This window comes from uncultured Marixanthomonas sp., assembly GCF_963974425.1.
Taxonomy (GTDB): Bacteria; Bacteroidota; Bacteroidia; order Flavobacteriales; family Flavobacteriaceae; genus Marixanthomonas.
Window position 1 is genome coordinate 1 of sequence record NZ_CAXBCK010000029.1, and the last position, 46,982, is coordinate 46,982.

General features: G+C 36.8%; 40 protein-coding genes. 20 read left to right on the forward strand and 20 right to left on the reverse strand.

The features are described from left to right. Nucleotides 1–844, reverse strand: an 844-nt coding sequence (locus tag AACZ92_RS09765) for a ribonucleotide reductase N-terminal alpha domain-containing protein (protein ID WP_339700447.1), incomplete at its 3' end; no start/stop codon positions are given. Between the two features lie 487 nt (nt 845–1,331). Between AACZ92_RS09765 and secDF the strand changes: the two genes are divergently transcribed. Then, nucleotides 1,332–4,418 carry a protein translocase subunit SecDF gene (gene secDF / locus AACZ92_RS09770; protein WP_339700450.1) on the forward strand — a complete coding sequence of 1,029 codons (3,087 nt, stop codon included), beginning with the start codon at nt 1,332–1,334 and terminating at the stop codon, nt 4,416–4,418. Between the two features lie 113 nt (nt 4,419–4,531). On the opposite strand, the gene AACZ92_RS09775 is transcribed toward secDF, so the two are convergent. Continuing rightward, entirely contained in the window at nt 4,532–5,044 is a 513-nt protein-coding gene (locus AACZ92_RS09775; protein ID WP_339700452.1) for a VOC family protein, read from the reverse strand. A gap of 121 nt (nt 5,045–5,165) precedes the next feature. On the opposite strand from AACZ92_RS09775, the gene AACZ92_RS09780 reads away from it, so the two are divergent. Beyond that, entirely contained in the window at nt 5,166–5,477 is a 312-nt protein-coding gene (locus AACZ92_RS09780) for a helix-turn-helix domain-containing protein (protein WP_339700455.1), read from the forward strand. A 34-nt stretch (nt 5,478–5,511) separates the two neighbouring features. Here AACZ92_RS09780 and AACZ92_RS09785 read toward each other — a convergent pair whose 3' ends face one another. The 8 genes from AACZ92_RS09785 to AACZ92_RS09820 all read right to left on the reverse strand — a co-directional run bounded on the left by AACZ92_RS09785 (nt 5,512) and on the right by AACZ92_RS09820 (nt 11,110). Further along, the gene (locus AACZ92_RS09785) at nt 5,512–6,006 is read right to left on the reverse strand and encodes a DUF192 domain-containing protein (RefSeq protein ID WP_339700458.1); all 495 of its coding nucleotides are present in this window, start codon (nt 6,004–6,006) and stop codon (nt 5,512–5,514) included. A 25-nt stretch (nt 6,007–6,031) separates the two neighbouring features. After that, on the reverse strand, nt 6,032–6,865 hold the full coding sequence (gene lgt, locus AACZ92_RS09790; protein WP_339700460.1) for a prolipoprotein diacylglyceryl transferase: 834 nt from the start codon (nt 6,863–6,865) through the stop codon (nt 6,032–6,034). Nucleotides 6,866–6,961: 96 nt separating this feature from the next. Continuing rightward, on the reverse strand, nt 6,962–7,201 hold the full coding sequence (yidD, locus tag AACZ92_RS09795) for a membrane protein insertion efficiency factor YidD (protein WP_339700462.1): 240 nt from the start codon (nt 7,199–7,201) through the stop codon (nt 6,962–6,964). Between the two features lie 85 nt (nt 7,202–7,286). Beyond that, entirely contained in the window at nt 7,287–7,853 is a 567-nt protein-coding gene (locus AACZ92_RS09800; RefSeq protein WP_339700465.1) for an aminodeoxychorismate/anthranilate synthase component II, read from the reverse strand. A 1-nt stretch (nt 7,854) separates the two neighbouring features. Next, a complete protein-coding gene (locus AACZ92_RS09805) occupies nt 7,855–9,252 on the reverse strand; it encodes an anthranilate synthase component I family protein (protein WP_339700468.1) in 1,398 nt (465 codons plus the stop codon). A gap of 185 nt (nt 9,253–9,437) precedes the next feature. After that, complete coding sequence (locus AACZ92_RS09810) at nt 9,438–10,010, reverse strand: YceI family protein (protein ID WP_339700471.1); 573 nt, start codon at nt 10,008–10,010, stop codon at nt 9,438–9,440. 19 nt (nt 10,011–10,029) lie between these two features. After that, nucleotides 10,030–10,662, reverse strand: a complete 633-nt coding sequence (locus AACZ92_RS09815) for an NAD(P)H-dependent oxidoreductase (protein ID WP_339700473.1) — start codon at nt 10,660–10,662, stop codon at nt 10,030–10,032. Continuing rightward, nucleotides 10,655–11,110 carry a MarR family transcriptional regulator gene (locus AACZ92_RS09820; protein WP_339700474.1) on the reverse strand — a complete coding sequence of 152 codons (456 nt, stop codon included), beginning with the start codon at nt 11,108–11,110 and terminating at the stop codon, nt 10,655–10,657. The genes AACZ92_RS09815 and AACZ92_RS09820 overlap by 8 nt, the downstream gene beginning before the upstream one ends. A 186-nt stretch (nt 11,111–11,296) precedes the next feature. On the opposite strand from AACZ92_RS09820, the gene AACZ92_RS09825 reads away from it, so the two are divergent. From AACZ92_RS09825 to AACZ92_RS09845, 5 genes are all read left to right on the forward strand, one after another. Further along, nucleotides 11,297–11,869 (forward strand): redoxin domain-containing protein, encoded by a 573-nt coding sequence (locus AACZ92_RS09825; protein ID WP_339700476.1) that lies wholly within the window; start codon nt 11,297–11,299, stop codon nt 11,867–11,869. 138 nt (nt 11,870–12,007) lie between these two features. Further along, nucleotides 12,008–12,574, forward strand: a complete 567-nt coding sequence (locus tag AACZ92_RS09830) for a thioredoxin family protein (protein WP_339700546.1) — start codon at nt 12,008–12,010, stop codon at nt 12,572–12,574. Between the two features lie 149 nt (nt 12,575–12,723). Then, on the forward strand, nt 12,724–13,032 hold the full coding sequence (locus AACZ92_RS09835; RefSeq protein WP_339700478.1) for a rhodanese-like domain-containing protein: 309 nt from the start codon (nt 12,724–12,726) through the stop codon (nt 13,030–13,032). Between the two features lie 11 nt (nt 13,033–13,043). Then, the gene (locus AACZ92_RS09840) at nt 13,044–13,439 is read left to right on the forward strand and encodes a rhodanese-like domain-containing protein (RefSeq protein WP_339700481.1); all 396 of its coding nucleotides are present in this window, start codon (nt 13,044–13,046) and stop codon (nt 13,437–13,439) included. Nucleotides 13,440–13,562: 123 nt separating this feature from the next. After that, entirely contained in the window at nt 13,563–13,943 is a 381-nt protein-coding gene (locus AACZ92_RS09845; RefSeq protein ID WP_339700484.1) for a hypothetical protein, read from the forward strand. 60 nt (nt 13,944–14,003) lie between these two features. Here AACZ92_RS09845 and AACZ92_RS09850 read toward each other — a convergent pair whose 3' ends face one another. The 4 genes from AACZ92_RS09850 to AACZ92_RS09865 all read right to left on the reverse strand — a co-directional run bounded on the left by AACZ92_RS09850 (nt 14,004) and on the right by AACZ92_RS09865 (nt 21,185). After that, nucleotides 14,004–17,120 (reverse strand): efflux RND transporter permease subunit, encoded by a 3,117-nt coding sequence (locus AACZ92_RS09850; RefSeq protein WP_339700487.1) that lies wholly within the window; start codon nt 17,118–17,120, stop codon nt 14,004–14,006. Between the two features lie 2 nt (nt 17,121–17,122). Beyond that, nucleotides 17,123–18,331 (reverse strand): efflux RND transporter periplasmic adaptor subunit, encoded by a 1,209-nt coding sequence (locus AACZ92_RS09855; RefSeq protein WP_339700490.1) that lies wholly within the window; start codon nt 18,329–18,331, stop codon nt 17,123–17,125. Between the two features lie 19 nt (nt 18,332–18,350). Beyond that, nucleotides 18,351–19,706: a TolC family protein gene (locus AACZ92_RS09860; RefSeq protein ID WP_339700549.1), complete on the reverse strand. Its 1,356-nt coding sequence runs from the start codon at nt 19,704–19,706 to the stop codon at nt 18,351–18,353. Nucleotides 19,707–20,036: 330 nt separating this feature from the next. Further along, entirely contained in the window at nt 20,037–21,185 is a 1,149-nt protein-coding gene (locus AACZ92_RS09865) for a DUF2254 family protein (RefSeq protein WP_339700493.1), read from the reverse strand. Nucleotides 21,186–21,343: 158 nt separating this feature from the next. Here AACZ92_RS09865 and AACZ92_RS09870 point away from each other — a divergent pair, with 158 nt between their 5' ends. Both AACZ92_RS09870 and AACZ92_RS09875 read left to right on the forward strand, forming a co-directional pair. Then, on the forward strand, nt 21,344–22,918 hold the full coding sequence (locus AACZ92_RS09870) for a serine hydrolase (RefSeq protein WP_339700495.1): 1,575 nt from the start codon (nt 21,344–21,346) through the stop codon (nt 22,916–22,918). 217 nt (nt 22,919–23,135) lie between these two features. Then, entirely contained in the window at nt 23,136–23,363 is a 228-nt protein-coding gene (locus AACZ92_RS09875) for a hypothetical protein (protein WP_339700498.1), read from the forward strand. 200 nt (nt 23,364–23,563) lie between these two features. Here the strand turns inward: AACZ92_RS09875 and AACZ92_RS09880 are convergent, their stop codons facing one another. Continuing rightward, a complete protein-coding gene (locus tag AACZ92_RS09880; RefSeq protein WP_339700501.1) occupies nt 23,564–24,082 on the reverse strand; it encodes a YetF domain-containing protein in 519 nt (172 codons plus the stop codon). Nucleotides 24,083–24,280: 198 nt separating this feature from the next. Between AACZ92_RS09880 and AACZ92_RS09885 the strand changes: the two genes are divergently transcribed. The 4 genes from AACZ92_RS09885 to AACZ92_RS09900 all read left to right on the forward strand — a co-directional run bounded on the left by AACZ92_RS09885 (nt 24,281) and on the right by AACZ92_RS09900 (nt 28,624). Next, a complete protein-coding gene (locus tag AACZ92_RS09885; protein ID WP_339700552.1) occupies nt 24,281–24,967 on the forward strand; it encodes a response regulator transcription factor in 687 nt (228 codons plus the stop codon). A gap of 5 nt (nt 24,968–24,972) precedes the next feature. Further along, nucleotides 24,973–26,352, forward strand: coding sequence for an FtsL-like putative cell division protein (locus tag AACZ92_RS09890; protein ID WP_339700504.1), 1,380 nt, complete (start codon nt 24,973–24,975; stop codon nt 26,350–26,352). 77 nt (nt 26,353–26,429) lie between these two features. After that, nucleotides 26,430–26,909, forward strand: coding sequence for a hypothetical protein (locus tag AACZ92_RS09895; RefSeq protein WP_339700507.1), 480 nt, complete (start codon nt 26,430–26,432; stop codon nt 26,907–26,909). 38 nt (nt 26,910–26,947) lie between these two features. After that, the gene (locus AACZ92_RS09900; RefSeq protein WP_339700510.1) at nt 26,948–28,624 is read left to right on the forward strand and encodes a SulP family inorganic anion transporter; all 1,677 of its coding nucleotides are present in this window, start codon (nt 26,948–26,950) and stop codon (nt 28,622–28,624) included. Between the two features lie 192 nt (nt 28,625–28,816). Here the strand turns inward: AACZ92_RS09900 and AACZ92_RS09905 are convergent, their stop codons facing one another. After that, entirely contained in the window at nt 28,817–30,286 is a 1,470-nt protein-coding gene (locus tag AACZ92_RS09905) for a potassium/proton antiporter (protein WP_339700513.1), read from the reverse strand. 363 nt (nt 30,287–30,649) lie between these two features. On the opposite strand from AACZ92_RS09905, the gene AACZ92_RS09910 reads away from it, so the two are divergent. The 5 genes from AACZ92_RS09910 to AACZ92_RS09930 all read left to right on the forward strand — a co-directional run bounded on the left by AACZ92_RS09910 (nt 30,650) and on the right by AACZ92_RS09930 (nt 40,713). Then, entirely contained in the window at nt 30,650–32,302 is a 1,653-nt protein-coding gene (locus tag AACZ92_RS09910) for a tetratricopeptide repeat protein (RefSeq protein ID WP_339700516.1), read from the forward strand. Between the two features lie 304 nt (nt 32,303–32,606). Beyond that, nucleotides 32,607–34,091: a T9SS type A sorting domain-containing protein gene (locus AACZ92_RS09915; protein ID WP_339700519.1), complete on the forward strand. Its 1,485-nt coding sequence runs from the start codon at nt 32,607–32,609 to the stop codon at nt 34,089–34,091. Nucleotides 34,092–34,124: 33 nt separating this feature from the next. Further along, the gene (locus AACZ92_RS09920; RefSeq protein WP_339700522.1) at nt 34,125–37,436 is read left to right on the forward strand and encodes a fibronectin type III domain-containing protein; all 3,312 of its coding nucleotides are present in this window, start codon (nt 34,125–34,127) and stop codon (nt 37,434–37,436) included. Between the two features lie 336 nt (nt 37,437–37,772). Continuing rightward, the gene (locus AACZ92_RS09925; RefSeq protein ID WP_339700525.1) at nt 37,773–39,470 is read left to right on the forward strand and encodes a T9SS type A sorting domain-containing protein; all 1,698 of its coding nucleotides are present in this window, start codon (nt 37,773–37,775) and stop codon (nt 39,468–39,470) included. 40 nt (nt 39,471–39,510) lie between these two features. Then, nucleotides 39,511–40,713 carry a helix-turn-helix domain-containing protein gene (locus tag AACZ92_RS09930; RefSeq protein WP_339700528.1) on the forward strand — a complete coding sequence of 401 codons (1,203 nt, stop codon included), beginning with the start codon at nt 39,511–39,513 and terminating at the stop codon, nt 40,711–40,713. 16 nt (nt 40,714–40,729) lie between these two features. On the opposite strand, the gene AACZ92_RS09935 is transcribed toward AACZ92_RS09930, so the two are convergent. Beyond that, entirely contained in the window at nt 40,730–41,305 is a 576-nt protein-coding gene (locus AACZ92_RS09935; protein ID WP_339700531.1) for a hypothetical protein, read from the reverse strand. A 785-nt stretch (nt 41,306–42,090) separates the two neighbouring features. Here AACZ92_RS09935 and AACZ92_RS09940 point away from each other — a divergent pair. Then, complete coding sequence (locus AACZ92_RS09940; protein WP_339700534.1) at nt 42,091–42,750, forward strand: class I SAM-dependent methyltransferase; 660 nt, start codon at nt 42,091–42,093, stop codon at nt 42,748–42,750. Between the two features lie 75 nt (nt 42,751–42,825). On the opposite strand, the gene AACZ92_RS09945 is transcribed toward AACZ92_RS09940, so the two are convergent. From AACZ92_RS09945 to AACZ92_RS09955, 3 genes are all read right to left on the reverse strand, one after another. Continuing rightward, nucleotides 42,826–43,299: a hypothetical protein gene (locus AACZ92_RS09945; RefSeq protein ID WP_339700537.1), complete on the reverse strand. Its 474-nt coding sequence runs from the start codon at nt 43,297–43,299 to the stop codon at nt 42,826–42,828. Nucleotides 43,300–43,361: 62 nt separating this feature from the next. Beyond that, nucleotides 43,362–45,857, reverse strand: coding sequence for an FtsX-like permease family protein (locus AACZ92_RS09950; RefSeq protein ID WP_339700555.1), 2,496 nt, complete (start codon nt 45,855–45,857; stop codon nt 43,362–43,364). 47 nt (nt 45,858–45,904) lie between these two features. Further along, entirely contained in the window at nt 45,905–46,594 is a 690-nt protein-coding gene (locus AACZ92_RS09955; RefSeq protein ID WP_339700540.1) for an ABC transporter ATP-binding protein, read from the reverse strand. Between the two features lie 23 nt (nt 46,595–46,617). Between AACZ92_RS09955 and AACZ92_RS09960 the strand changes: the two genes are divergently transcribed. Next, nucleotides 46,618–46,982 (forward strand): GDSL-type esterase/lipase family protein (locus AACZ92_RS09960; RefSeq protein WP_339700543.1); only part of this gene is annotated, 365 nt, incomplete at its 3' end.

The following is a 46,982-nucleotide window of genomic DNA, read 5'->3' on the forward strand; positions in this document are numbered from 1 at the left end:
TATCCCAAAATAAAATTCCTGGCTCGGCAGATTTCCAAGCGTTGTGCACTATTTTTTTCCAAAGCTTATTAGCCTCAATATCTTTTGTATACTTTGGGTTCTCGCTAAAGATAGGATACTTTTGAGTGTAATTACCTTCGTTTTTTACAGCTTTCATAAACGTATCGTCCATACGTACTGAAACATTTGCACCGGTTACTTTACCCTGTTCCATTTTAGCGTCGATAAAGTCTTCTGCATCTGGATGATTGATAGAAACTGAAAGCATTAATGCACCACGGCGGCCATCTTGTGCTACTTCGCGAGTAGAGTTAGAGTATCGTTCCATAAAAGGAACAACCCCTGTTGATGTTAAAGCAGAATTTTTTACCGGCGATCCCTTTGGGCGAATGTGCGAAAGGTCATGCCCTACACCACCACGACGTTTCATAAGTTGTACTTGCTCTTGGTCAATTTTCATAATCCCTCCGTAGGAATCAGAATTTCCATCATTTCCAATAACAAAACAGTTAGAAAGTGACCCTACTTGGTATTTGTTGCCAATACCAGCCATGGGGCTCCCTTGTGGTACAATATATTTAAAGTCTTTAATAAGATCAAACACCTCGTCTTCAGTCATTGAGTTTGGGTATTGCTTCTCGACCCGAGCAATTTCTTTTGCGATACGGCGATGCATATCGTTAGGTGTCTTTTCGTAGATGTTACCATCGGAATCTTTTAGGGCATATTTATTTACCCAAACGCGAGCTGCTAGATCGTCTCCTTTAAAATATTCTAATGAAGCAGAAAAGGCTTCTTCTTGTGTGTAGGTTTTGGGGGCGGAGGCAGGAGCTTTTACTTGCATATAATGTGTGAATTTTAGTAGTTGAGAAAATCAATTTTGAAAGTGTAAATATAGAAAAATTGATGACACTTTACACTATTTAAAAATAAAAAGTTGTCAAGAAAAAATTGTTAATACTCTATTATTCAATGTATTAACAATTTGTCAACAATAAAAAGTTAACAAATTTTAAAATAAATATTGATAAGTGGCTGGTTTGTATGATGTTGGGCTTATTTGATTTTTTGATACTTTCTTTATTTATTTTTAAATACAATTCTCAATAATATTGGTTGAAATTAAATGAAGGTGTGGAGAGGTTATGGTGTTTTATTTACAATATATTTTTTTCAGAAAAAGGAAATCATATATGTTGTATATCCAATCATATAAAATATTGATTTGTATTCAATTAATTTGTTAAAGTTTTTAGAAAGAAAATAATTGGCATTTCTTAATTGAAAACCTATATTTGCACGTTTTAAAATTTATATAAACACGTACAAGAATGCAAAATAAAGGACTCATTACAGTATTTGCAATACTATTTGGCTTGGTAAGTTTATACCAATTGTCATTTACATTTGTTGCAAACAAAGTGGAAGGCGATGCAGAGGCGTTTGCGAAAAGCCAATACACTCAGGAAAACCAACACGATGAAAGACAAGCAGCAGAATCTCGTTATTTAGATTCAGTTGGTAGCGAACCTGTTATAATCGGTATTGACTACAATACAGCAAAAGACAAAGAGCTTAATAAAGGGCTTGACCTAAAAGGAGGGATTAACGTTATCCTTCAAGTATCGGTTCAAGATATCTTACGTGGGTTGGCAAACAACTCTAAAGATCCTGCGTTTAACCAAGCGTTAGTTAATGCAGTTGAACTTCAGAAAAGCAGTCAAGATACTTATTTAGAATCTTTTTTCCAGGCATTCGAAGCTATTCCAGGTGATAATTCATTAGCTTCTTCAAGCATTTTCTTTAACAAAAATTTAGAGGACGATATTAACGCATCCATGACCAACGAAGAAGTAAGGTCTGTATTGGAGCGTAAAATCGATGAGTCTATCCTTTCAGCATTCGAGGTTATACGTAAGCGTATTGACAAGTTTGGAGTAACACAGCCTAATATTCAGCGTTTAGGGAACTCTGGACGTATTTTGGTAGAATTACCAGGAGCTAAAGATGTAGAGCGTATTAAGAAATTATTACAGAGTACAGCGCAATTAGAATTCTGGGATGTTTACAAGTTTGATGATATGGCAGGTTTCTTATCTCAGGCAAATGAAAAAGTAAAGGCACTAAAAGTTAGCGATGTTTCAGAAGAAGAAGCAGAGCAAACTGTAGATACTTCTAGTACTTCAGAGCAAGCAGAGGCTTCTATAGAAAATGATTCTACTGCAGTGGCTCAAGATACAACGGCTACCGATGAGGATGACATTAGTAAGTTATTAGGGGGAGAAGATGTAGAAGAAACAGCTGAGGAAAACCCAATATTAGATAAAATGGTTTCTCCTGGATTTCAAGGAAGCCCTATATTAGCAACGTTTGAAGTAAAAGATACTGCAGCGATTAATAGCTATTTGCGTATGCCGCAAGTGAAGTCTTTATTGCCTAATGAATATCGTTATGCAAAATTTGTATGGGGACTTCCAACAGAGAGTCAAGTAGAAGATTTAGGGGAGGTAACCTCATTGTATGCTATTAAAGGAAACCGAAACAACGAACCACCTTTAGCCGGAGGCGTGGTGACCGATGCAAATCAAACCTACGACCAAAGAGGACAAGTAGCGGTTTCTATGCAGATGAATGGAAAAGGAGCTCGTGCTTGGGAAGAGTTAACTGGCGAAGCATATAAAAATCAAAGTCAGATAGCTATTGTACTTGATAATATTGTGTATTCAGCTCCAGGAGTTACAACAGGGCCTATTGCAGGTGGAAGTAGCCAGATTACAGGAGACTTTACTATTACTGAAGGACAAGATTTAGCAAACGTACTACGTGCTGGTAAACTACCAGCGTCTGCAGACATTATTCAAGCGGAAGTAGTGGGACCAACACTAGGACAGGAAGCTATTAGTAGCGGGATTTTATCATTCGTACTTGCCTTAGCATTTGTATTGATCTGGATGATCTTTTACTATGGTAAAGCAGGTGCTTTTGCAGATATTGCTTTGGTAGTGAATATTTTGTTCATCTTCGGAATTTTAGCAGGACTAGGAGCTGTGTTGACGCTACCCGGTATTGCCGGTATTGTATTAACTATCGGTATTTCGGTAGATGCTAACGTACTTATATTTGAAAGAATTAGAGAAGAGCTCGCAAAAGGGAAAGCGCAACGGGATGCTATTAAAGATGGTTTTAACAATGCATTATCCTCTATTCTCGATGCCAACATTACAACTGGATTAACTGGTTTAATATTATTGGTATTCGGTACAGGCCCTATTCAAGGATTTGCAACTACCTTATTAATAGGTATTCTTACTTCCCTGTTTACTGCAATCTTTATTACTCGATTATTTATCGATATGTATGCTAAAAATGGGAAACCATTAACTTGTTCTACAGGGGCTACTAAAAACTTGTTTAAGAATGTAAACATTAATTTCTTAGCAAAACGTAAAGTTGCTTTTATCATTTCAGGAATTTTAATAACAATTAGTTTGATATCGTTATTCACTAACGGATTAAACCAAGGGGTTGATTTTGTGGGAGGCCGTACCTATACTGTACGTTTTGACAAAACAGTTAATCCTTCTGATATTGAAGACAATTTAATTCAGACTTTTGGTAGTGCTGAAGCAAAAACTTATGGTAGCGACAACCAGCTTAAAATTACCACTAAGTATAAGGTGGATGAAGCTAGTGCTGGAGTGGATCAAGAGATAGAACAGATGCTTTTTGAAACTTTGAAGCCTAACTTCCCGTCAGAAATGACATATGACGACTTTAAAGACGATGACGAAGGTAAAGAAATTGGTAGAATGGAATACTATAAAGTAAGTCCTACCATTGCCGATGATATTAAGAAAGACTCCTTCTGGGCTGTATTGGGATCGTTGATCGTTGTGTTCTTGTACATATTACTACGATTTAGAAAATGGCAATTTAGTTTAGGTGCCGTTGCAGCGGTATTCCACGATGTATTGATCGTGTTGGGTATCTTCTCACTTACCTATAAATTTATGCCGTTTAATATGGAGATTGACCAATCGTTCATTGCCGCGATCTTGACAGTAATCGGGTACTCACTGAATGATACTGTAGTTGTATTTGACCGTATTAGAGAGTTCTTTAATGAGCATAACAGTTGGAAGATGAACCGTATTATTAACAGTGCATTAAACAGCACGTTAAGCCGTACGTTAAATACCTCGGTTACTACATTAATTGTATTATTATCGATATTCTTGATTGGTGCAGAGTCTATCCGTGGATTGATTTTCGCCTTGATGGTTGGGGTTGTAGTAGGTACTTACTCATCATTATTTATCGCAACACCGGTATTCTACGATACTGTTAAGAAAAGAGGAATCGATCTTACTGAGAAAAAAGAAGAAGAGGAAGAAACACCAGAAGCTGTTAAAAAATAACGCTGCTACTTTCTTCGGAAATATAAAAACGCCCGATTCTAATTTTGAATCGGGCGTTTAGGTTTTAAGGTAGTACCTGTGTAGATTCTATGATAATTAAATCAGTTTACGGGTTAGTTAGAATAGGCTCCTGACGAGTATGTTAATTCGTAACTGTGGGTATATATTTCGAAAACAATACCGAAAGGATCTTCTACATAGCACATTTTAAAGGGTTTGTCATTTGGATAATACTCTCTAATAGGCATTCTTTTTTTTCCTCCATAAGATATAATCTCATCGATTAGCTCCTCAATATTGGGGTCTTGAATACAAAAATGAAAAAGTCCAGTATTGAAAGGATTAAATTCAGGAGCCTCTTTCACACCTTGAGGAAATGAAAATAATTCTATTCCAATTCCATCTGAAGTTGAAAGGTGTGCAATTTCAAACTCCTCCCAATCTTCACCAAAAACGTCAATACACATTTGGCCAATAGCAGTGTCTTTTTCTTTTTTAACTGTAGAAGGTTCCATAATCACATACCATCCCATCACCTCCGAATAGAATCTTACCGCTTTTTTGATGTTAGGAACAGTAAGTCCAATATGTGAGAAAGATTTTGGATACTTTTTATTTGTCGTCATATAATTTAATTTAGGAAGCAAAATTAAATTATATTTGCCTAATAGGCAATAACTTACCAAAAAGTGCTATAGTCACCTAAAGGAGTTAAATGCTTAAAATCAATATGTTATATATCATAATTTGAATAAAAAAATCGCTTGTCCGTTACATTATACAATGAATTTAATAGGTACCAAATGGAAGCCATTAATTTTATTTCATTTATTAGAAGGACCTTTACGGTCTGGAGTTTTACAGAAAAAAATTCCAGAAATTTCTAATAAAATGTTTACTCAGTCTTTAAGGCAATTAGAAAAAGACGGACTTATTTCTAGGAAAGTTTATCCAGTTGTTCCTCCCAAAGTAGAATATAAATTGAGCAAAAGGGGAAGGTCTTTAGAGGAGATTTTAATAAGTTTGGATGATTGGGGTGTAGCGGCTAGCAAAAATTAAAATACTTAAGCTAGATGTTTATTTATTTGAGCTATTAATTGTTTGAATTCCACTCCACAACATCTCCTTTTTCCAATGCCCAAGTATCGCTAAGACCAGCATTTACCTCCAATACGTATTGGGAAACACCTTCTGAAGGAAGCGAAGTAGAGTCGTAGGGCTTTGCGTTTTTCTGCATACTTACAACTTCTTTATCGCTGTTTATATAAATGATGTCAATGCTAAACTCGGTGTTTTTCATATAAAACGAACGAGGGCGTGAATCTTCAAATACAAAAAGCATTCCTTGGCTATCGAGCATGCCCTTGCGGTACATCAAGCCAGTTTGGGTTTGGTACTCGTCGTCGGCAATTTCGATATCCAACGTCGCGATGATAGAGTCGGTTTCAGCTTTTTTCAGGGTAAGTTCGCCTTCTTTTGTAAAAGACACCTCCTTAGTAAGGCTTTCTTGATTCTTGGTTTTTTCTTTACAATTGTAAAAAGAACTTGATACTAAGATGCTGAGTAATAATAAGACAACTTTTTTCATGGTAATTAAACACTTCCTTTAATAATTATACTTCTTTTGGATATCTTCTTTTAGACGATTGCAGCATTAAGTATATACCTATTAAAATAAAAGGAATACTCAGCCACTGCCCGGTATTAAGTGCCCATTCAGCACGGTTTTCTACTTGCGCTTCTTTCACAAATTCTACTAAAAAACGAACCGTCCAAAGTAGAATTAAGAAAACTCCAAAAATATAACCTAAGTAATTGCGCTTGTCGGTTTTCCAATAAATAAACCAAAGGATCAGGAATACTAAAATATAACCTGCAGCTTCATATAATTGGGCAGGATGCCTCGGAAACGTTTCTCCTAACTGCTTAAAAATCACACCAAAGTCGCCGTTGGTTGGTTTCCCTATTATTTCAGAATTAATAAAATTACCAATACGTACAAAAATACCACCGCAAGCAACAGCAATTACCACCCGATCTAAAATCCATAATACAGGTTTTTTAATCACTTTTTTACTGTACATAAACATCGCAATGATAATAGCAATAGCTGCTCCGTGACTTGCTAATCCTTGAAAACCGGTAAATTCAAACTCAGGAACGGTGCGAATGGGTAGTAATATCGATAGTGGGTCTTCCCAAATGAGTTCAGTTTGATAAAAAATGACGTGCCCTAATCGTGCTCCTAAAAGCGTTGCGATAACTGTGTAAATGAAAAGGCTGTCCAGTTTTTCTTCTGAGATGTTTTCATTTTTAAATATCCGTTTCATAATAAACCACCCTAGCGTAAAGGCGACTACAAACATTAAACTGTAATAACGGATAACAAAAAAACCAAGATCGATCCCTTGAGAAGGGTCCCAGGTGAAAGCTAAAAATTGTGTCATGTAGTATGTTTTATAACGTACCTTTTTAATTTCAGTCTTTTAAAAGAGAGTACGTGTGCGATTGTAAAGATAGAAAATCCAATAGCTATACAAACGCTACGGTCTTTCTTTTTTTGACGGAACAGGATCATAACCAGAACCACCCCAAGGATTGCAACTAGCGATGCGTTTTATAGCCAGCCAGCTACCTTTAAGCAATCCGTGTCGTTTTAAGGCTTCTACACTATAATGTGAACAAGTAGGGCTGTAGCGGCACGTAGAAGGTGTGAGCGGTGATATCACGTGTTGATACACGCGTATTAAAAAAATAAAAGGGGCTATTAAAATTTTTCTCATTGGTGATACTAAAAATAATAATTTTGCTCACTACTCACTACTCACTACTCACTACTCACTACTCACTACTCACTACTCACTACAATTAGCTTTCCACCCAATTTTTAATAATTTCTTTTCCTTTAGGTGTCAAGACACTTTCTGGGTGAAACTGTACACCGCGAACATCATACAACTTATGACGTAGCGACATGATTTGCCCGTTAGGATCTACAGATGTGATTTCTAATACTTCTGGTAAATCTTCTTTATTGACTACCCAAGAGTGGTAACGACCTATTTCAATTTCGTTATCCAATCCTTTAAACAATGGTTCGTCATCCACTAGAATTGAAGCTTTGGTGGCAACTCCGTGAAATACTTCACTTAGGTTGATGATGCTTCCGCCAAACACTTCGCCAATGGCTTGTTGCCCTAAACATACACCTAAAATAGGTTTTTTGGCAGCATACACCTCAATTACTTTTTTTAGTAGGCCAGCTTCTTCAGGGATGCCAGGGCCTGGGGACAACAATATTTTATTGTAATGTTCTACTTCTTCTAAGGTAAAGCGGTCGTTCCTTTTTACAGTTACTTCGCAGTCTAATTCTTCTAGATAATGCACTAAATTGTACACAAAACTATCGTAGTTGTCTATTACTAATATCTTCATCTTAAATATTCTCTGCTAATTCCAAGGCCTTTGTTAACGCGCCTAATTTGTTATATACTTCTTGTAATTCGTTTTCTTCTTTACTTTCTGAAACCACTCCAGCACCAGCTTGATAGTGTAGCGTATGGTTTTTACTCACAAACGAACGGATAATGATGGCGTGGTTAAAGTTCCCACTGAAATCCATAAAACCAATAGCGCCTCCATAAAATTCTCGGCTTCGGTTTTCGTATTTCTCAAGTAACTGCATCGCTTTGTGTTTGGGTGCTCCACTTAATGTTCCTGCTGGGAAAGTATCGGCCACCACTTGCATAGTAGGTGTTTCCTTATGTTTATTTGCGGTTACTTTACTTACCAAATGGATAACGTGTGAGAAAAACTGAACTTCTCGATACGTATCTACCGTTACATTATTTCCGTGACGGCTTAAGTCGTTTCGAGCGAGGTCTACTAACATCACGTGTTCGCTGTTTTCTTTTTCGTCGGCGGAAAGCTGTTTTGCTAGTTCGGCGTCTTTTTCATCGTTTCCGGTGCGTTTAAAGGTTCCAGCGATGGGGTGAATTTCAGCAACGTCACCTTTTACCACCAGTTGGGCTTCCGGGGAGCTTCCGAAGATTTTAAAGTTTCCGTAGTCAAAATAAAACAAATAAGGGGAAGGGTTTACACTTCGTAACGCACGATAGACGTTAAATTCGTCACCAGTAAAAGCTTGTGAAAACCGTTTGCTGGGTACAATCTGAAATACATCGCCACGGGCACAATGTTCTTTGCATTTTCTTACCAATTCTTTGAAACCTTCATCATCAATATTGGTTTCCGGTTTACCTTGGGTGTGAAAAGGATATTCAGCAAAGTTTTTTGACTTCAGTAATTGTTCAAGTTGCGGAATGTTGTTTTCTGTTTCGTAACAATGCGCAAACAGGTACGCTTCGTTATTAAAATGATTAATGGCAATGATATTTTGATACACAGCGTAGTATAGGTCGGGCATCTCTAGATTTTCATCTTTTTTTGAAATATCTATGTTTTCAAAATATTGAACGGCATCGTACGCCATATACCCAAACAATCCATTGTTAATGAACTTTAAATCATTTTCTTCAGAAGAAAAAGAAGTAGCAAATTTATCAAGAATAGCTGGAACGTTTGTTTCAGAATTGATAGTGATTTCAGCCTTTTTTCCATCTGGAAACTCTTGCGTAATCACACCATTCATTACTTTAATGGAAGCAATTGGATTACAGCAAATGTAGCTGAAACTGTTGTCGTTGGCATGATAGTCGCTACTTTCTAACAAAAGACTATTAGGGAATTTATCCCGCAGTCGCAAATACACCGAAACTGGGGTTAACGTATCTGCCAATAGTTTTTTAGAATGTGTTTTTAATTGATATTTCATAATTTATTGTAAACAAAAAAGGCTTGTCGTGAAAGACAAGCCTTTGGTTTTATTAAGTACCATGGTGCTTTACTCACGAGCGTTTACGTGTGTAAAATATGCCACCAGGTATGTTTGTTGTTTGTGTTCATAAACTTAGTTTTCAAAGATAGAAACGAAAGTTGTAAACCACAAATAACGAGTGCTTAAAATTTTAAAGTTACGTCTAATATAAAGGTGTCTGATATAGTATTGTCACCTAAACTATCAAAGAAACTTCCCGATCCATAACGAACGCCGTATTTAGTACGGTCAATCTTCAAAGTAGTGGTGGCAGCACTTTCTCCCATGATAAGTTCGAAAGTTACCGGCTCTGTTTTTCCTTTAATGGTAAGGTTTGCAGTTACGTCATATACATTTCCTTTATTGGATGCGCTAGTAATTTCTAAAGTAGAGGTCGGGTGGTTTTCGATACCAAAAAAGTCATCACTTTTTAAATGACCTTCTAACTTTCCTTTACTTTCTCCTTCAAGATCGGTTACGGTTATGGAAGTCATATCTACAGTAAATGTTCCGCCTGTTAATTGATCACCTTCCATTTCAAGATGTCCGTCTTGTAAGTTAATAGTCCCGGTATGTGAGCCTAATACTTTTTTTCCTTTCCATTCAATGGTGCTTTCTTCAATATTTATTTTCTTTTCCATAGTTGATGTAAATGCGGCTGTGCCTGCAGCGACAGCCAAGATTAATACTGATTTTAAAATGATTTTCTTTTTCATAACAATTTTCTTTATTTGGTTAAATAGTTGTAAATAATTCTTCTTTTTCTTTTCGTACTTTTGGGTAATGTTGTGTGTCGTCTTCCTCGCTTCGGTAGCCTATTGTTGCAATAACAGCTGTGTTTAAGCCTTTTTTATCTAGTTCAAGAATTTCGTTAAATACTTTGGCATCAAACCCTTCCATAGGGCAAACATCTACTTTAATTTCGGCAGCTGCTGAAAGGAGGTTTCCCAAAACAATGTAACTTTGGTTTTGTGTCCACTGCGCTTTTTGTTCAATAGAGAACTCACCAATTTTAGATTTCATAAAACTTGAAAAATTTGATAAACTTTCCAAAGGAAGCTCGCGCACCGTACTAACATTTTCTATATATGAATCGATTAACTCATCTCCAAAACCTACTTTATTGGCGATAACAATTAATTGAGAAGCATCAGTAGTCTGTGATTGATTCCAAGCAGCGGGTTTAAGCTTTTCACGAAGTTCGGCATCTTCAATTACTAAAATTTCATAGGGCTGAAGTCCGTACGAAGAAGCCGATAATTGCATCGCTTCTTTTAGAAACTCTAAATCTGTTTCGTTTATTTTTTTTGTGGCGTCAAACTTCTTGGTGGCGTACCGCCAGTTTAAATTTTCAAGGTAGTTACTCATCGTTTCTTAATTTATCTAATAGGTTATTTAAGGTTTCTAATTCTTCAGTATTTAAATTTTTCACAACATTTTGATTCGCTTCCGTGATAATGGGGTCTAATTCTTTTAAAACAGACAAACCTTTTTCGGTAATAAGTATTTCTATTTTTCTTCGGTTTTCAGGACAAACCTTTCGGGTCACTAACTTTTTCTGAATCAGTTTGTCTACTAACCGTGTCGTGTTGCTATTGCGGTCAATCATACGTTCTTGTAGCGTAGATAGGTTGGCTGGTTTTCCTTTTTGGCCTCTTAAAATGCGCAGCACATTATACTGTTGATTGGTAAGGTTGAAATCTTTAAAAACCGAAGTAGCCATTTCTATAACCCGAGAGGTATAGACCATGTTAATCACCGTTTTTGAGGCGATTTCCATAGGCTGCTTAGTTTTTATTACATCTTCAATTCTCATAGTTGTATATACAATTGTTGTTGATACAAATGTATGTAGGTTTGCCTGTTTAAAAAATACTTTAACAAAGTTTAACAAGGAGGAATAATGAAAAGGATGACTTCCAAGTTGAAAACTGGGAAATATGTTGCGTGAAATAAACGTTAAAAATAAACTGACAATCAATAACTTTGAATATATTTCAGCATGAAAAAAATTGCATTACTACTATTAGTACTGATACTTCAAGCCTGTGTGGACGATAAAAAAAATGCAGATACTAAGATGGAGAAATCCGCAGAAGTTCCTGAAGAAATTAAAGAGTTAGCAGGAGAGCAAATGGAAGCAGAACCAATTTCGGTTAGAATACCTTCTTATGATTTTGAAACGTTTCAGAAGAAGATACTTCAGAAAAACAATGATACTACCTATGTAGTCAACTTTTGGGCCACTTGGTGTAAGCCTTGTGTAAAAGAGTTGCCTTATTTTGAAAGAATAAATAAAGAATACGCCGATAAAAAAGTGAAAGTGATTTTAGCAAGCTTAGACTTTCCTAATAAGGTGCAGAGTCAGGTAGTACCTTTTATAAAAAAGAACAAATTACATTCTGAAATTGTTTTACTTGATGATGCCGATGCCAATAGCTGGATTCCGAAAGTCTCCGAAGAATGGAGTGGGGCTATCCCTGCCACAGTAATTTATAAGGACGATAGTCGTAAGTTTTATGAAAAATCGTTTACCTATGAAGAATTAAAAACTGAAATACAAAAACTACTATAAAACAATACCACTATGAAAAAAGTATCAAAATACCTGCCTATAGCCATAATGGCCTTTTTATTGATAGGATTAAGCAGCTGTAAAAACGAAAATAAAAATCAAAAGGAAGTTACCGCCGATAAAAATGAAGAAGTTGCGATGGCTAAGACTGCAGAAGTAGAGACTGCCAAAGGCTACACCATTGGGGACGAAGCAACCGATTTTAAATTGAAAGATGTGGACGGCGATATGGTTTCCTTGTCTGATTATCCAGATGCTAAAGGATTTATTGTAATATTTACGTGTAACACCTGTCCATTTGCAGTAGCAAGTGAAGAGCGTATGGTTGCTTTGGTCCAAGAGTTTAAAGGCAAAGGCTATCCTGTAATTGCCATTAACCCTAATAATCCAGAAGTACAACCTGACGACACCTACGAGTTAATGCAAGAAAAAGCAAAAGAAGCCGGATTTACCTTTCCATATTTGTATGATGAAAGCCAAACTATTTATGCGAAATACGGAGCTACAAAAACCCCACACGTGTATCTTCTTAATAAAGAAAATGATAAAAATATAGTTAAATACATTGGAGCAATTGATGACAACGTTCGTAATGCCGATGCCGTAAAAGATCGCTTTTTAGCCAATGCCATAAATGAATTATTAGCAGGAAAAGAAGTAACAGTTAAAGAAACTAAAGCTATTGGGTGCACTGTAAAACAATAAAAAGATAATATTTTATATAATAAACCTGATTGCGTTTAGTGGTCGGGTTTTTTATTAAAAGAATTTTTATGAATCAAAACCTGTAACGTTTTTATTTTTTTTGCGTCTATAGCAATGAGAATCCTTATTTTTACAAAAAATTAAGACCAATGGATTTAACCCAACAAGAGTGGAGCGAAAAGCTTAACGCAGACGATAATGCACAGATTTTAGATGTTCGAACAGACGAAGAAGTAGCTGAAAAGCATATTCCGAATTCTAAACAAATGGACATACAGAACCCACCAAAATTTATGGAGGAGTTGCAACAGTTGGATGATTCAAAAAATTACTATGTGTATTGCCGTTCTGGTGCCCGAAGTGCACAAGCCTGTGCTATTTTAAAATCGCAAGGTTTTGAAAACTGCTATAACCTATTAGGGGGTATAACCGAATGGGAAGGCGAAACTGTTTCTTAAATTCTTCAATTATGAAAAAGTATCTTTTACTACCTATCTTTAGTTTATTAATCCTTGTCGTTTCGTGCGGTCAAAATAATTCTAGCACAGTTGAGGTAATGGATCCTCATCACTTTTTAGAAACTATGGAAGGCGATGAACAGAGTCAGTTGGTAGATGTGCGCACCACAGAAGAGTTTGGTGTTAGTCACTTAAAAGATGCTCAGAATATCTGTGTAACAGATGCCGATTTTCAAGAAAAAATTAAAGACTTAGACAAAACAAAACCTGTGTATGTCTATTGCCGAAGTGGAGGGCGAAGTGCTCGTGCGGCAAAGATTCTTGAAGAAAATGGTTTTACAAAAGTGTATGATCTACAAGGTGGAATTACTTCTTGGGACGAACAAGGCTTAGAAACTGAGCAATAGTCTTCTTTCTTCTTAAAAAATTAACAGATTTATTTTTATCGAGTTAAAGTAACGCTAAACACGTATCTAATTTGGCTATCTATTGTGTTCTATAGCTATATTTAACATATAAATTGATATGCTATGAAAAATCAAGACCAAATTATTCACGAAGAAATGCGTAAACTTATTAAGAAAAGTTGCGTTGTAGATTCACAATTAAATCCTGAATTTTATAGTTTTCAGAAGTCGTTATTAAAGTTCTTTTTTAATGCTGCTTCCGTATTAATTGATAGAGATAATAAGATAATAACGCTCTATGGTGGTGCTATTGTAGACCACTCTCCTCGTTCGTTTTATACTATTAATCAACTAACAACTACAAATATATCATATAGCAATTTAGAGGAAACATTAAAAGGATGCCTAGAAAAAGGTGATAAAGAAGCACGGTTTTATAAATCACAGCTGTTTCATTATAATAATGTAAAACAAGTAATAGCAGATGATGCTATTAGTGCGTAAGTAAAACCTTTTATATATTTTAAAAGCTACTCAAATAGGGTAGCTTTTTTAATACTGTAATTATTTTTTTCGCTCCACTGTTTTTCCTTTTTGAATATATAGTACGGCATCTTCTAAAACTAAATACAAACACGGAACAATTACTAAAATTATAGAGGTAGCAAACACAATTCCAAAGCCTAATGAAATGGCCATCGGTATTAAATGAAATGCTTGACTAGAGGTTTCTAAAATAATAGGGGTTAAGCCTCCAAAAGTAGTTAAGGTAGTCAATAAAATAGGACGAAAACGACGAAGCCCAGCTTCATGTATAGATTCGTATATAGAATGATTTTTTCGTTTTTTATTTGCATAATCTATCATTATAAGCGAATCGTTTACTACCACTCCAGATAATGCAATCACCCCCATTAAACTAACAATGGAAAGATCGTACCCTAAAAGAATATGTCCAATCACAGCTCCTACAACTCCAAAAGGAATAGCCGTCATGACGATTAAAGGTTGTGTGTAACTGCTAAAGGCAATAGCTAATAACGCATACATAATCATCATAGCTAAAGAAAACCCACTCCACAGAGATTGTGTGGACTCTCTCATATCTGCTTGACTTCCTTCAAAGGTCCAAGTAATGCCAGGGTAATCAGCACGAAGTTGTGGTAACACTTCATTATTGATAGAAGCTAATACGCGGCCCACTGCATTTGAAGGTTCTACATCCATCCCCACATTAATGACACGACGCCCGTCACGGCGATTTATACTGGTAAAAGCCTCTCGTTGACTAACTGTTACCACATCGAATAACGGAACTTCTACACTATCAGGAGTACGGATTAAGAAGTTTTCTAGGTTTTGTAAATTTTTACGTTCTTCTAAGGGTAATTTAACGCGCACTTCAATTTCATTAATGCCTCTTAATTGGCGTATGGCTAGTGCTCCATAAAAAGCATCTCTAACTTGTCTTCCTACTTCGTTAGAAGTGAGACCAAGGTTTCTGCCTTCTGGTAGTAGTTTGAAGTCGTATTGAAGTTTTCCCTTGTTGTAATTATCACTCACATCTCTCGTGTTATCATAAGCTTCCATCCGTTCAAAAAAAGCTTTGCTGGCACGTTCTAACGTTTCAACATCGGTATGACTTAAATCTATACTAATTGCTTGACTGGCTCCGCCGGGACCTCTTTCTGCTTCAAAAGTTATTTGGTCCACTCCTTCAATATCCCCAATATTATCGCGCCAAATTGCAATCATTTCTCTAGCTGTCATGTCACGGTCATCGGGTGGAAGCATTACAATTTCCACATCGATAAAATTTTGACCGCGTACGTTGGTTTTAATCCCTTCGGCAGCCTCATAAAGGTTGTGTTCTTCAAACATTTGTTGTGTGGACTTTGTGATCTCTTCAGCTACTTTGGCAGCTTGATCTGGAGTTGTACCTACCGGCAGTCGTACACCGGCTTCAATTTCATCTGCTGCTACTTCGGGCATCATGATCATCCCCATATGGTCGCTATAGCCATAACCTCCTACTACTAATAGTAGCGCTACTGCGATAGATAATGTGATGTATCTATATTTGAGGCATTTGTCTAAAAATGGACGATAATGTCTATCAACAAAGCGTGTAAGACCATTTGAAAAATATTGTTGTCCTTTTTCTAAACGCAGCACCCATTTTTTCTTTTTCTTTTTTTCTGAAAGATGCCCTAGGTGAGAAGGGAGAATAAACAAGGCTTCTAAAAGTGAAACCGCCAAAATAACAATCACTACAGCGGGTAAGGGTTGCCAGAATTTCCCTGTTTCACCAGGCATAAATAAAAGTGGTATAAATGCCACAATAGTAGTGATGATACTAAAGGTAACGGGTTTTGAGACATCTTTAGTCCCTTTAATGGCGGCTTTCATAAAGGGCAATCCCTTTTGTCGGTATTCGTAAATATTTTCTCCTACTACAATCGCATCATCTACCACAATACCCAGTACTACTAAAAAACCAAACATGGAGATCATATTGATACTGATGCCTATAAGCGGAAGTAAAATAACACCTCCTATAAAGGAAATGGTCATCCCAATCATTACCCAAAAAGCAAGTCGATACTCCAAAAATAAGGTGAGGATCACTAAAACTATTATAATGGCAAGCACTCCATTTTCAGTTAAAAGCGAAAGACGTTCCCGATAGTCTTCTGCACGATTACTGTCAATACGGTACTGCACACCTGGAGGCAATTGGAAGTCCTCCATAATCTCTTTTACCTTTTCTTCAATATCTAAGGGAGATTGATCTCCTATGCGAAAAATCTCTAGGTCGATGGAAGGGGTTTGGTTAAACTGACCGTGAAAGCCTGTTTCTTCAAAACCGTCTGTTATCGTAGCAATTTCAGATAGGGTTACCCGAGCACCCGAATTAGAGGATAGTATGGTAATATCTCCAAACTCTTCCGCCCATTGCTTGCGTTCCTTCATCCGCAATAAAATCTCTTCACTCTGTGTCTCCACGGCTCCGGCAGGTACATCCTCACTAGATTGCGCAACAATATCGGCTACCTGCCCCAATGTAAGGTTGTATTGCCGTAAATTGTGTCTTGGTATTTCAATGTGGGTAACGTAATCAGGTACATTTCCTATTTCTACTTGTGTAATTTCAGCATTACTTAAAAGACGGTTTCGTAAACGCTCGGTAAGGTTTCGTAAGGCTGTGATATCTATATTTCCGAAGAGGCTAATTTGCATAACATCTCGCTGTCTAGACTGAAGTGCCACTTGGGGTTGTTCTATATCGTCGGGAAAAGTACGAATGCGGTTAACCGCCTGGTCAATATCTTGAAAAGCTTTCATCCGGTCAGTTCCAGCAACTAATTCAATAAGAATCTCACCAGAACCTTCGTTGGCGGTAGAAACAATTTCTTTAATACCTTGTATGCCTCGTATGGCTTCTTCTACAGGTAATAAAATTCCTTGTTCTACTTCGGCGGGTGCTGCTCCAGGATATACTACATTTACTTCAACAAAGTCAAGCTGAAACTGCGGAAACACCTCTTTTTGAATATTGAACATCGTCCAAATACCACCGCCAATCAAGAGGATCATGATTAAATTTGCAATAATGGAATTCCGGGCCATGTACCCAATGACTCCCTCTTTCCTTACTTTTTTTTCTTGATTGTCTTCCACGATTATTGCTCCTCTTTATTTTTATTTTGAGTTGAATTTTGAATGGAATCTGTTGCTTCATTGCGCAGGGCGATGCCTTCTGCTACAGTACTTAAATTAGTGGTGACTACTTTTTCACTATCTTCTAAACCTGAACGGATATAGGCGTATTTTGAATCGGTAAGTACAATGTCTACTTTCCGAATGCTTAACTTTCCTTCATCCATAACCCAAACGGTTTGATTGCTGCGAACATACCCGCGATCTAACCGAACTATGTCTTCTATGGTTTTAGCTTCTAAATGAACTTCGACAAAAGAACCTATTATCAATTTAGGCAGTTTAGTATCTGATTCATAGCCTAAAGGGTCTGGTACTTTTACCAGCACTCTAGCCATACGGGTTTGATTGTCTAATGCGCCTATTTGTTTGTTTAAATAACCCACGCGGTAGGTGTCTTTTTCCCAAGCTGTGGTGTGTTTTATTTTTACCATAGATCCTTTTTCAGAATCGGTATTGGGGAAGGTGAGCCATTTTAATTGAGAAACCGGAACAGTAACAGTTATCCAATAATAATCGGAGCCTACCAGACGCCCTAAGTTATCTCCCGGTGCTACTTGAGACCCTTCGGTTACATTTTGGCTTATCACATGCGCATCAAAAGGAGCTTTGATGGTAGTTCTTGTAATATTTGTTTCTGCTTGATTAACGGAAGCTTTCGCTGCTTTAACGGTGGCTCGTACGGCATCTAATTGTGGTCTTCTTAAAACTAATTGCCTTTCTTTATCGCTTAACGAGTCAATTCCTGCTAATTCTAAATCTTTTTCCGCCACCTGTTGCCTTCCCATTTCTACCTCTAAATTTGTTTGTGCTTGCAGCAGTTCACTTTGTCTTAGCTCTAGGGTATTTCTGAAATCTGAAGGATCTATCTGTAATAAAGTTTGTCCTTTTTTAACAAAACTACCTGGTGTGAAGTTAGAAGGTCTGCGAATAATTTGACCGCTAACTAGGGGACTGAGCATAACATCTTCAACCGGCTGTACCGTTCCGGTAGCTTGTAAAGTAGGTTGATAGTCTCCTTTTTTTACTTCTACGGTGTTAACAAGCATCGCAGTTTGTTTGGTCGCTCCTTCACTTTCGGCAGTAGGTTCTGTAAAAAAGATAAGGAAGGTAATCGCTACTGCTGCAAGCAGGATAACCAAGCATATAAGGAGTATTTTTTTATTTTTCATACTAGTAGTGCTTTGTTTGCTATGGTGTTGCTGGGTTTTCTATTTCAAAACCGCCAGCTAAGGCACGGTATAAATCAATTCTTATTTCTAGTTGAGTTTGCTCAGCAGTAAGTACATCCCTTCTTAACTGTTGTTCTTGATTTAAGGAAAGTAAGACATCTAGATATTCTCTAGCGCCATATAAAAATTCAATTTTTAATTGCCGATTTGCCTTTTCTGTTAGTTCTAATTGTCGTCTTAAGCTTTCCAATTGTTCATTTTGCTTTTGTTCTTGAAGGAGGGCGTCTTCTACTTCACGAAAGGAGGTAAGCACGGTCTGCCCATAGTTATATAATTGCTGGTTTTTTAATGCTTCGGTATGGTCTATTTCAGCACGTATTTGACCTCCATAAAATAAGGGTGCTACAAGATTTGCTGCTAAACTATAGGCCCATTCCTTAAAAAGATCGTTATAAGCATTAGATCGAAACTGTCCTGTTGCTGATACTGAAAGACGAGGATATTGACTGCGCACTGCTTCGGCCATATCGCGATCTGCTGCTAATAAAAGATGTTGTGCTTGTTGCACATCCGGGCGTTTTCTAATGAGTTCTAATGGGAGTCCGGTTTCTGGTAACGGAGGTAAAGAAGGTAAACTGTCTTTGACTGCAGGTATCGGATTGTTTTGAGGTGCTTCACCTACTAATACGGCTAATTGGTTTTGTAAAAGAGCAACATCGGTTTCGTATCCTATTTTTATATTACGGGTAGATTCTAACAATTGCCTCTGTCTTAAGATGTCTACTGCACGAGTTTGACCACTGCTAAACCTTGTTTGAATTAATTCTACAATATCGTTGTTGGTTTCAATCTGTTGATTAACTAATGTTAATTGACGTTGCGCGGTCACTAATTGATACCAAATCGTGGCTATTTGTGTTGAAAGAACTAGAGCCGTAGTTTGGTAGTCGTAATAACTGGCTTGTGCTCGAAAGGCTTCTGCTTGTTTTGCAGAACGGAGCCGTCCCCACAAATCAAATTCATAAGAAGCTGAGAATCCTAGTTGAATGTCTTCACCTCCAGTAAAATTAGCTTGTGGTCTGTTTAAGGATGTTCTTGCATTGGCTTCAACTTGCGGCCATAAGGTGGAAGCTTGACGTTTTTTTATGGCTCTTGCAGCCAACACTTGTTGCCAAGTAGCCGCTAATTCCATGTTTTTGCTCAAAGCAGAATCTATTAATGTATTTAATGCTGTGTCTTTAAAGGTGGTCCACCATTTTTCGGGAATTACTTCTGTTCCTGTATATGAAAAAGCTTGTGGTTCTTCGACAGGAGGTGGAATGTTAGTTAATTTTGGAGCACAAGAGGTGATTAAAAATAGGACGCATAGAATAATGAGTACCCTTAATGAACAAAGATACCGAGAGGCAGATTGGCTGCAAGAGTGCGTTCTATTGATGTTGTTAAAACTAATAGCAAGGTATAGTTTAGTGCAAATACCTCTTATTGTATGCTGACATATACCAATAGAGGGTGCAATTTTTTCTAAAGGAAATTAATCCTCTTTTTTTCTAAAGTTATGATTTTTTTAATGAGTTGACAAACACAACCTTGTGCTTACGCCATTCCTTAATTAAAACTGAATTATATATGTGCTTTATGAAACTGGTAGGGTTTTAGTTTCTGGGATGATTGTAAATTAAGATTTATTATTTCGTTTTCACTTTTAAAAATCTGAATAGGTACAACTTTTATAGCTTTTACACTCTTTGTTGATTATTTCTAGAGCGTTATTTAGTTTTGATATGAGAGCGGGGTCATCTTTCATATACCGTTTCATTTCAGTAAAACAGAGATACCGTAATTTATTAAAATGAACTGTTTTGTAAACTATTGATTCACCATCTGCCCCTTTATAAGCGTTGTGGTCTTTTATTTTGGAACGAAGAATAAAAAGCTGTGTAATGTAATCAATTGCAGTAAGGGAAGTGCCCGGATCGTTAATAGAAGGGCTGCTGGCTTTAATAGCTACTTCTACAAAGTGTTTAAATCCTATTTCAGGAACATCCATAGGCTCGTTGAGGTTTACTTCAAGTACGCGCCAAATTTTCTTTAAAAGCTTGTGGTCCGGTTTAATAGAAATGTATATAAGCGTTTCATTTTCTAATACGAAATTGCCTATTTCGGGAGCTATCTTTGCTATAAAATCGTGTTTTTTGGCAAGTTTGGATAAGTAGTCAAGATCGACATTTTGCAGATAACCACATTTTTTTGTTTTTATTTCGTGAGCCCAATTTTCAGGCTCTTCGAATGTTAAAAACGTACCGTTCGGGTCTATACTTTTTTGAAGGTTTTTTCGAGTATTTTCAAAAGATTCATTGAGTATATAATTAATGTGGATACTTTGTGAAACGGTGTGCAGAAAATATATAAAAATACCCACACATATAACTGCAAATAATAAGGCTACTGCTGCACCCAAATCGGGAAAAGGTTTTTCTGAACTGTTGGTGACAAATAGGGCTAAAACTAAGCCATATACAATGGTGCCACTAGTAAAACCCAAAATAACTTTATGGTCACGCTGTGAAAGTAATAACGGAATTAAACGAGGTGAAAAGTTACTAATACTTCGGTTTAACACATTCATTACCATGGTGTAACTGAAAACCGTTAAGGTGAAAATACCCGTAATAACAAAACTGATAATGGTTTGAATATTGCTTTTATCGGTTATCGCAAGAAACTCTAGAGCGGTGCCTTTAACTTGTATGGGAAATGCTACAATTACGGTGGCCAAAGCTCCAAAAGCAAAGGCAATTAAAAAAGGCACAAAGGCGATGTTATGTATTAGTCTATTCAGTCGGTTAAGCATAGTAACAAATATAGGTTTTTTTGAGTTTGGGAGCTTTGGTATACATTTCCAAACTCCTTTGTGTTTTTAGATTCACTCAGTCACCTGTCTACAATCATTAAAGAATTTAATACCTTTATACCAAATTCAATAATCCTTCTTCCTATATACGTCCTTCTATGAAAAAAGTCGCTTTCAACATTATTTTTAGTTCAATATTTTTCTTTTTAGCCACCTCAATTGGTTTTTCACAAGCACTCAGCTCTAAACAAATTGACAGTTTGGTAGAAAAAACCATGACAACCTTCAATGTTCCTGGTATGGCGGTTGCTGTTTTAAAAGACGGAGAAGTGATTTCAAAAAAAGGATATGGGGTGCAGTCGCTTAAAACAAAAAAGCCTGTTGATACTAAAACTATGTTTGGAGTAGCTTCCAATACTAAGGCCTTTACCTCTGCAGCGTTGGCGCAATTGATTGATCAAGGAAAATTGGAGTGGGACACGAAAGTGACCGATATAATCCCAGAGTTTAAACTGTATAATCCATATGTAACCAGTGAGTTTACCGTGAGAGACTTACTCACACACCGAAGTGGTTTGGGTCTAGGTGCCGGAGATTTGATGATTTTTCCTGCTAATAATACCACAACGAAGTCTGAAATGATCCATAACCTCCGCTATTTAAAACCAGTATCGTCTTTTCGATCGAAGTTTGATTATGATAATTTATTGTATATCGTTGCTGGGGAAGTAGTGGAACGAGTTTCAGGAGAGGCTTATGATGCTTATATACAGCAGCATTTTTTTAATCCTTTAAATATGGATCGTACTACATTAGATGGAAATAAAATTGCAAACGATGCCAATCGTATAGATGGCCACGCGCCTGTAAATGGTAAATTGGAAATTACTGGTGCTACTTTCACAAAATTATCTGATGCGGCAGGTGGGATTTATAGTTCAGTAGACGATATGGCCAATTGGGTGCAAGTGCGATTAGATCACGGAAAATACGGTTCTAAAAAGCAAGATAGTTTGTTTAGTGAACAAGCTCATCGCGAAATGTGGACACCGCAAACAATTCTTCGTACTGGAAAAGGAGCATATAACACTCATTTTTATGCTTATGGTTTGGGGTGGTTTTTAAAAGATGTAAATGGTTATTTTCAAGCCAGCCATACGGGTGGCTTGTTAGGAATTGTAAGTCAAGTGACCTTAATCCCAGAATTAGATTTAGGTATTATCGTGCTAACAAACCAACAATCGGGTGCTGCGTTTACGGCTATTACTAACTCTATTAAAGATGGTTATTTTGGAATATCTGATGCCAACCGTATCAAGCAATACAATGAGTCTCGACTTAAGTATGAAAAACAAGCAGATAGCATCACCGCTTCCGTAGAAAAAAATATTGCTGCTTCGTTAAAAAATACTGCTTCAAAGCCAAAGGCGGAGGTGTATACCGGTACTTATAAAGATCCTTGGTTTGGGAAGGTGACGGTGAGTAAAAAAAAGGAGGGTCTTTATTTTACTTCTGAAAAATCTAAAGATCTTACTGGACACATGCAATTTTATAAAGGTACCACTTACGTAGTACGCTGGGACGACACTTCTTTAAAAGCTGATGCTTTTGTTGTTTTTTCTTTGGATACAGAAGGACGTGCCAAGGGTTTCACCATGAAACCGATTTCGCCATTAACGGATTTTAGTTATGACTTTCAAGATTTGGAGTTTAAACGGGTAGGGGATAGGTAACTACAGTTCACAATCTTGGTCGGGTTTCGAATACTTAAACTTTTTGACAAAGCTCTTGAACGCCAGTTCTTTTACTCTAAAAGATAGTGTGTCTGGAATAATAGTATCGCTCTTTTGAGGCTATATTAACATTGCTTGTTAAAAGGTATTAAAATTTCAGAAAAACGCTAAAAAGGAAACTAACTTTAAAAAGTAAGATTAATTTAAAAAGATTGTTATGGGAAAAGACAAAAACACACCGATGCTCGATAAGGATAAGAAAAATGAGCAAAATATAGAAAATCAAGATTACTCAGGAGAGCCAAATAGCAAACCCGGTAAACCTACAAAACCTACGAAGGAAAACCCCAAAAAGGTACCTGAGTCTAACGACCCGGCTGGTTATAGTGATGAAGGCAATAAAAAAGAAACACCTTCTGGACAAAGAGGGGGAAATAATAAATAAGATTTAGCATTCTTTTATTGGCTATCAACAAAGGAGCTTACAAGTGGCTTTATCATATTATCTTTTTTGCCGTTAGCGGATTGAAGTTATAATTAATAAAGTCGAATTTTAAACGGGCAGGCAGTAGCGATTGTGTTCTATTTTATAAAAAAAAACATTCCGTTAAAAATGTATAAGGTACTATTAGCTATTACTTTTTATTACTGTACGCCTTGTAATATCTTGTCCTGAAGTTCTTTATCGTCATCGGTATGCAGTATCGATACATCTCCCGTAGATTCTAAAATAGCGGCATGTACTTCGTTTAAATTAAATACATTTGCTTCCCTTAACTTTGCAATGAGATCGTCTTCCCCCATATTAGATGCTTGTAAATTTTTATAAATAATAATCCCATCTTTCATCAGTAACAACGGAGCATTAGTAGTTAGTTGTTGAAAAAAATGAGACTTTCGTTTTAAGAGCATAAATACTGATTGAAAAGCTATAATACCACTTAAAGCTATAACGCCTTTAGTTAGGGATTGATCGGTATTCAATACAATTGATGCTAAAATTGACCCAATGGCAATTGTAGCAGCAAAATCAAAGCTTGACATTTTTGAAAAGGTTCGCAACCCGGCAATACGGGTAATGATAATAATAGCAGTAAAAATAAGTAGAATTGAAAGTATTGTTTTTCCTAATACACCGGGTGCTACAGTAATCCAATTTTCCATGAATGATTGATTTTTGGTTAATCCTTAAAGGTATTTATTTAGATTTGAGCAGAGAGTGTATTTAAAAAAAGTATAACAATTCATTTTGACAAAAAATCATTAAAGGTTGGGAAAATTCTAATCTAATTCTAACATCTACAGAAAACGGTAATTGTTAAAAACCTTATCTTTAAGGTCTTTTTAAAAATAACAATTACTATCTCAAAGCAAATATTAGTCATAGAAGATGAGCCCAATGTAGCGGCATTTATAAGTCAAGGTTTACAAGAATCTGGATATAAAGTATTTGTGGCTTATGATGGAATACAAGGCTTAGAGTTATTACAACAAAAAAATATAGATTTAGTTGTTTTAGATATCATTTTACCGAAAATGGACGGTAGGGAAGTAGCAAAAAAAATTAGAGAGATCGGAAATGAAAGTCTACCCATCATTATGCTTACTGCTTTAGGGACTACAGATAATATAGTGAAAGGCTTGGATGCCGGAGCAGATGATTATTTAATAAAACCCTTTAAGTTTATTGAATTGTTGGCTAGAATACGTGCTCGTACTAGAAATAAACAAGCGCTTGTGCGATGTAGCAATTCTTTGAAATTAGCAGACTTAGAGTTAGATATGGATGCCAAGTTTGTTAAAAGAGCGGGAAATAAAATAAAATTAACCTCTACCGAATTCAGATTATTAGAGTACCTATTAATAAATAAAGATAGGGTTCTTAGTCGTGTAGATATTCTTGAAAATGTATGGGATATTAACTTTAATCTGGGGACAAATGTGGTAGATGTATATGTAAACTATTTGCGAAACAAGATAGACAAAGATTATGAAATAAAGTTAATTCATACAGTAATCGGTATGGGTTATATTCTAAAAAAAGAATAAAAAATATGCGGTTAAGAACAAAAATCACCTCTGTTTTTATAGTACTAACCAGTTTGTTTTTAAGTGGAGTTTTTATTCTTATTTATTACTTTTCAAAGGAATACACCGAAAATGAATTTTATTTACGCCTTAGTCAAAGAGCAACTATTGCAGCACAGGCCTATTTAGATGAAGATGAGCTGAATGATGATATTTACAATGATATTAGAATTAGACACTTGCAAACCTTACCCAATGAAGAAGAGGTTATTTATCCTGTCGATGCAGAAAACCAGAAACCTTTAACAGAGTTTGATAAAACCCTCCCAGAAAGCTTTTTCAAAAAGGTGTTTTCTAATCAATATACCGAATTAAAACAAGGTGATTATTACTATACTGGCTTGCTTTATCATGATAATGAAGGTGATTTTATTGTGGTGTTGTCTGCCACAGATTTATATGGCTTCGGAAAGCTAGACAACTTGAGAAACATCCTCATCATAGCCTTCTTTGTAAGTATTGTGTTTATTTATGTTTTAGGAAGATATTACGCCAAGCAGGCTTTAAGCCCTATTTCTAAAATTACAGAAGAGGTTAATTCCATTCGGGCGGAAAACCTCTCCTTGCGTTTGAAAACAGCTACCGGAAAAGATGAGCTTGCCGAACTATCTCGTACCTTCAATAATATGCTGGATAGATTACAAATATCTTTTGATCTTCAAAGTAACTTTATAAATAATGCATCTCATGAGCTGCGGAATCCGCTTACTGCTATATTAGGGCAAACCGAGGTCGCGCTTATTAAAGCAAGAAGCCCTGAAGAGTACCACGCAATACTTAAAAGTATAGACCTTGAGGCGTCACGTTTAGATTTTTTAGTAAACGGCCTTTTAAAACTAGCCAAAACTGATTTTGATTCAAAAGGATTTGTAATAGATGCCATTCGAGTGGATGAATTAATTTTGAATATTAAGCAAAGTCTTGATGTAGCTATTCCCAATAATAAAATAAAATTAGACTTTGAAGAGCTACCTGAAAATGAAGATGCTATCACAATTTTGGGGAGTGAATCCCTATTACATGTAGCTTTAAGTAATATTATAGAGAATGCCTGTAAGTTTTCAGATAATAAAGTAGTGAACTTAAAGATACTTTCCGATTCCGATTATATTTTAGTTACTATAAACGATGAAGGCGTAGGCATTCCAGAAGATGAATTGAAAAATATATACGAGCCCTTTTTTCGTGCCTCAAATGTTAGAGGTATCGAAGGTTTTGGTTTTGGTCTCCCGCTAGCCTATCGTATTATAAAAATGCATTCTGGAGAAATACGTGTACTCTCCCAGGTAAACAAAGGAACAATAGTAAAAATTAAGCTCCTTAATAAAAACACTTACCATTCTTAAAATTCTAATCTTGTTCTAATTTCACTCTTATATGGCTCTAACCTTCTGTAACTATGTTTGCTGAAAAGTTAGAAAAGATGAGAAAAATACTTATTCCTACAGATTTCACTGTTGAATCATTACAACTTGTTGAATACGCAATTTTAAATTTTCCAAACACAAAGTTGGATATTATTTTAATTGCAGGTTATAAGTTGCCAAATACTCGATGGGGTATAACGCACTTTAGTTCAAGAGAACAAATACGTAAACAATTTACAGATGAATTTGTAAAAACTAAACAACGTCTACTTGTCGAACACAAGCAGTCCATAGACACAATAACTTGTGAACTTTTTACCGGCTTGAACTCCATCGCCTTTAAAAATTTTATGGAAAAACTGGATGCAGAAAATGCAGTTATCCCTAAAGATAAAGTACTGCAATACCCCGGCTTTAAGTGGTTTGATACAACAAAACTCTTAAAAAAGAATGCTATAGAGGTCGTAGAAGTTCCAGCAGAAATAGATACGGAATTATCCCATAAAAAATATTCATTTAGCAGTCTTTTTAGCTAAAACAACATAAAAAATAACGCATACAATTTATTATAGCTATGAAAAATTTCACAACTAAATATTTAAAATCCGATATTAAATCGGGACTAGTAGTCTTCTTGGTCGCGCTACCCTTGTGTTTGGGTATTGCCCTTGCTAGTGGTGCTCCTTTATTTTCCGGAATCATCTCTGGTGTCGTTGCCGGTATTGTAGTAGGGGCTCTTAGTGGGTCTCAATTAAGTGTTTCTGGTCCGGCAGCAGGGTTGTCGGCTATTGTTTTAGCAGCCATTGCAAGCTTGGGTTCTTTTGAAGCGTTCTTATTGGCTGGACTTTTAGCGGGAGCCATGCAATTATTGTTGGGGTTTTTAAAAGCAGGTGTACTTTCCAATTATCTACCTTCTAATGTAATTGAAGGGATGCTCGCTGCTATTGGGATTATTATCATCCTATCGCAAATACCACACGCGTTTGGATATGATGAAATGCATGAAGGTGATTTTTTTGCCATTAATGCAGCAGGAGAACATCAAATTTTTACGGTGTTGGCAGATACTATTAATTACATTCACCCTGGAGCGGTGATGGTGGTATTGGTTTCATTGGCAATCCTAATTGCTTTTTTAAAGGTACCTTTCTTAAAAAGGTTAAAATCGATCCCTGGAGCATTAGTAGCCGTACTGGCAGGAGTGGCTATTAATGAGTTTTTTAAAGCAACGGGTTCATCATTAGTTATTAGTCAAGATCATTTGGTAAGCCTTCCAGTGCCAGAATCGATGAATCAATTTTTAGGACAGTTTAGCATACCAGACTTTGCACAAATAGCCAATGTAGATATTTGGGTGGTAGCAATTACCATTGCTGCAGTTGCAAGTATTGAAACTTTGTTGTGTATTGAAGCAGCAGATAAAATGGACCCTTTAAAGCGATATACAAATACGAATAGAGAATTAAAGGCTCAAGGTGTTGGTAATATGCTAAGTTGCTTGATAGGTGGGATTCCCATAACTTCTGTAATTGTTAGAACTTCAGCAAACGTAAATTCTGGCGGTAGAACTAAAATTGCAGCAATCTCACACGGTATATTTTTAATGGCTGCAGTACTTGCAATTCCATTTTTATTGAATTTAATTCCTTTAGCATCCCTAGCCGCAGTATTGCTTGTAATTGGATATAAATTAGCGAGTCCGGCAAAATTCGTTCATATGTGGCGCAACAGTAAAAAGTTTCAGTTTATCCCATTTGTGGTGACTGTAGTTGCAATTGTAATGACCGATTTATTAATTGGTGTAGGAATTGGACTAGCCGTAAGCATCTACTTTATTTTACGCGGAAATGTAAAGTTGGCGTATTTTTTCAAAAAAGATAAACACAAAGAGGGTGAAACCATTCATATGGAATTGGCGCAGGAAGTTTCATTTTTAAACAAAGCAGCGATTAAACAAACCTTTGCCCATTTACCAGAAAATAGTACTCTTATTATTGATGCTTCCAATACCGTATATATTGATCATGATGTGTTGAAGCTCATTAAAGAGTTTGTAGATGAAGGGGCTTTGGAACGAAAAATAACAATCGATCTTATCGGGTTTAGAAAGGAGTATAAAGTTGAAAACTCTACTTCTTATGTAACCTCTATTGTAACAGATAATGGCGACCTTATTTCACCTACAAAAATTACCAATGGTAATAAAATACCATCTAATATATTAAAGGTAAAAGAGCTAGAAATGGTATAAATAGTGAACAAAATATACAATGCCCAATTGTATTAAAAAAGGCCGGTGGCAAACCAAAGTTAGTTGGTTGGGTCATCGGTCTTTGTTTTTTAAGGGATTAAGCAGTATAAATAGCTTTAATACAGATGAAACCCTCAACGAATATTTGTAATCATTCTCAGGTATTTAATAGATGTAAAAACCTTTTTGTTATTATGAAGTAGGGGAAGTCAAGCTTTGTTCTACTTCGTCCAACACTTCAATCCGATCGGCTAGTACAATCAAATTGTCTTGTGCTTCTAATATAGTAGACCCATTAGGGGTTATATAGCTTCCATTTCGTTTAATCATTGCGATAATGGCATTCTTAGGAAATCCTAATTCTACTATTTTTTTATCAACCGCATAACAATTGGGACTTAAAGTAAAATCTCTCATTTCGGCCTTTGGGTTTTCAGACAATAACAAATCTGTAGCCGATAATTTTTTGGCGGTTTCTGGTAAACCTACATTTAACCATTTTGCAACGATAGAAAGAGTGGTGCCTTGAAATAGTACGGAAGTAACCGATATAAAGAACACGATATTAAAAATCATATTAGCTTTTTCAATTCCGGCTAAAAGGGGATAGGTGGCAAACACGATTGGTACCGCTCCACGCAAGCCCACCCAAGAGATATAGAACCTTCTACGCATTTTCATTTTAAAAAATATTAAGCTTAGAAAAACTCCTATAGGGCGTGCGATAAAAATTAAAAATAACGAGATAAGTAACCCAATACCCATAAACGGAATCACCTGTTTTGGAAAGACTAACAATCCAAGGGTAAGGAATAGTACTATTTGCATAAGCCAAGCTAGCCCATCGTACATTTTTAATATGGTCTTTTTATGAATTAAATCTTGGTTTCCTAGATAGACGGCACAAATATAGATGGCTAAAAATCCATTCCCGCCTAGAAAATCGGTTGCAGAGAAGGTGATGAACATTAAGGCTATAACTAGAACTGGATACAGCCCTTCAAAATCTAGTTTGATTTTATTAATAATAAACTTACTAACCTTTCCAAATACAAATCCGCCAACACCTCCTAATATCATTTGTTGTAAAAACATGGGAATAATGGAAAGGATACTTTGATCTTGGTTAATTACTAAAGTTAAAAAAGCAAGCGTTAATACATAAGCCATGGGGTCGTTACTACCACTTTCAAGCTCAAGAGTAGGACGCAAGTTAGTTTTTAGGGCAAGACTTTTAGATCGTAAAATGGAAAAAACTGCTGCAGCATCAGTAGATGAAACAATGGAGCCTAAAAGCATACTTTCGTAGATTGTAAAATCGGTTAACAGCCATACAAAGGTCCCTAAGGATAATGCTGTAAGCAAGACTCCTAGGGTAGATAGGGCGATACCTTCCCGTAAAATAGGTTTAACCGCTTTCCAGTTGGTGTCTAGCCCCCCAGAGAAGAGTATAAAGTTAAGTGAAACAATACCGATAAACTGTGCCGTTTTTGGATCGTCAAAACGAATACTTCCAATGCCTTCTGAACCTGCTAAAATTCCTATTGCTAAAAAGAGTAATAAAGTTGGCACCCCGAATTTATAGGAAGTTTTTCCTACGATAATGCTAATAAGTAGTAAGAGGGAACCTACTAATACAATATTTTCAATAGTTAAGTTCATGGGGTTGGCATTTCAGTAACAGTTCGTGCAAAGATATTATTTATTAGAGAAGATTAGCTTGGGATTGGTAGTTAAGGCGATTTATTTCATTATGCTAAAGGTGAAAGGTCTTTTATTTTAACGATTCTGTTTTTAATAAGGTTTCAATAGGTTTAGGAAGATAATAGACTGCATATCATTGTTTAAATTTTTAATAAACAGATTGTTACTTTTAAAAGTTAAAATAGATGTGTAAAGGTTACAAAGATTAATAATTTTTCTTTAAAAGGCTTTAGGCGTTCTTGCATGTTAATTTAATATATTTATCATTTTTTAGTAAAGGACATTATTATTTAGCTGAATCTAGTAACTTTTTATGAAATAATGCGAGCATATTATTCCCTTCTTTTTCTGTTGTTATTATTAATGCTACCATTGGGGCTCATCGCTCAAAGCGAAACTAAATCGGAAGTTATAGAGCGTATTGATTTAGGGGTAGAGTATATGTCCAAAAAGAAACACCTTCTTTCTATTGAAGAGTTGTTTTCTGCAAAAGAAAGATCCCTTCAAGAAGGATGGTATTTACAAGCCTTCACAGCAACATTAAATATTGGTACTAATTATTATATGATGTTGGACTATGGAGAGGCGTTGCAGTATTATTTACAAGCCTATGAAATAGCCATAAACCATCTGGAGGCTCGGCAAAAAAAGACTGTGTATAATAATATAGGTGTATTATATATAGAGGAAAAAGATCCCATAAAGGCAGAAGAATATTTCTTAAAAGCATATGCCATTGCTAAAGAATTGGGAGATAAAGAACAAATAGGAGCTTGCGCTGTTAATTTAGCATTACTAGCTAATGAAATGGGAAAAGTTGATGTTGCTAGTGCCTATATAGAAGAAGCGGAACCTTTATTAGATAAAAAAAAGAATGTAATCTTATTAGCAAAAATTGCGAGAGTTGAAAACCTGCTATTAAGAGATCAATTAGTACAAGCTGAAAGATTAGCATTAAGAACATTGCCGCAATTAGATAACCTTTCTATTGTTGCAGAAGGCGCTACAGTAAATTCTAAAATCACACTACTATTAATAATTAGCAACATATATAAGCAACAAAATAAGTATCAAAAAGCTAGAGAGTACGCATTAATAGCAAGAGGAGAACAACAAAATATTGAAGGACGTATTGAGATTTATGAGCGTATTTCCACACTCTATCCAACGAAGGATGTGCTTCCTATTGCCATGGCCTATAAAGACTCAGTGCAAATTGCTTCAGATTCACTTGATGCAAAAAAAAATGGGGCGCTTTTTAAAAGTGAAAAAGTGAAACTCCAAATTCAAAACTACAAGTACGAATTATTAGAGAGTAAAAAAATTAGAGAACAAGAAAAACAATTTTTTTACAAATTAATTATTGGCGTTGTTATCGTAATGGGCTTCCTAATATGGCTTTATAAAAATAATGCACTTAAACATAAACAGCGAAAAAAAATCGTAGAGCTTGAATTAGCCAAAGAGAAAAGCGACCATTTGCTACAAGAAAGGCAGCGACAACAAAAGGAAGCTATGGTGTTACTTGAAAAAGAGCGCCTAAAAAACGAATTAGAAAGAAAAAACAGAGAGTTAACGGCCAAAGCTATGTCTCTAGCCAGCAAAAACGAATTGATAGAAGAGGTGGTGCAGTCTTTATCTAGCAATGTGAAAATAGCCAATGATGCCCGACTTAAAACTCAAATAAACGATTTAAAAGCGCATCTTAAAAATGACACCCAATGGGATAGTTTTTTTACTCATTTTGAAGAGCTAAATCGTGGTTTTCTTACGAGGCTCATGGCTAAACATAAAAAACTTACTTCTAACGACATTCGATTCTTAACATTTATATATATGAATTTAAGTTATAAGGAAATAGCATCGCTATTAAACATTACTTCTCAGTCTTGTCGAAAACGAAAAGAGCGTATTTCCAAAAAAATGGACGTCCCAGAACATATTTCTCTTCAAGCCTATCTTTCAGCTATTTAATTGATTTTGTCACCTTTTATTTTATACATGTCACGAAATGTCCAAGTTATTTTTCGTTAAAACATACAACTGACTTCTATATTTATCAATAAGTAATTTTTTTGTTAATCAGAAGAAAAGCAGGGAGTGTTTAAAAAGGTGAAAAGGTTTCTTTTGCTTCTTAATAGTTGCGTGTCTAAACATACTTTTTTACTTTATAGTTATTTACTTTAATCGAACTATCATTTTCGATTCTTTTTTAGGCACCCCTATTTTCTTTTGACCAAATATGTAACCAATTATAAATTTTAAATATATGATAAAGATGAATACTACAAAGACGATTACTGTGCTTTTATGTCTTCTAGCCGGTGTAACAGGAACTGCTCAATTTGAAGAAGTGACCAAAGTGGTTAGTGAAGACAGAGAAGGCCGAGCTGAATACGGAACCTCTGTGGCGATAAATGAAGATTTTGCTATTGTAGGAGCTTCACGAGAAAATGGAGCGTCAGGAGCTGCATATATGTATGCAAAAGACAATGAGGGCGAATGGAGTTTTATGCAAAAACTAGCCGCAACCGATTCTAATAATGGAGCAGAATATGGCGGTGGATCAGCATTCGTTGATGACTACGTAGTGGTTGCAGCAGGAAGAGCCGATGTAGAAGGTGTTATCCGTGCCGGCGCATTATATGTGTACGAGCAAAATAACAACGTTTGGGAATTAAATTCAAAGTTAATTGCTTCAGATTATAGCAGTGATGCCAAGATGGGGATGAATCCTACGTCCCTAGCCACAGAAAATAATACCATAGTGGCAGGAGCGCCTGGAGAGAATGCTTGGACAGGCTCTGTGTATATATTTACTGAGGAAGAAGGTATTTGGACAGAAACACAAAAGATAATGGCTCCTAACCCGCAATCCCCAGAGGCGTTTGGAATAGGAGTGGCAATATCGGGAGATCAATTAGCAGTCGGATCCGATAAGGTTAATGATTTTAAAGGTGCTGTTTTTATGTATACCAAAAATAATGAGGGTATATGGGAATATGACCAAACAGTAGCAGCATCAGATGGAGAATCAGAAGATTACTTCGGAAATTCTATTAGTATTTTAGATGATCAAATGGTTATAGGGGCTTATGGTGTAGGTGACGAATTAGGTAAAGCCTACATATTTGAAAAAAATTCAGAAGGAATCTGGGAAGAAGTACAAATAGTAATGAGCGATCCTACATCAGATAGAACTCAATTTGGATGGTCTACCGATATTCAAGAAGATATGATTATGGTGTCAGCACCACATATTTATGGTAATGAAGTGGGGGAAGTTTTTATGTATAAAAGAACCTCTTCAGGTACATGGGTAGAAGATCAAAGAATACAAGGTGTTGATACAGGCGAAGAAGATTTTTATGGATGGTGCGTAGCTATGTATGAAGATCAAGTAATTGTGGGATCACCACGAGAAGATCATGATGTAAATGGAGATAACGAAATGGGAGATGCAGGAGCGGCTTATATATTTAAAGATCCAACTTTATTAAGTGGAGAAAATAATGAAGTGCTTGCTAATCAAATTCGCTTGTATCCTAACCCAACACAGAACAACTTACATATAGAAAGTCAGTACAATGCAATACATCAACTAAAGGTCTATACTATAAGTGGCGTATTAGTGCAAGAAGTTAATGCAGTAAACAAAAACAATATAACATTAAATACATCAAGCTATAGCAGTGGGGTTTATTTTATAAATGTAACGTTTGAAGACGGTTCAAAAGTTAATCAAAAAGTGCTTAAAAACTAATTGAGGTAAACAGTAAGTTAAAAAGATAAAAGAATGAAAAATAATACAGTTTTAACCTTTGTTATAGTACTCCTTTTGACTACTTGGCAGAGTTCAGCTCAATTTTTAGAAAGTTTTGATACTGAAATCCCACGCGATTGGACGATAGATGATAATGATGGTCAAGGAGGAACGTGGCAACATCAAACTGCTCATAGCTACCGTGGTGTTGGTGGAGTTCGCATTAATTATGAAGACAATCCACATGACGATTATTTAATTAGTCCTCAGTTTACAGTACAAGCTGGTATTTCAGATCAAGTCTCTTTTTATGCTGGAGGTACAGGGACTGCATTCCCAGAAACCTTCGACGTTAAATTATCTACTACAGGAACTAGACCGTCCGATTTTACAGTAGTATTAGGGTCTGAAATCACTATTGCCGATGTAGATGATCTAGGGCAGTATATAAATTATACCTACAGTCTTGCCTCTTATACAGGACAAGATGTATATGTAGCGATAGTAGCAACAAGTCCACCAGCATTCCAATTATATGTTGATGAATTTTCGGTTACTGCTTTACCTAGTTGTCCAAAACCTTCAAATATCACGGCTGCGAATATAAGCGCTTCCTCGGTAGATGTTAGTTGGAATGAAGGACAAGACGAAACCGAGTGGACGGTAACCTATGGAGAAATAGGATTTGATCCAGAAAGAGATGGACAAACACTTGTAGTTTCAGGTACACCTGCTGCTACTTTAGTTAACCTAACACCAAACGCTACGTATGATATATATATAAAAGGAATATGTGCTTGGGGAACAGATGAAAGCGAACAGGCTGGGCCTTTACAAGTAGTAACTCCTTGTATGCCAGCTAGAACTCCTTTTAACGAAGGGTTTGAAAGTGGGTATGCCGATGGAAATCAGTTGGATGGGTGTTGGTCTCAAGAGCTATTAAGTAATACGTATTGGAAAACAAATTCCTCCATTACCAATAACGATAGAGCACCGCGTACGGGCGATTGGAATATCTTTTTGGCCTATGGAAGCGAAACGTGGATGTATTATCCGGTGTCAGTGCAAACCGGTGTAAACTATACCTTTACGTTATATGCAAGACAAAGTAATTCAGCTGGAGCAGAGATTTCAGTAAAGTATGGAACTTCTAATACGGCCAGTGCTATGACGGAAGAGATAGTACCCGTTACCCAAATAACCAGTGGTGATTATCAAGAAGTAACCAATTCATTCACTGCAACACGTTCCGAAACCATATATATTGGAATTAAAGGAAAACTAAATGGTGGCTTCTTTCCATTTTATATGTCAGTAGATGATATTTCTTTTACCGAAACTCCATCTTGTTTTAAACCAACTGATTTAATAACCGACGCTACTACTGCTACTACAGCAGACGTAAGCTGGACTCCAGTTGGAGCTGAAACGGAATGGATGATAAAATACGGTGAGCCTGGTTTTGATCCCGAAACAGAAGGAACCTCTTTACAGGTAAACAACGACCCTAATAGTACTATAACAGACCTTATTCCGGCCCATATTTATAATGTATATGTGCAAGCACAATGTGGAGGAAGCGATGGAAACAGTGCTTTTACAGGACCGTTAACGCTAAAAACCCGTCCGGTAAATGATAATATCTGTGATGCAACTCCATTAATAGTGGACGAAGGCTGTACTACTGGTAGCTTTACCAATGTGGGGGCTACGCTTGAGGCTAACGAGCCACAAGGAAGTTGTTTTGAAGCTGCCGGAGACCAAACTGTGTGGTTTACATTTGAAGCACCACCAAGTGGGAATGTAACAGTAACAACCGATTTTGAAGGAGGAACCCTTTCAGATAGTGAATTAGCAATATATACGGCACCAGATGATTGTAGTGATTTTACGACCATGGGAGAAGAAATAGGCTGTGATGAAGATGGAGGCACGACCGGAACTGGATTTTTATCTACGGTTTCATTAACCGATTTAATTCCGGGAGTTACGTATTATGCGCAAGTAAACGGATTTGTAAGTTTTGGTGATGGTACTTTTGAAGGAACCTTCTGTATTGAAGTACAAGACGATGGACCAAGTTGTGCAGCTCCTACCGATGTAGTAGTTAATGACATTACACCAACTTCAGCAGCAGTTAGCTGGACTCCAGGTGATAGAGAGCCAGAATGGGAAATCCTATACGGTCCTACTGGATTTAACCCAGCCACAGGAGGTACTTTTGTAATTGATAACGATGGTACGTTAGGAGAAACACTAACCAATCTAGAAGCAAATGTAACTTATGATGTTTATGTTCGTGCTATTTGCAACCCAATCGATGAGAGCTTTTTAAGTGAGGTAGTAACGTTTACTACGGTGGTAGCACCACCAGTGAACGACGATGTATGTAATGCACTTCCTTTGGTTGTAGATCAAGCTTGTAACGGAAACTCATATACCAATATAGGGGCAACGGCACAACGTGATGAAACGCAAGGAGCATGTTTAAACCCGATACCTAATGCCACAGTATGGTTTACGTTTACAGCTCCAGCAAGTGGAAATATAACGGTAACTACCGATATAGGAGCAAGTGATTTGGAAGATACTCAAATGACGGTATATGGAGCGCCTGCAGATTGTACAAACCTCACTACTATGGGAACTGAAATAGGCTGTAACGATGATGTAGATGCAGGGAATGGTGAATACCTATCTACTGTACAGTTAACAGATCTTACAGCAGGGGAAACCTACTATGTTCAAATTAATGGCTACAACGGCGAAGAAGGAAACTTTTGTATAGAAGTACGTGACGATGGTATGGCATGTCCAGCTCCTAGTGATGTGGAAGTGGCAAATGTAACAACCACTACTGCTGATGTAAGTTGGCGTGTAAATGGAACAGAAACTGAATGGGAGGTTCGATATGGCATAATAGGATTCAATCCTACTACAGAAGGTTTCTTTAAGATAGATACCGATGGTGATCCGGGTATTATAGTAGACAACTTAAATGCCAATAGTGAATATGATGTGTACGTACGTGCTCTGTGTAGCGGTGATTCAGAAAGTGAGTTTGAAGGGCCTATCCCATTTACAACTATGGAATTAACAGTAGCCACGGATAGCTTTACGAGCTTTTCTTTTTACCCAAATCCTATAGGAAATGAATTGACGCTTTCAACACAAGAGTCTATCGACCATGTTGTAATCTATAATTTACTAGGTCAAGTAATGAAAGAAGCTGCCCCTAGCGCTTCACATATGACCATGCATACGGCAACGTTACGTCCAGGTGTATACCTGATGGAAGTAACCATTGATGGCCGTAAAAAGAGTTTCCGCTTACTAAAGGAGTAGTATACTTTTTAATTAAGTTGGAATTTAGTTGTATTTTTTTTTTAACAAGCAAGACTGCTCATTATTTATGAGCAGTCTTTTTTTTTATTGCTTAGACGACCTCTATTCGTGGCAATACTTTGGTTTTTGTGGTTTTTAGATATATAGTTAAGAAAAGTGAAGGAGTATAACGAGGAGTTGTTTATACGTATGTTGTAGTACGAATTTAGGAATGTGTCTACCTTTAGAATATTTGAAAATAAGGGTCACTGCTTCCAATGGAGCATATAATTAGGTTTATATGAGTTTATTTGTTTTTCATAAATTAATAATTAACCTTAATTAAATTTCAATATTATGATGATTAAAAACTATAGTGTATGGCTTTTTTGCTTTTGTATTTCCTTTACCACTTTTGCACAATCGTATGAATGGGGTGGCCAGTTTGGAGGGACCGGTGAAGATGTTGTGAAAAAAATGCACGTGGATGCAGAGGGCAATAGCTATGTGACTGGTTATTTTACAGATACGGCCGATTTTGACATTACCAATGATGAGTCTAACCTTACTGCCAACGGGTTTTACGATGTGTTTGTTCAGAAAACCAATACGGAAGGGGGGTTAGAATGGGCTGTAAGTGTAGGAGGAAGTATGTTTGATTATGGTACGGGTATCACAACAGACAATCAAGGTAATGTGTACGTCACTGGCTATTATGATGAAACCGTAGATTTTAACCCGGGGGGTGACGAATGGTTATTAACTTCTCAAGGAGGAGGCGATATTTTTATACTAAAACTAACTAGCGACGGAGAATTTGTCTGGGCAAAGAGTATAGGTGGTACTGGCTATGAAGAATCAACAGCAATTGGAGTTGATGAATTAGGAAATGTATATATTTTAGGGTATTTATATGAAACGGTAGATTTTGATCCTAACCTGGGAGAAGTGTTACTAACCAGTCAAGGAGGGAGTGATACTTTTTTACTAAAACTAGATAGTGCCGGTGATTTTATGAATGTTTATAGTTATGGTGGAGCGGATCTAGATTTAGCTCTTGACCTTTCTATAAAAAGTAGTAATGCGCTTTTTATTTCAGGTTACTATAAAGGGACAACCGATTTAGCCCCCCGACCGGATGAAGAATATACAGTTACAGCTATAGGAACAGGGTTTGCAGGCTACACGATGCAAATAGATGAAATGGGATCGATAACGAATATTGCGCTTACCGAAGGAGGGAATACAAGTGTTAATGCTATTGCATATGATGCTAATAACAATATGTATATTACAGGTAATTTTGATGGTACAGTTAATTTTGCTCCAGGATCGGGGAGTAGTGATTATACCTTTACCAGTGATGAGGCATATAATGGCTTTGTACTAAAGGTATTGGCAGACGGTAGTGTCGCTTGGGCAAAACATATGGTTTCAAATGATGCTTATTTTGCCTATGATATAGCAGTAGGAACTAATGATATAGTGTATACTACTGGTTATTTTGGGGGTACTGCCGATTTTAACCCAGATCCAACCGAAGAATTTATACTTTCTAATGAATCTACAAACGCTTCTGAAGCCTATTTGCTTAGCTTAAGTACCGATGGGGATTTTGTAAGTGCCTATCAATTTGGAGGAGTCGGTTTTATAGATACCCATCAACTAGGGATTGATGGGGAAAATAATACTTATTTAGCAGCACAGTTTGCAACAACAGTTGATTTAAATCCGCTTCCTACTGAAACGGAAGAAGTAACCAGTATGGGTTTTAGAGATAACTACTTATTTAAATTTGTGGATGAAAACCTTAGCACCCCTGGCCATACTTTTTATACCCTATATGCGTATCCCAATCCGGCTACTACCCAGTTACGTTTATATACAACAGATAAGTTAATAGGTGAATCGTACAGTATCTATAATTTAATGGGACAAAAAGTAGCGAATGGAACTGTACTGGAAAACTCGATCATTCCCGTTGACAATTTAAAAAGTGGGCTTTATCTACTTTCAATAGCCAATAAAAATAGCTTGAGATTTATAAAACAGTAATATACAATCTAAAAATCCACGTTGTTTTTTAGCAAATTATATGCTATTTTTCGGCGTGGAAAACTGGGCAATGTTTGTGGATTTTATATTAATAGCGGGGATGTCCCTTCTATTCCTATTGGTTGTCTTTTTATTGAAATCAAATACAGGGTTTTCTAAGAAGCTCCTATCGATTTTCTTTATAAACTCTATCTTTTTTTTATTGTATTACTATGCTTATTTGCATAAATCACGCTCCTTAGGAGGAATTGCCGTTTTATTAGGGAGTGGCACCGGATTTTTATTAGGACCGTTTCTTTTATTTTACATTCGGTCCCTTATTCAACCCGCGAATAAAGTAATTAAACAATTATTACTTCACCTAACACCCTTTTTTGTGTATTGGATTGCTATTTCTCTACCAGTAGCATTAAGTATGGTTTTTGGATTGTTTTCAGCATATCATAAGCAGTACGTGCTTGTAGCAGATTATATTAATTTAATTGAAAACGCTTATTTTCTCGGCTATATCTGGATAGCTTTTCAAGGCGTGCAAACCATTCGGAAAGCACGAGAACAAACCTATTCCTTTATAGAAAGTAGTAATCTGACGTGGATTTCTTATCTTATTATTGGATTGTTTGGCATCGTAATAATAGATAGTCTTTTTTCGGTGTACGAACTCATCTTCCCGAGAATTCCATGGAATATAGGTACGCTTATAGCCGTAGCGCTCATATTATTATATTGTGTATTAGGGTACAAAGGAATGTTTCAGTCTCAAATTTTATTACCTAACTTTTTATTGGAAGAAGCTGTGGTAGTAGCGCCGACAACTACGTCCGCCCAAAAAGAAGAGGTTGATGCTACGGTAAAACCGGTACGACAGTTAGATGTCTTTACGGCCACAGAAATTGAAGGGCTTAAAAAGAAATTACACGCCATTTTAGTTACCCAAAAGCCACATTTAAATGAAGCTTTAAGCCTTTCTCAATTGGCAGCGGAGTTGGATATTACTGATAAAAAGCTATCCGAATTACTGAACCAGCATCTGCATACCAATTTTTATAATTTTATCAATGACTACCGCGTGAAAGAAGTCAAAGAAAAGTTGACTGAAGCCGGCAACGAAAAATATACGCTTTTAAGCGTTGCCTACGATTGTGGCTTTCAGTCCAAAACCAGTTTTAACCGTGTTTTTAAACAGAAAACCGGTATGTCCCCCTCAAAATACAGACAATTGCACACTCCCGTTGCGAGATAAGCACAGCTCTTTTAGGTTATTCTTCCTCTGTATTGATAGCGATTGGGTTCTCCGTAGGGGTGTTTTTATCTATTAACATCAATTCTTGTTCTTGTAGTTTAGTAGCTGCTGTAATAATGAGCGTATATAGTTCGGTATATTGTTCTGCTTCTATATCTTCATTATACGATGCTTCATTGAGACGGTACAAGGAGCTCCGTAAAAAATTCAAAGCGTTCGATTTATTGGTAAGTTGTGTCACTAACTTTTCGACTAGGGAGGTCATCTCGGCATCTACGCTTATTTGGTCTTTAATATTAGCAGAAGCATTTCCTAGAAATTCCTTTACTGTTTCAAATATAGCATCTGGCTGTTCTTCCCCTAGATATTTAAATTGGAATGTGCCATCTTCTTGTTTTACTACATTGAACACTCCCATGCGTTTGGTAGCATCGAAAAAGAAGGCTCCCGTGGAGACCTCAAATGCTTCATCAGCTCCTATAAAATTGGGAGGTACATAGGAGGCGGTCACATCACTGTCTACAGAGACTGCTTTTTGACTAAAGCTTACAATAGATAGTAATATCGCACAAAGGAAAAGATATTTTTTCATACTACAAGTAGGTTTTGGTTTGGACCTCCAATCTATTCATTTTTACGTTTTAGAACAATACCCACAATTGGGTAGATTTACAAAGACCTCTTTTGAGGTATTATACTATTTATTTTTAGTATCTAGAAAATACGTGATAGCTATGGTCCGATATGTCTTAGAGGTTCTACCTTTTTTACGACCAAACGATAGGTGTATGTTCCTATTCTATTTATTCCCCCATGGCCCATTCAATATGTAGTAGACATAACCATTCATACATACATTAAAATATTGTTTGCTAGGAAAGTTGGGCCCTATTCGCCTAAAGGATGTTCGCAATCTACCCTTAAGATGCCATAGCGGTTTATTAAGTTATATACGTTATATACACGCTATAGATACGCTATACATACGCTATAGATACGCTATATGTGGAAATAATTAATAGATAGTTGTGAGTCGTGAGTAGTTAGCCGTGAGTAGTGGGTTTTTGGGGTTTAGTTGTTGGTAGTTAGTAGGTTACAGCAGCGATTTGAAGTGGGGATTGGATAGGTTATAGGAGCTGGTTTATGTTCACATACGGATTGGGATACTGGGTAATTGTATAAAAAAGTCTAATATGGAGAATTCGTATCATCCGGTCAACCCCTTCTAGCAAACCGAATCGTTACTTGTTACTAGCCAATCTCAGGGTGGCACCGTCTTTTAATTCAAGATCGATATTTAGTACTTTTACATTGCTAATAGACTAGAAGAAAAATTTTCTACCATTTAAATTTTTTACAAAGTATTAAAGAATACCCATGAAAAAATATGCTAAGAAGCCGTGGCCTACCAAAGATGCTATGATACAGGTGTATGAAAATAACCTGTGGGGTGGAGATAAAACTGAGTTTTATTCTGGCATGGGTTCTCATGATAGGGAAGTGGTACATAGGTATATAAAGGTAGTTTTAGCTTTTTTAAAGGAGTTGAAAAAATCACCGGTGGTTTGTGATTTGGGTTGTGGTGATTTTAATGTGGGGAAGAAACTGGTACCATTCACCAAGGAATATAAAGCTATCGACATTGTCCCTGATTTGATTGCCCGTAATAAAAAAACATTCAGAATAGATAATATAACTTTTTATACCCTAGACATTGCCAAAGATGAATTGCCTACTGGGGATTGTGCGATTGTTAGACAGGTGTTGCAACATCTATCGAATTCAGAAATTAAAGCTATCGTCGGAAAATTATACCGTTTTAAGTATGTGGTCCTCACCGAACATCTACCTGAAGTAGCTTTTGAACCTAATACCGATATTATTTCAGGACAGGGTATTCGGCTAAAAAAACAAAGTGGTGTCGATCTTTTAGCAGCGCCTTTTCATTTTAAGGTAAAAGAAGCAAAACAGTTGTTGTCGATTCCATCGCCTGGCTTTAAAGGTAGAATAGTGACTACCTTGTACAGGGTATTTTAATTAATTTTATTATTTTAAACTTCTTGTCTGTTTTGGAGTCTTTGGATTGACAGCGTGTACAGCGAATTGTAGGTCTTATTTATGGTTCTTAGTTTTCTCAAGTCCATTTTCTGAAAACTTATCATCGGGTCGATCCCTTTTATTGAAACGAATTTCTATTTGTTGTTTGCCCCATTCACGAGCAGCATCTTCGTCTAGCCCCATATAGATATCGACTTTTTTGTTCCAGCGTTTGTTCATTTTATCTTTTACAATATACGTACCTGGTAGACCATCGATTTCAATTTCTTCGTTGTGATCAAGTCCCATTTTGATGAGGTCGCGTGATACGGCAATAGCACGTTCGCCAGGTTCTAAAATATCACCCCAAGCGGCTAAAGAGGGATTCCCCCTTTTCGTTTGATGTTCCACCGAGTTATAAGCCGTAGCGGTTACGGTCATGGTGGTCATTTTTTTCTGTTGTTCCTTGGTTTCGGCACAACCGAGCAATAGAATGGCTAGGGAAAGGATGAGTAATGGAATAAGATAATTGTGCTTTTTGAATTTCATAGTATATATAAAATACAAAAAAGGAGTGCAAATACCTGAAAATAAACACATAAGATTGTGTGTTACGCCTCTTTACGCAATACCTCCAAAGGAGAACTGCGTAATACGGTCTGGATGTTGCTTAAGCCAATGGCTACCACAAGTAGGGTTATGCCTGGCAAAAACACTAGAAAAGGAATCAACGAGGGTACAAAGGGTTCTTTGAATACAAATAGTGCTAAGCACAAGCTGCTCAATAAAGCCAATATAATCCCAACCAAACTTCCCAATAGGCCTAAAAAGACATATTCCAATGCTGAAATGGTTAAAATCTGATTGTTTTTAGCTCCCAAAGTACGGAGTAACACACTTTCTTTAATTCGTTGATACTTGCTAGTTCTTACAGAACCAATCAAAACAATAATTCCTGTAAGAATACTAAAGAAAGCCATAAAATTGATTACCCAAGATACTTGTTCTAAAATATCTTCTACTAAGGTATAAACTTGTCGCAGATCGATAATGGTTACGTTCGGAAAGGTGGCAACCAAATCCCGTTGCAATGCTGCAGAGCCTTGTTCGTCTTTTACTTGAGTAGTAAACACATGAAATTGCGGTGCCTCTTCTAATACACCCTTCGGAAATACTACGGAAAAGTTAAGTTGCATTTGTGCCCAATCTACTTGGCGGATACTACCCACGACGGTTTCCATTAGCACACCTTGCACATTGAAAACAACAGGATCGCCCACGTCTAGTTTTGCATCTTCAGCAAGATTATCTGAAATGGAAATATATACAGGATCACCCGCCTCCTTTTGTGAATACCAGGTGCCTTCCAACAATGCTTCGGAAGGGGTAAGGGCCTCACGATAGGTGGTTCTAAATTCATGGTTTAAAATCCAACCGCGCATCTGGCGTGTGGTATCTTGGCGGATTTCATTTACTGATCTTCCATTAATTCTGTGCATGCGCATCGTCACCAAAGGAATGGTGTTAAGCACTGGCAATCCCTTGTTGGTAATGCGTTCTGCTATCGAATCACGCTGCTTCGATTGAATATCCAAGATAATCATATTGGCAGTTTCCGAAGTCTGTTCAATTTCTGTCTTTGCTAATAAAATATCTTTGGTAAAATACAAGGTGCTAATTAAAAAGGTTCCCAATCCTATAGCAACCACGAGCACAACGGTTTGGTTGTTGGGTCTAAATAGGTTGAGTAAACTTTGACGTGCTGTAAAGCTCCATCGCTTCGGAAAAAAACGTTTTACCATTTTTATAAAAAACAGAGCGACACCTGCTAATACGGCAAACGTAATAACGGTTCCACCTACAAATGCCAATGCATATAGCGCATCTTTAATAAGCCACAAGGAGAATAAAAACAGGAATATCAGAATGGCGCCAAATACCAAAAAGCGAATTTTTCTGGGTTCTTGAGATGATTTTTCATCTACACGTAATACATCTAAAGGCGATACATACCAAGTTCTTAATAAGGGAAGCAGCGCAAATAAGACAGACATACATAGTCCAAGCAGCACACCAATAATGATAGGTTGCGCTGTAATAGAGATTGTAAGGGAAAAGGGTAGAAATTCTTTGAGTAAATAGGGAAATAACTCTTGAATACCAACACCTATTATCGACCCGATAAGTCCTCCAATGATTCCAATTCCAGCAATTTGAATCAAATAAATCAGAAAACTTTGGAGTCTGGATGCGCCCATACACTTTAAAACCGCAATGGCTTTTAGTTTTTCCTTAACGTAGATATGCACCGAGCTGGCAATGCCTATACAACCTAACAACAAGGCAATAAAGGCCGCTAGGTTTAGAAATTTTCCCACGTTGTCATACCGTCTCCCTAAGCGTTCGGTTGTACTAGTATGTGTGTCTAGATCGGCATTTTCAAGATCTAATTTGGGTTCGAGCTTATCTTGAAGTTGCTGTAAGTTTACCGTATCGGCTACTTTATAGAAATATTGATATTCCTTTCGGCTTCCAAATTGCAACAAATTTGTAGCTTCAATAAATCGGTAAGGAACAATGACAGGTGGTGCTACAGAACTCGAAATGGCAGAGCTTCCCGGAATCGATTGTAAGGCACCCGCAATAGGAAGCGTTAGTTCACCAACTTTTATAGAATCACCTGGCTTCACATTAAACTGAAGCATTAACGTAGCATCTACCAAAGCACCTCCTGATTCTTGATAGGTTGCTGCTACTTCAGTAGGTTGGCTTTCAAGTTTGCCATAAAAAGGAAAGTCCCCTTCCAGACCGCGCACCTGTACCAATTTAGTGCCGCCACTCTTCGGAAAAGCTACCATGGATACAAAGTTTACTTCTCGTGCGTCCGGCTGCAACGAATCGATAATTGCTTGTGCACGTTTTGTTGGTATTTGCTTCGCATCGATAATAAAATCGGCACCCATCAAGGTTTTTGATTGGCGCTGAATGTTGTCCTTTAAATTCGTACTGAATAATTGAATGGAAACGACCGCCGCAATGCCCAAAATAATCGATGCCATAAATAGCAGTAAGCGCACTTTGCTGGCTTTGGCATCGCGCCATGCCATTTTAAATAGCCAAAATATATTTACGTTTTTGTGGGATTTCAATTTGTTCAAAATACGGTGGTAGGTTGATTGGTAACTGTTTTTCCGCCTTTAAGCGTTAATATTTGCTGCGTACGATTGGCTAGCTCTAAATCGTGGGTAACGATCACCAAGGTGGTTCCGTTTTCTTTATTCAAATCTAACAATAACTGAATAACCTTTTCGCCGGTTTCAGCATCTAGGTTTCCTGTTGGTTCGTCTGCAAATAAAATAGAAGGTTTGTTGGCAAACGCCCGAGCCAATGCCACACGTTGCTGTTCACCGCCTGATAATTGAGAAGGGTAGTGGTGAATGCGGTCTGCCAAACCTACCTTTTCTAATAAACCCTTACTTTTCTGTATCGCATCTTTTGCACCTTGTAACTCTAAAGGCACGCTCACATTTTCAAGTGCCGTAAGGGTGGGTAACAATTGAAAATTCTGAAAGATAAATCCGACTTCTTCATTTCGTAATTGCGCCCGTTGGTCTTCATCCAATTTTTTTAAATCTTGTTCGCAAAGAGCTACGGAACCCGAATTGGGCGCATCTAAACCAGCACATAATCCCAGTAAGGTGGTCTTGCCACTTCCTGAAGGTCCTACAATGGAAAAGGTTTGACCTTTCTCTACATCGAAGGAAATATCGTGTAAAACTGTTAATTGCTTGTTACCACTAGTATATGTCTTTTCCAAACCGGTAATCTTTAATATCTTTGGCATGATCTTAATTTAAATAATAACGAATGTTCAGCGCACATGATAATCATTTTCCGTTTAATTTACCACCTTCATCAAGGCTGAAACTCATAAAGTTTAGTTATTTTTTTATAGCATTTTTTCTTTTGTCTTGTGGCGATACAAAAACCGAAAAAGCGACGGAAGAGCAAAATACCACGGAACAATCGGAAGGCAATGTAGCAACTGAGACTGCAACCAAATCCATTCTATTTTTTGGAGATAGTATCACCGCTGGCTATGGATTGGATGATAGTAATGACGCCTTTCCGGGTGTGTTACAGCAAAAGATTGATTCGTTGGGCTTAGATTATACGGTGATTAATTCTGGTGTAAGTGGTGAAACAACCGCCGGGGGTAGTAGCCGAATTGA

What these genes read in the sequence shown, in the direction of transcription:
- secDF (WP_339700450.1), top strand. Translation starts at nt 1,332, where the DNA reads ATGCAAAATAAAGGACTCATTACAGTATTTGCAATACTATTTGGCTTG.
- AACZ92_RS09775 (WP_339700452.1), bottom strand. Translation starts at nt 5,044, where the DNA reads ATGACGACAAATAAAAAGTATCCAAAATCTTTCTCACATATTGGACTT.
- AACZ92_RS09785 (WP_339700458.1), bottom strand. Translation starts at nt 6,006, where the DNA reads ATGAAAAAAGTTGTCTTATTATTACTCAGCATCTTAGTATCAAGTTCT.
- lgt (WP_339700460.1), bottom strand. Translation starts at nt 6,865, where the DNA reads ATGACACAATTTTTAGCTTTCACCTGGGACCCTTCTCAAGGGATCGAT.
- yidD (WP_339700462.1), bottom strand. Translation starts at nt 7,201, where the DNA reads ATGAGAAAAATTTTAATAGCCCCTTTTATTTTTTTAATACGCGTGTAT.
- AACZ92_RS09800 (WP_339700465.1), bottom strand. Translation starts at nt 7,853, where the DNA reads ATGAAGATATTAGTAATAGACAACTACGATAGTTTTGTGTACAATTTA.
- AACZ92_RS09805 (WP_339700468.1), bottom strand. Translation starts at nt 9,252, where the DNA reads ATGAAATATCAATTAAAAACACATTCTAAAAAACTATTGGCAGATACG.
- AACZ92_RS09810 (WP_339700471.1), bottom strand. Translation starts at nt 10,010, where the DNA reads ATGAAAAAGAAAATCATTTTAAAATCAGTATTAATCTTGGCTGTCGCT.
- AACZ92_RS09815 (WP_339700473.1), bottom strand. Translation starts at nt 10,662, where the DNA reads ATGAGTAACTACCTTGAAAATTTAAACTGGCGGTACGCCACCAAGAAG.
- AACZ92_RS09820 (WP_339700474.1), bottom strand. Translation starts at nt 11,110, where the DNA reads ATGAGAATTGAAGATGTAATAAAAACTAAGCAGCCTATGGAAATCGCC.
- AACZ92_RS09825 (WP_339700476.1), top strand. Translation starts at nt 11,297, where the DNA reads ATGAAAAAAATTGCATTACTACTATTAGTACTGATACTTCAAGCCTGT.
- AACZ92_RS09830 (WP_339700546.1), top strand. Translation starts at nt 12,008, where the DNA reads ATGGCTAAGACTGCAGAAGTAGAGACTGCCAAAGGCTACACCATTGGG.
- AACZ92_RS09835 (WP_339700478.1), top strand. Translation starts at nt 12,724, where the DNA reads ATGGATTTAACCCAACAAGAGTGGAGCGAAAAGCTTAACGCAGACGAT.
- AACZ92_RS09840 (WP_339700481.1), top strand. Translation starts at nt 13,044, where the DNA reads ATGAAAAAGTATCTTTTACTACCTATCTTTAGTTTATTAATCCTTGTC.
- AACZ92_RS09845 (WP_339700484.1), top strand. Translation starts at nt 13,563, where the DNA reads ATGAAAAATCAAGACCAAATTATTCACGAAGAAATGCGTAAACTTATT.
- AACZ92_RS09855 (WP_339700490.1), bottom strand. Translation starts at nt 18,331, where the DNA reads ATGAAAAATAAAAAAATACTCCTTATATGCTTGGTTATCCTGCTTGCA.
- AACZ92_RS09865 (WP_339700493.1), bottom strand. Translation starts at nt 21,185, where the DNA reads ATGCTTAACCGACTGAATAGACTAATACATAACATCGCCTTTGTGCCT.
- AACZ92_RS09870 (WP_339700495.1), top strand. Translation starts at nt 21,344, where the DNA reads ATGAAAAAAGTCGCTTTCAACATTATTTTTAGTTCAATATTTTTCTTT.
- AACZ92_RS09875 (WP_339700498.1), top strand. Translation starts at nt 23,136, where the DNA reads ATGGGAAAAGACAAAAACACACCGATGCTCGATAAGGATAAGAAAAAT.
- AACZ92_RS09880 (WP_339700501.1), bottom strand. Translation starts at nt 24,082, where the DNA reads ATGGAAAATTGGATTACTGTAGCACCCGGTGTATTAGGAAAAACAATA.
- AACZ92_RS09890 (WP_339700504.1), top strand. Translation starts at nt 24,973, where the DNA reads ATGCGGTTAAGAACAAAAATCACCTCTGTTTTTATAGTACTAACCAGT.
- AACZ92_RS09895 (WP_339700507.1), top strand. Translation starts at nt 26,430, where the DNA reads ATGAGAAAAATACTTATTCCTACAGATTTCACTGTTGAATCATTACAA.
- AACZ92_RS09900 (WP_339700510.1), top strand. Translation starts at nt 26,948, where the DNA reads ATGAAAAATTTCACAACTAAATATTTAAAATCCGATATTAAATCGGGA.
- AACZ92_RS09905 (WP_339700513.1), bottom strand. Translation starts at nt 30,286, where the DNA reads ATGAACTTAACTATTGAAAATATTGTATTAGTAGGTTCCCTCTTACTA.
- AACZ92_RS09910 (WP_339700516.1), top strand. Translation starts at nt 30,650, where the DNA reads ATGCGAGCATATTATTCCCTTCTTTTTCTGTTGTTATTATTAATGCTA.
- AACZ92_RS09915 (WP_339700519.1), top strand. Translation starts at nt 32,607, where the DNA reads ATGAATACTACAAAGACGATTACTGTGCTTTTATGTCTTCTAGCCGGT.
- AACZ92_RS09920 (WP_339700522.1), top strand. Translation starts at nt 34,125, where the DNA reads ATGAAAAATAATACAGTTTTAACCTTTGTTATAGTACTCCTTTTGACT.
- AACZ92_RS09925 (WP_339700525.1), top strand. Translation starts at nt 37,773, where the DNA reads ATGATGATTAAAAACTATAGTGTATGGCTTTTTTGCTTTTGTATTTCC.
- AACZ92_RS09930 (WP_339700528.1), top strand. Translation starts at nt 39,511, where the DNA reads ATGCTATTTTTCGGCGTGGAAAACTGGGCAATGTTTGTGGATTTTATA.
- AACZ92_RS09935 (WP_339700531.1), bottom strand. Translation starts at nt 41,305, where the DNA reads ATGAAAAAATATCTTTTCCTTTGTGCGATATTACTATCTATTGTAAGC.
- AACZ92_RS09940 (WP_339700534.1), top strand. Translation starts at nt 42,091, where the DNA reads ATGAAAAAATATGCTAAGAAGCCGTGGCCTACCAAAGATGCTATGATA.
- AACZ92_RS09945 (WP_339700537.1), bottom strand. Translation starts at nt 43,299, where the DNA reads ATGAAATTCAAAAAGCACAATTATCTTATTCCATTACTCATCCTTTCC.
- AACZ92_RS09950 (WP_339700555.1), bottom strand. Translation starts at nt 45,857, where the DNA reads ATGGCATGGCGCGATGCCAAAGCCAGCAAAGTGCGCTTACTGCTATTT.
- AACZ92_RS09955 (WP_339700540.1), bottom strand. Translation starts at nt 46,594, where the DNA reads ATGCCAAAGATATTAAAGATTACCGGTTTGGAAAAGACATATACTAGT.